57 protein-coding genes and 1 pseudogene (2 of these 58 only partly in view) are annotated in these 56,431 nt (G+C 69.8%); 31 read left to right on the forward strand and 27 right to left on the reverse strand.

Translation table 11 applies throughout. From position 1 onward, the window contains the following. From JK358_RS05165 to JK358_RS05180, 4 genes are all read right to left on the reverse strand, one after another. Positions 1 to 1,064 carry the beginning of a non-ribosomal peptide synthetase gene (locus JK358_RS05165; RefSeq protein ID WP_201944222.1) on the reverse strand. The gene continues 12,682 nt to the left of window position 1, outside the view, so the window shows 1,064 of its 13,746 coding nt (coding positions 1–1,064); the start codon lies at positions 1,062 to 1,064; the stop codon falls past the left edge of the window. Positions 1,065 to 1,433: 369 nt separating this feature from the next. Continuing rightward, the gene (gene lnt / locus JK358_RS05170) at positions 1,434 to 3,041 is read right to left on the reverse strand and encodes an apolipoprotein N-acyltransferase (RefSeq protein WP_307817377.1); all 1,608 of its coding nucleotides are present in this window, start codon (positions 3,039 to 3,041) and stop codon (positions 1,434 to 1,436) included. A 373-nt stretch (positions 3,042 to 3,414) separates the two neighbouring features. After that, positions 3,415 to 5,010: an amidohydrolase gene (locus JK358_RS05175; RefSeq protein ID WP_201944232.1), complete on the reverse strand. Its 1,596-nt coding sequence runs from the start codon at positions 5,008 to 5,010 to the stop codon at positions 3,415 to 3,417. Positions 5,011 to 5,305: 295 nt separating this feature from the next. Next, a complete protein-coding gene (locus tag JK358_RS05180; protein ID WP_201944234.1) occupies positions 5,306 to 5,803 on the reverse strand; it encodes an FxsA family protein in 498 nt (165 codons plus the stop codon). Positions 5,804 to 5,911: 108 nt separating this feature from the next. Here JK358_RS05180 and JK358_RS05185 point away from each other — a divergent pair, with 108 nt between their 5' ends. Continuing rightward, positions 5,912 to 6,706, forward strand: a complete 795-nt coding sequence (locus JK358_RS05185) for an alpha/beta fold hydrolase (protein ID WP_201944236.1) — start codon at positions 5,912 to 5,914, stop codon at positions 6,704 to 6,706. A 7-nt stretch (positions 6,707 to 6,713) separates the two neighbouring features. Here JK358_RS05185 and JK358_RS05190 read toward each other — a convergent pair whose 3' ends face one another. Next, a complete protein-coding gene (locus tag JK358_RS05190) occupies positions 6,714 to 7,376 on the reverse strand; it encodes a response regulator (protein WP_201944239.1) in 663 nt (220 codons plus the stop codon). A 4-nt stretch (positions 7,377 to 7,380) separates the two neighbouring features. Continuing rightward, positions 7,381 to 8,553 carry a sensor histidine kinase gene (locus tag JK358_RS05195; protein ID WP_201944241.1) on the reverse strand — a complete coding sequence of 391 codons (1,173 nt, stop codon included), beginning with the start codon at positions 8,551 to 8,553 and terminating at the stop codon, positions 7,381 to 7,383. Positions 8,554 to 8,615: 62 nt separating this feature from the next. Here JK358_RS05195 and JK358_RS05200 point away from each other — a divergent pair, with 62 nt between their 5' ends. Continuing rightward, positions 8,616 to 9,383: a TSUP family transporter gene (locus tag JK358_RS05200; RefSeq protein ID WP_201944248.1), complete on the forward strand. Its 768-nt coding sequence runs from the start codon at positions 8,616 to 8,618 to the stop codon at positions 9,381 to 9,383. Positions 9,384 to 9,395: 12 nt separating this feature from the next. On the opposite strand, the gene JK358_RS38995 is transcribed toward JK358_RS05200, so the two are convergent. Beyond that, the gene (locus JK358_RS38995) at positions 9,396 to 9,677 is read right to left on the reverse strand and encodes a hypothetical protein (RefSeq protein ID WP_232850805.1); all 282 of its coding nucleotides are present in this window, start codon (positions 9,675 to 9,677) and stop codon (positions 9,396 to 9,398) included. 361 nt (positions 9,678 to 10,038) lie between these two features. On the opposite strand from JK358_RS38995, the gene JK358_RS39000 reads away from it, so the two are divergent. From JK358_RS39000 to JK358_RS05215, 3 genes are all read left to right on the forward strand, one after another. Next, the gene (locus JK358_RS39000; RefSeq protein ID WP_307817310.1) at positions 10,039 to 10,257 is read left to right on the forward strand and encodes a helix-turn-helix domain-containing protein; all 219 of its coding nucleotides are present in this window, start codon (positions 10,039 to 10,041) and stop codon (positions 10,255 to 10,257) included. A gap of 111 nt (positions 10,258 to 10,368) precedes the next feature. Further along, positions 10,369 to 11,367, forward strand: a complete 999-nt coding sequence (locus JK358_RS05210) for an alpha/beta hydrolase (RefSeq protein ID WP_201944250.1) — start codon at positions 10,369 to 10,371, stop codon at positions 11,365 to 11,367. Between the two features lie 88 nt (positions 11,368 to 11,455). Then, on the forward strand, positions 11,456 to 12,166 hold the full coding sequence (locus JK358_RS05215; protein WP_307817311.1) for a helix-turn-helix domain-containing protein: 711 nt from the start codon (positions 11,456 to 11,458) through the stop codon (positions 12,164 to 12,166). A 6-nt stretch (positions 12,167 to 12,172) separates the two neighbouring features. Here JK358_RS05215 and JK358_RS05220 read toward each other — a convergent pair whose 3' ends face one another. Next, entirely contained in the window at positions 12,173 to 12,748 is a 576-nt protein-coding gene (locus JK358_RS05220) for a dihydrofolate reductase family protein (RefSeq protein WP_201944252.1), read from the reverse strand. 83 nt (positions 12,749 to 12,831) lie between these two features. Then, on the reverse strand, positions 12,832 to 13,842 hold the full coding sequence (locus tag JK358_RS39005; protein ID WP_307817313.1) for a TetR/AcrR family transcriptional regulator: 1,011 nt from the start codon (positions 13,840 to 13,842) through the stop codon (positions 12,832 to 12,834). Between the two features lie 187 nt (positions 13,843 to 14,029). Here JK358_RS39005 and JK358_RS05230 point away from each other — a divergent pair, with 187 nt between their 5' ends. From JK358_RS05230 to JK358_RS05250, 5 genes are all read left to right on the forward strand, one after another. Then, on the forward strand, positions 14,030 to 15,556 hold the full coding sequence (locus tag JK358_RS05230) for a TldD/PmbA family protein (RefSeq protein WP_307817314.1): 1,527 nt from the start codon (positions 14,030 to 14,032) through the stop codon (positions 15,554 to 15,556). A 19-nt stretch (positions 15,557 to 15,575) separates the two neighbouring features. Further along, a complete protein-coding gene (locus JK358_RS05235) occupies positions 15,576 to 16,973 on the forward strand; it encodes a TldD/PmbA family protein (protein WP_201945180.1) in 1,398 nt (465 codons plus the stop codon). A gap of 19 nt (positions 16,974 to 16,992) precedes the next feature. Then, positions 16,993 to 17,682: a hypothetical protein gene (locus JK358_RS05240; protein WP_201944255.1), complete on the forward strand. Its 690-nt coding sequence runs from the start codon at positions 16,993 to 16,995 to the stop codon at positions 17,680 to 17,682. A 189-nt stretch (positions 17,683 to 17,871) separates the two neighbouring features. Further along, positions 17,872 to 18,603: a DJ-1/PfpI family protein gene (locus JK358_RS05245; protein ID WP_201944257.1), complete on the forward strand. Its 732-nt coding sequence runs from the start codon at positions 17,872 to 17,874 to the stop codon at positions 18,601 to 18,603. A gap of 259 nt (positions 18,604 to 18,862) precedes the next feature. Continuing rightward, positions 18,863 to 19,951, forward strand: coding sequence for a calcium:cation antiporter (locus JK358_RS05250; RefSeq protein ID WP_201944259.1), 1,089 nt, complete (start codon positions 18,863 to 18,865; stop codon positions 19,949 to 19,951). Positions 19,952 to 20,022: 71 nt separating this feature from the next. On the opposite strand, the gene JK358_RS05255 is transcribed toward JK358_RS05250, so the two are convergent. Then, on the reverse strand, positions 20,023 to 20,487 hold the full coding sequence (locus tag JK358_RS05255; RefSeq protein WP_201944261.1) for a helix-turn-helix domain-containing protein: 465 nt from the start codon (positions 20,485 to 20,487) through the stop codon (positions 20,023 to 20,025). 317 nt (positions 20,488 to 20,804) lie between these two features. On the opposite strand from JK358_RS05255, the gene JK358_RS05260 reads away from it, so the two are divergent. Continuing rightward, positions 20,805 to 22,298 carry a carboxylesterase/lipase family protein gene (locus tag JK358_RS05260; RefSeq protein WP_201944264.1) on the forward strand — a complete coding sequence of 498 codons (1,494 nt, stop codon included), beginning with the start codon at positions 20,805 to 20,807 and terminating at the stop codon, positions 22,296 to 22,298. Positions 22,299 to 22,319: 21 nt separating this feature from the next. Here the strand turns inward: JK358_RS05260 and JK358_RS05265 are convergent, their stop codons facing one another. Then, positions 22,320 to 23,285 carry an AraC family transcriptional regulator gene (locus tag JK358_RS05265; RefSeq protein WP_201944265.1) on the reverse strand — a complete coding sequence of 322 codons (966 nt, stop codon included), beginning with the start codon at positions 23,283 to 23,285 and terminating at the stop codon, positions 22,320 to 22,322. 169 nt (positions 23,286 to 23,454) lie between these two features. Here JK358_RS05265 and JK358_RS05270 point away from each other — a divergent pair, with 169 nt between their 5' ends. Together JK358_RS05270 and JK358_RS05275 are read left to right on the forward strand one after the other, a co-directional pair. Continuing rightward, complete coding sequence (locus tag JK358_RS05270) at positions 23,455 to 24,051, forward strand: dihydrofolate reductase family protein (RefSeq protein ID WP_201944267.1); 597 nt, start codon at positions 23,455 to 23,457, stop codon at positions 24,049 to 24,051. Positions 24,052 to 24,235: 184 nt separating this feature from the next. Next, on the forward strand, positions 24,236 to 25,138 hold the full coding sequence (locus JK358_RS05275; RefSeq protein ID WP_232850896.1) for a S1C family serine protease: 903 nt from the start codon (positions 24,236 to 24,238) through the stop codon (positions 25,136 to 25,138). Positions 25,139 to 25,153: 15 nt separating this feature from the next. Here the strand turns inward: JK358_RS05275 and JK358_RS05280 are convergent, their stop codons facing one another. After that, positions 25,154 to 25,426 (reverse strand): helix-turn-helix transcriptional regulator, encoded by a 273-nt coding sequence (locus JK358_RS05280; RefSeq protein WP_201944282.1) that lies wholly within the window; start codon positions 25,424 to 25,426, stop codon positions 25,154 to 25,156. Positions 25,427 to 25,502: 76 nt separating this feature from the next. On the opposite strand from JK358_RS05280, the gene map reads away from it, so the two are divergent. Beyond that, positions 25,503 to 26,270 carry a type I methionyl aminopeptidase gene (map, locus tag JK358_RS05285; protein WP_201944289.1) on the forward strand — a complete coding sequence of 256 codons (768 nt, stop codon included), beginning with the start codon at positions 25,503 to 25,505 and terminating at the stop codon, positions 26,268 to 26,270. A 46-nt stretch (positions 26,271 to 26,316) separates the two neighbouring features. After that, on the forward strand, positions 26,317 to 26,979 hold the full coding sequence (locus tag JK358_RS05290) for a TetR/AcrR family transcriptional regulator (RefSeq protein ID WP_201944292.1): 663 nt from the start codon (positions 26,317 to 26,319) through the stop codon (positions 26,977 to 26,979). A 96-nt stretch (positions 26,980 to 27,075) separates the two neighbouring features. Here the strand turns inward: JK358_RS05290 and JK358_RS05295 are convergent, their stop codons facing one another. Further along, positions 27,076 to 27,795: a DUF8817 family protein gene (locus tag JK358_RS05295; protein WP_201944294.1), complete on the reverse strand. Its 720-nt coding sequence runs from the start codon at positions 27,793 to 27,795 to the stop codon at positions 27,076 to 27,078. A 108-nt stretch (positions 27,796 to 27,903) separates the two neighbouring features. On the opposite strand from JK358_RS05295, the gene JK358_RS05300 reads away from it, so the two are divergent. Further along, complete coding sequence (locus JK358_RS05300) at positions 27,904 to 28,284, forward strand: PPOX class F420-dependent oxidoreductase (protein ID WP_201944296.1); 381 nt, start codon at positions 27,904 to 27,906, stop codon at positions 28,282 to 28,284. A 72-nt stretch (positions 28,285 to 28,356) separates the two neighbouring features. Here the strand turns inward: JK358_RS05300 and JK358_RS05305 are convergent, their stop codons facing one another. Both JK358_RS05305 and cobN read right to left on the reverse strand, forming a co-directional pair. Further along, the gene (locus JK358_RS05305; protein ID WP_201944298.1) at positions 28,357 to 28,890 is read right to left on the reverse strand and encodes a DUF8020 domain-containing protein; all 534 of its coding nucleotides are present in this window, start codon (positions 28,888 to 28,890) and stop codon (positions 28,357 to 28,359) included. A gap of 267 nt (positions 28,891 to 29,157) precedes the next feature. Beyond that, the gene (gene cobN / locus JK358_RS05310; RefSeq protein WP_201944305.1) at positions 29,158 to 32,775 is read right to left on the reverse strand and encodes a cobaltochelatase subunit CobN; all 3,618 of its coding nucleotides are present in this window, start codon (positions 32,773 to 32,775) and stop codon (positions 29,158 to 29,160) included. 299 nt (positions 32,776 to 33,074) lie between these two features. Here cobN and JK358_RS05315 point away from each other — a divergent pair, with 299 nt between their 5' ends. Continuing rightward, positions 33,075 to 33,305 carry a hypothetical protein gene (locus tag JK358_RS05315; protein ID WP_201944307.1) on the forward strand — a complete coding sequence of 77 codons (231 nt, stop codon included), beginning with the start codon at positions 33,075 to 33,077 and terminating at the stop codon, positions 33,303 to 33,305. Positions 33,306 to 33,500: 195 nt separating this feature from the next. Then, positions 33,501 to 34,706, forward strand: coding sequence for a precorrin-3B synthase (cobG, locus tag JK358_RS05320; RefSeq protein WP_201945181.1), 1,206 nt, complete (start codon positions 33,501 to 33,503; stop codon positions 34,704 to 34,706). Between the two features lie 61 nt (positions 34,707 to 34,767). On the opposite strand, the gene ddaH is transcribed toward cobG, so the two are convergent. Next, complete coding sequence (gene ddaH / locus JK358_RS05325; RefSeq protein ID WP_232850810.1) at positions 34,768 to 35,643, reverse strand: dimethylargininase; 876 nt, start codon at positions 35,641 to 35,643, stop codon at positions 34,768 to 34,770. Between the two features lie 145 nt (positions 35,644 to 35,788). Here ddaH and JK358_RS05330 point away from each other — a divergent pair, with 145 nt between their 5' ends. The 6 genes from JK358_RS05330 to JK358_RS05355 all read left to right on the forward strand — a co-directional run bounded on the left by JK358_RS05330 (position 35,789) and on the right by JK358_RS05355 (position 40,187). Continuing rightward, complete coding sequence (locus JK358_RS05330; protein ID WP_201944308.1) at positions 35,789 to 36,226, forward strand: Lrp/AsnC family transcriptional regulator; 438 nt, start codon at positions 35,789 to 35,791, stop codon at positions 36,224 to 36,226. 72 nt (positions 36,227 to 36,298) lie between these two features. Then, positions 36,299 to 36,934, forward strand: coding sequence for a precorrin-8X methylmutase (locus tag JK358_RS05335; protein ID WP_201944310.1), 636 nt, complete (start codon positions 36,299 to 36,301; stop codon positions 36,932 to 36,934). Further along, positions 36,931 to 38,586: a precorrin-3B C(17)-methyltransferase gene (gene cobJ, locus JK358_RS05340; protein ID WP_201944312.1), complete on the forward strand. Its 1,656-nt coding sequence runs from the start codon at positions 36,931 to 36,933 to the stop codon at positions 38,584 to 38,586. Before JK358_RS05335 ends, cobJ begins: the two co-directional genes overlap by 4 nt. Before the next feature lie 84 nt (positions 38,587 to 38,670). Then, positions 38,671 to 39,222, forward strand: coding sequence for a PadR family transcriptional regulator (locus tag JK358_RS05345; RefSeq protein ID WP_372440614.1), 552 nt, complete (start codon positions 38,671 to 38,673; stop codon positions 39,220 to 39,222). Between the two features lie 26 nt (positions 39,223 to 39,248). Continuing rightward, positions 39,249 to 39,809, forward strand: coding sequence for a TetR/AcrR family transcriptional regulator (locus tag JK358_RS05350; protein ID WP_201944314.1), 561 nt, complete (start codon positions 39,249 to 39,251; stop codon positions 39,807 to 39,809). Positions 39,810 to 39,836: 27 nt separating this feature from the next. Further along, on the forward strand, positions 39,837 to 40,187 hold the full coding sequence (locus JK358_RS05355; protein WP_201944316.1) for a DoxX family protein: 351 nt from the start codon (positions 39,837 to 39,839) through the stop codon (positions 40,185 to 40,187). A 14-nt stretch (positions 40,188 to 40,201) separates the two neighbouring features. Here the strand turns inward: JK358_RS05355 and JK358_RS05360 are convergent, their stop codons facing one another. Beyond that, complete coding sequence (locus tag JK358_RS05360) at positions 40,202 to 40,936, reverse strand: cobalt-precorrin-6A reductase (RefSeq protein ID WP_201945184.1); 735 nt, start codon at positions 40,934 to 40,936, stop codon at positions 40,202 to 40,204. Continuing rightward, entirely contained in the window at positions 40,933 to 41,529 is a 597-nt protein-coding gene (locus JK358_RS05365) for a DUF8020 domain-containing protein (protein WP_201944318.1), read from the reverse strand. The genes JK358_RS05360 and JK358_RS05365 overlap by 4 nt, the downstream gene beginning before the upstream one ends. A gap of 75 nt (positions 41,530 to 41,604) precedes the next feature. Here JK358_RS05365 and JK358_RS05370 point away from each other — a divergent pair, with 75 nt between their 5' ends. Then, on the forward strand, positions 41,605 to 41,829 hold the full coding sequence (locus JK358_RS05370; RefSeq protein ID WP_201944320.1) for a hypothetical protein: 225 nt from the start codon (positions 41,605 to 41,607) through the stop codon (positions 41,827 to 41,829). A gap of 19 nt (positions 41,830 to 41,848) precedes the next feature. Here the strand turns inward: JK358_RS05370 and JK358_RS05375 are convergent, their stop codons facing one another. Together JK358_RS05375 and asnB are read right to left on the reverse strand one after the other, a co-directional pair. Continuing rightward, positions 41,849 to 43,048, reverse strand: a complete 1,200-nt coding sequence (locus JK358_RS05375) for a cytochrome P450 (RefSeq protein WP_307817315.1) — start codon at positions 43,046 to 43,048, stop codon at positions 41,849 to 41,851. Then, complete coding sequence (gene asnB, locus JK358_RS05380; RefSeq protein ID WP_201944327.1) at positions 43,045 to 44,985, reverse strand: asparagine synthase (glutamine-hydrolyzing); 1,941 nt, start codon at positions 44,983 to 44,985, stop codon at positions 43,045 to 43,047. The genes JK358_RS05375 and asnB overlap by 4 nt, the downstream gene beginning before the upstream one ends. A 221-nt stretch (positions 44,986 to 45,206) precedes the next feature. Between asnB and JK358_RS05385 the strand changes: the two genes are divergently transcribed. Next, on the forward strand, positions 45,207 to 46,442 hold the full coding sequence (locus JK358_RS05385; protein ID WP_201944328.1) for a serine hydrolase domain-containing protein: 1,236 nt from the start codon (positions 45,207 to 45,209) through the stop codon (positions 46,440 to 46,442). An 8-nt stretch (positions 46,443 to 46,450) separates the two neighbouring features. Here the strand turns inward: JK358_RS05385 and JK358_RS05390 are convergent, their stop codons facing one another. Beyond that, positions 46,451 to 47,296 carry a terpene synthase family protein gene (locus tag JK358_RS05390; protein ID WP_201944330.1) on the reverse strand — a complete coding sequence of 282 codons (846 nt, stop codon included), beginning with the start codon at positions 47,294 to 47,296 and terminating at the stop codon, positions 46,451 to 46,453. A gap of 428 nt (positions 47,297 to 47,724) precedes the next feature. On the opposite strand from JK358_RS05390, the gene JK358_RS05395 reads away from it, so the two are divergent. Further along, on the forward strand, positions 47,725 to 48,699 hold the full coding sequence (locus JK358_RS05395) for a terpene synthase family protein (protein WP_201944331.1): 975 nt from the start codon (positions 47,725 to 47,727) through the stop codon (positions 48,697 to 48,699). Between the two features lie 69 nt (positions 48,700 to 48,768). Next, complete coding sequence (locus JK358_RS39855) at positions 48,769 to 49,755, forward strand: helix-turn-helix domain-containing protein (protein ID WP_201944341.1); 987 nt, start codon at positions 48,769 to 48,771, stop codon at positions 49,753 to 49,755. Here JK358_RS39855 and JK358_RS05405 read toward each other — a convergent pair. The 4 genes and pseudogenes from JK358_RS05405 to JK358_RS05420 all read right to left on the reverse strand — a co-directional run. Continuing rightward, positions 49,703 to 50,119, reverse strand: a complete 417-nt coding sequence (locus tag JK358_RS05405) for a hypothetical protein (RefSeq protein WP_201944343.1) — start codon at positions 50,117 to 50,119, stop codon at positions 49,703 to 49,705. The two genes, JK358_RS39855 and JK358_RS05405, sit on opposite strands and share 53 nt — an antisense overlap. Positions 50,120 to 50,142: 23 nt before the next feature. Then, on the reverse strand, positions 50,143 to 50,997 hold the full coding sequence (locus JK358_RS05410) for a helix-turn-helix domain-containing protein (protein ID WP_201944345.1): 855 nt from the start codon (positions 50,995 to 50,997) through the stop codon (positions 50,143 to 50,145). 66 nt (positions 50,998 to 51,063) lie between these two features. Further along, on the reverse strand, positions 51,064 to 51,816 hold the full coding sequence (locus JK358_RS40270) for an IclR family transcriptional regulator (protein ID WP_201944347.1): 753 nt from the start codon (positions 51,814 to 51,816) through the stop codon (positions 51,064 to 51,066). Positions 51,817 to 51,834: 18 nt separating this feature from the next. Then, positions 51,835 to 52,053, reverse strand: a pseudogene (locus JK358_RS05420) (WhiB family transcriptional regulator); the annotation flags it as partial. Between the two features lie 249 nt (positions 52,054 to 52,302). Between JK358_RS05420 and JK358_RS05425 the strand changes: the two are divergent. Further along, positions 52,303 to 52,848, forward strand: a complete 546-nt coding sequence (locus tag JK358_RS05425) for a hypothetical protein (RefSeq protein WP_201944351.1) — start codon at positions 52,303 to 52,305, stop codon at positions 52,846 to 52,848. 9 nt (positions 52,849 to 52,857) lie between these two features. On the opposite strand, the gene cbiE is transcribed toward JK358_RS05425, so the two are convergent. Both cbiE and dprE2 read right to left on the reverse strand, forming a co-directional pair. After that, positions 52,858 to 54,093, reverse strand: coding sequence for a precorrin-6y C5,15-methyltransferase (decarboxylating) subunit CbiE (gene cbiE / locus JK358_RS05430; protein ID WP_201944353.1), 1,236 nt, complete (start codon positions 54,091 to 54,093; stop codon positions 52,858 to 52,860). Further along, positions 54,090 to 54,851 (reverse strand): decaprenylphospho-beta-D-erythro-pentofuranosid-2-ulose 2-reductase, encoded by a 762-nt coding sequence (gene dprE2, locus JK358_RS05435; protein WP_201944360.1) that lies wholly within the window; start codon positions 54,849 to 54,851, stop codon positions 54,090 to 54,092. The genes cbiE and dprE2 overlap by 4 nt, the downstream gene beginning before the upstream one ends. A gap of 63 nt (positions 54,852 to 54,914) precedes the next feature. On the opposite strand from dprE2, the gene JK358_RS05440 reads away from it, so the two are divergent. Beyond that, positions 54,915 to 55,331 (forward strand): PPOX class F420-dependent oxidoreductase, encoded by a 417-nt coding sequence (locus JK358_RS05440; protein WP_201944362.1) that lies wholly within the window; start codon positions 54,915 to 54,917, stop codon positions 55,329 to 55,331. 111 nt (positions 55,332 to 55,442) lie between these two features. Then, positions 55,443 to 56,431, forward strand: the 5' portion of a protein-coding gene (locus tag JK358_RS05445; RefSeq protein WP_201944364.1) for a serine hydrolase domain-containing protein. The gene runs 160 nt beyond the window's last position; the window shows 989 of its 1,149 coding nt (coding positions 1–989); its start codon is at positions 55,443 to 55,445; its stop codon lies beyond the right edge, outside the window.

Genomic DNA, 56,431 nt, shown 5'->3' on the forward strand with positions numbered 1-56,431 from the left:
CGCGAATAGCCGGAGTCGCTGCGGATGTCGGCGCTGCGGTAGCGCTGATGGCGCAGCGCGCCGGTGATCTGCAACTCGACGGCGCGCACGGTGTCGGCCACCGACATCGCACCGTCGAACTGGACGCGGATGGGCACCACATTGGACACCACGCCGCCCGAACGCCGCAGCGCCACGGTGGTGCGCGCGGAGACGGGCAGGGACAGCACCACGTCCTGGGTGCCGGTGACCGAGCGGACGTAGCAGGCCAGGGCGGCCACGAACAGCGCGGAACTATTGCTGCCGAAGGTGGTCGCGGCGTCCTGGATGGCGGCTTCCACCTCGGGGGCGAGCACGGCGGTGGCGCAGCGGCGGCCGGCCTCGGTCTCCGAACCGGCCAGGCCCTGACTGGACAGGGTGATGGGTTCGCCCACGCCGGTGAGCTGCTCGCGCCAGTATTCGCCGTCGGCGCGGAAGCGGCTGGTCTCACGGTATTTCGTCTCGTCGGCATAGATGGCGGCCAACGGGGTGGCCCGGGTGACCACCGGCTCGGTCCGGTTCTCCAGGGCCGTATATATCTCGGCGGCGCGGGTGGTGCCGTTCATGGCGCCGTAGCCGTCGATGACGATGTGGTGGCCGCGGGTGTACCAGATCCAGTCCGAATCACCCGTCCGCAGCACCACATTGATGGTGAGCGGATCGTTCTCGATGTCGATGGGCGAGCTGGCGTGGTCGTTCATCCAGGCCAGGGCCGCGGCGCGCGGATCCGGTTCCGCGCGCAGGTCGATGCGGGCCCAGCCGGGCCGCCAGGTGGGGTCGACCACCTGGTGCGGGACGCCGTCGATTTCGAGCAGCCGGACGTGGCCGACCTCGGACTCCGAGCCGAATCGTTCGATGGCGTAGAGCAATCGGCCGACATCGAGATCGCCGTGGATCTCCACGTACTGCGCGATCGTGAGCGGAATGTCAGGCCTGATGCGTTGGGCGTACCAGAGTGCCGACTGCGCGGGAGAGAGCGCGAAAGGTTGAGCCGAGAATTCCCCCGAAGAACATTGGTCGACACGATCGGTGGCCAATGAACTCATCAATCACTCCGTTCTGCCGCTGTTGTGCGCAACTCCCCGAACCCCGAACTCCGACACCACCTCGGCGATCGCGCGCACGCGCGAGCCGTAGGACGTGATCCACGCCCTATGATTCGGAGCATCCCGCCGAGCGGATCGGTGGTGATCTCGAGTTGCTCGCCACGAACAGCGTTGGCGGAGCATATTTTTAAGTCAGTTACCTCAAGGCAAACCTCGCGAATTTCGCTCAACTTGCACGACACCGCAGATAACTCAGACAGAACGGGCGGAAAATCACACCCTAGCTACGAACCGGCGAATCTGAAGTCGCTCATACGGGACGGCCCTCGTCACACGTTCCCGCTGTCTTCGAGCCGGAAGGGGTACCGGCTATCTTCCGGTCGGCTCTGCAAGGGTGTTGGTTCGCCGCCGAATAGCCGCCACTGCGGCAGCCGCGGCCAGGATACACAAAATCCACTCCGGCGTGGGGCCCAATCGCGTTGCCGGTGTCGTGTCATCACGTAGCGGGAGTTTCGCGACCAAAGCCGCAGGTACGAACTGTTCCGTCTGTTCTTGGATGGTGCCGTCCGCGGTGATGATCGCGCTCACGCCGGTGGTCACCGAAACCACCACGGCGCGACCGTGCTCCACCGCGCGCACCCGCGACATGGCCAGTTGCTGGAAGGTCATCTCGCTGTCGCCGAAGGTGGCGTTGTTGGACGGGACGGTGAGGAGCTGCGCGCCGGCGTCCATCGCCTGCTGGAAGGCGCGGTCGAAGGCGACCTCGTAGCAGGTGGCCACGCCGATGGCCACGGGCGCGCCGCCCGAGGCGGGTTCGGCGTGCACCACGCCGTCACCCGTACCGGGGACGAAATATCCCGCGCGGTCGGCGTATTCGGAGAAGAGCCGGAAGAAACTCCGCATCGGCAGGTACTCGCCGAAGGGCTGGATGATCTTCTTGTCGTGGCGCTCGGCGGGGCCGCCGTCGGCGGTCCACACGATGACCGAATTCGTGGTGGTGCGATCGTCGTTCACCAGGACCGCGCCAACCAGGATGGGAGCCTTGATATCTCGCGCGGCCCGCGTGATGAGGGCGGCGGCGTCGGCATTGCGCAGCGGGTCGATATCGGAGGAATTCTCCGGCCAGATCACCACATCCGGCTGCGGGGCCGTCCCGGCCGCGACCGCGGCGGCGAGCTCTTCGGTGCGCTTGACGTGATTGTCGAGAACCGCGCGGCGCTGGGCATTGAAGTCGAGTCCCAGGCGCGGCACGCTGCCCTGGATCGCGGCGACCGTGATCGGCCGGTTGCCGTCCTCCGGGCCGGGCAGCGCGGTCCGGAGGATCACTCCGGTGAGGGGAATGATAGCCACAATCGAAGCCGCACCAATAATCCGTGTCCACGATGTGAGACGCGGAACCCCCCATCTGGGACGATGCGGAACGTTTGCGGAAGCGCCGGGCACATCGGATTCACCGCGCCCGCGCCACACCCGCAGCACCCCGGCGACCGCCAGGGTCCCGGTGAGCGCCACCAGGAAACCGATCAGCGGCGCACCGCCCAGCATGGCGAACGGCAGATACCACCCGTCCGCCTGCCCGAAAGCGATCCGCCCCCAGGGAAATCCGCCGAACGGGAAACTCGACCGCGCCCACTCGGTCAGCGTCCACGCGGCAGCGACCCACAGCGGCCACCACCGCAACCCGCTCACCAGCCGCGCGAGCAGCCCGAACAATCCCACGTACACCGCGCACACGGTCGACAACGCCAGCCACGGCACCGGCCCCACATAGATCCCGGTCCACGGCAGCAACGGCAGGAAGAACCCCAGCCCCGCCAGCATCCCGTAGCCGAATCCCCCACGCAGTCGCCCGTTTCCACGCACGACCACCGTCAGCAGCCCCACCGCCACCGGCGCGAGAAACCACAGCGTCCGCGGCGGGAAACTCGCGAACAACAGCAGTCCGGCGACGATCGCGCCGATCGAGCGGATGAGCACCGGATGCCGGTCGGCGAGCGCGGCGACTCGTCCCGCGAATCCGCCTGGCGCGGAAGCAGGCTCAGTGGTCTCCGATGTGAGGCCGACCTCGGCGGCGGACGGGATGGCGGCCACGCGCACCGGCGGTGCCGCCGCCGGGGAATCCACTCCCGCGGTATCAGCGCTCCTGTTCACCGCCGAGGCGGTGGCGACATCCACGTGAGCGGGGGTCGACGGACCCACCTCCGCCCGGCGCTCCGTCGAATCGGCTGGGGCGCTGGGGCCTTCGCCGGACGGGGCCGAATTCGATCCGGCGGGCTCGGAGGCGGCCCCGCCCGAAGCGTCGCGCGCGGACGCGGGTGTGTCTGCCGGCGAAGCGTTTTCGGGGCGCTGCTCAGGAGGCATGGATGGTGACCCCGCGGTGCACGGTGCGCAGGCAGCGCGGGAGGGTGGCGCCGGCGGTCAGCGGCGGGAGGCCGGGGACTCGGGAGCGGGGGTCGGTGGACCAGCGCTGGACGGAGTCGGTCGCCGCGGCGACCACGAGGTCTTCGGCGTCCCACATGGCATAGGAGGCAGGGGCTCCGGGAACGAGGGTGCCCGCGAGGCCGTCGCGGACGCCGCCCGCGCGCCAGGCGCCGCGGGTGGCGGCGGCGAAGGCGGCGCGGGGAGAGATCTGATGGCCGGGGGTCCGGTGGTTGGCGGCGGCGCGGACGGCTTCCCACTGGTTGAGCGGCGTCACCGGGGAGTCGGAGCCGATGGCGAGGGAGATTCCGGCGGCGGCCATGGCGGAGAAGGGGTTCAGCGCGGCGGCGCGGTCCGCGCCGAGGCGGGTGACGTACATGCCCTCGGGGCCGCCCCAGGCGGCGTCGAAACCCGGTTGGACGCTGGCGATTACGCCCCACTGGGCGAGTTTGGCGATCTGGTCGGCGTCGAGCAGTTCGGCGTGTTCGAGGCGGTGGCCGCGGGAGGCGACGGCGGGGCCGCCGAGTTCGGCGACCACGCGCTCGATGCCGGTGACGACCGCGTCCATGGCGGCGTCGCCGATAACGTGGAAACCGGTCTGGATTCCGGCCTCGGTGCAGGCGAGGACGTGCGCGTAGATGGCGTCGGCGTCCAGGTGGGCGGTGCCGGTGGTGTCGCGGTCGGCGTAGGGTGCGCGCAGCCACGCGGTGTGCGAGCCGATCGAACCGTCCACGAACAGGTCGCCGCCGAGGGCGTGCACGCCGAGATCCTTCACCAGGGTGCGGGCCTCGTCGGCGGTGCGGACCGCCTGCCCCCAGTAGGCGCGCACCTCGACGCCGTGCGAAAAGGCCAGCAGCTCACGCACATCCGTCTCGCCGGAGATATCCGGGCCCGCGCATTCGTGTACGGCGGCGATGCCGTTGGCGGCGGCGTGGTCGAGCGCGGCGCGGCGGGCGGCATCGCGCTGGGCGCGGTCGAGCGCACCGTAGGCGGCCGCGCGCACCAGGTGGTGGGCGTCGTCGCGCAGCGGTTCACCGCGCGAAAACCCGGTCGCCGCCGTAATTCCCGGGACGGCGTCCAACAGAGCCGTGGACGCGAGGGCCGAATGCACATCCACGCGAGCCAGATACACGCGGCGGCCGGGTGCGGCGGCGTCGATCTCCGCGAGGCTGGGCGGGCGGCCCTCCGGCCAGGCGGTGTCGTCCCACCCGTCGCCGAGAATGGTGCCGTCTGGGCGCGCGGCAGCGTACGCGCGCAACAGCTCCAGGCATTCGGCGAGTGAACGCGCCCGCGCCAGATCGAGTCCCGTGAGCTTCAATCCCAGCGCCGTCACGTGCACATGCGGGTCCACGAACGCGGGCGCGACGAACGCGCCGTCCAGTTCGATGATCTCCGCGTCCGGGTGCATGGCCCGGCCCGGCCGGTCCGCGCCGACCCACACCACGGTGCCGTCGGTCACCGCCATGGCCGTCGCGTCCGGATTACTCGGACTGTAGATACGGCCGCCGACAAGCAACTGGGTACTCACGGCGTTCCAGTCTGCCGCACGCGCGCGTCCTGGTCGCAACCGCCGTCGCGCCGACTCGATCACAGCACGACGAGGCCGCGTCGCCGCGCGCCTCAGCCGTGCCATCGCGTATCGCCACCACCGACGCGGCCTTGTCACCATTCGCCGCAGCCGCGCCGACCATGCGGCGCGGTCCCCGTTACGGCGGTCGCGTCGACCTGGTGGCGGGCCGGGCGGCGGGGCATCAGCGCGCCCCGGAACGCCGCGAGCGGGCCGACAGTTCGTCGGCCCGCTCGTGGCTGGATCGGAGGTGTGTCTACTGCGGATCGATGGCGCGGTAGGTGGTGCGGCCCTGGCCGTCGTCGTAGTACTCGCTGACCACGGTGGCGTCGATGACCTCGCCGTCGGGGTCGATGACCACGTTGCGGTAGCCGTACGGGCCGACCGCGGTGGCCACCCGGTTGATCCGGCGGGCCGCGAAAGCGGCCACGACCGGGCGCAGCACGAACCGGGTCACCGGGGTGAGCGCGAGCAGGCCGAGGAACGAGGTGAGCAGGCCGGGTACGAACATGAGCACCGCGCCCAGGGTGACCAGCGCGCCGTCGGCGACCGCGGTACTCGGGTCGATCTCGCCGCGCGAAGCCTTGCGGAAGCTCTCGAAGACGCGGCGGCCCTGCGAGCGGACCAGGATCAGACCGGCGGCCGATCCGGCGAGCAGCAGCAGAATGGTCGGGAACACGCCGATGAAATGACCCACGAGCACGAGCGTGGCGATCTCGGCGGCGAAGTAGGCGAGGAACAGCAGTGCGGGCATCGGGACGATCCTTTCCATCGATCCACCCGTACAACGTGCGAAGCGGCGAATTTTCTCCCGGGCCCCGATGTGGCGCACAGCACCCGGTGCGAAATCTACAGTTGAGGGGTGGAAGACGGGGGTTCGGCCCGGTTCGTGGCCGACGGCGTACACGCCGAGGTCGCGGGGTCGGGGCCGCCGGTGGTGTTCACCCATGACGCGCTCTCGCACAGCGGCTCGTGGGATGCGCAGTTCGAGGCGCTGGCCGCGGGCTATCGGGTGGCGCGGTGGGATCGGCGCGGGTACGGGCGCACGCCCCGGCCCACCGGACCGTATTCGAGTTCGGCGGATCTGGCGGCGGTGGTCCGGGCCGTCTCACCGGAACCGGCGACCTTGGTCGGGTGTTCGTTCGGCGGGCTGATCACGCTGTGGTGCGCGCTCGAGCATCCCGAACTCGTCGGCCGGCTAGTGCTGATCGGGTCACTGGTCAGCGGGCTGTCGCTGAGCGAGCACTTCCTCACCCGGGGCGGGCGCGACATCCCGACCCACGACGACCCGGTCCCCGAGCAGATCGCCTACTGGACCGAGACCGATCCGTGGTTCGTTGCGCCCTCGAATCCCGCTGCGCGGCAACGACTTCGCGAGATGCTCGACAACAGCCCCGGCAATCTGACGCCGCCCATGGAGCTCGAGCGCATGTCGCAGGAATCCGCGCTGGCCCGCCTCGGCGAGATCACCGTGCCGACCCTGCTGATCGTCGGCGACCTCGACCACCCCGATGTGCACGCGCATGCCGGGGCGATCGAGGGCGGCATCGCGGGCGCGCAGCGCGTCGTGCTGGGCGGCTGCGGGCATCTGCCGCAACTGGAGACGCCCGCCGCCTGCACCACGGTGCTGCGCGAATTCCTCGACGAGACCGCGTAACCGGCGTTCAGGCGTTGCCCGGCCGGACCAGCCCGGTCTCGTAGGCGAGCACCACGGCCTGTACCCGGTCGCGCAGATCGAGTTTGGTGAGCACCCGTCCGACATGGGTTTTCACCGTCGCCTCGGACAGGAACAGGGCCGAGGCGATCTCGGCGTTGGAGCGTCCGGCGGCGATGTGCTCGAGCACCTCCCGCTCGCGGGCGGTGAGGACATCGAGCACCGACGGATCGCGTCCGGCGGCCGGATCATCGGCGATGAGCCTGTCCAGCAGCCGCTTGGTGACCTTGGGTGAGACCACCGCGTCACCGCCCGCCACACTGCGGATGGCCGAGATCAGATCCTCCGGCGGGGTGTCCTTGAGCAGGAAGCCGCTCGCCCCGGCCCGCAGCGCGCCCAGCGCGTGCTCGTCCAGATCGAAGGTGGTCATGACGAGAACCCGGCTGCCGCAACCGGATTCGATGATCCGGGCGGTGGCGGTGACGCCGTCGGTGACGGGCATCCGCACATCCATGAGCACCACGTCGGGGCGCAGTTCCTGGGCCCGCGCGATGGCGGCGGCGCCGTTGTCGGCCTCGCCCACCACCTCCAGATCGGGGTGCGCGCCGAGCACCATCTTCAATCCGGCACGCATGAGTTCCTGGTCATCGACTACGAGAACGGTGATCGGCACCCACTCAATCTAGTGGGGACCGGTCGTCGTCGGTCCGATCGAGGGGGATGGTGGCGCGCACCGCCCAGCCACCCTGGCTGTTGCGGCCGGTGCTGAGGGTGCCGCCGAGCACCGCCATGCGCTCGCGCATGCCGACCAGGCCGAGGCCGCTGCCGGGGATGGTGGCCGGCACTCCCCCGGTGTCGACGGCCTCGATCGTCACCTCGGTGTCGCGGCGGATGACGCGGACGTCGGCGTGCGCGTCCGATCCGGCGTGGCGCAGCGTATTGGTGAGCGACTCCTGGACGATCCGGTGGATGCCGAGGCTGATTTCCGGACTGAGGGAATCGATTTCGCCCGCGAGCTCGAGCGAGATATCCAGTCCGGCGCTGCGCATCATGTCGACCAGGTTGGCGATTCCGGCGGTGCCGTGCTGCGGCAGCTGCTCGGGCGCGTGTTCGGTGCGCAGCAGTTCGACCGTGCGGCGCAGTTCGCGCAGGGCTTCGCGGCCGGTGCCCGCGATGGTGCCGAGCGCCTTCTCGGCGGTGTCCGGATCGTGGCGCAGGGCGTAGCGGGCGCCGTCGGCCTGCACGATGATGACGCTCACCGCGTGCGCGACCACATCGTGGAGTTCGCGGGCGATGCGGGTGCGTTCGGTGGCCACGGCGTCGTGAGCGCGGCGTTCCCGGTCGTAGTCGGCGACGGCCAGGCGCGCGGCGACCTCGGCGTCGTAGGCGTGCCGGGCGCCGATGAACTCGGCCAGGGTCCAGCACAGGGCGTAGAAGACGGCGGTGAAGGGGGCATCACCGCCCTCGGGCTCGCCGACCAGTTCCCAGGAGATCACGGTGTCGGCGACGAGGGCGCACAGGTACCAGAGTCCTTCGCGGCGGCCCACATACGCGACGAGCGTGTAGAGCATGATGCCGAGACCGAGCAGCGCCGGATGCACGGAGGGGTCGTTACCCGCCCAGTGGATGAGGCTGGCGGAGATGGAGACGACGAGGAGCACGGTGGCCGCCACCCGCGTATGGGTGCGGCGGAAGACGATCGGCGCGGTGAGCGCCAGGCTCAGGACGAGATAGGCCGCCTTCTGGGTGCTTTCGCCGATGGCGAGGACATCGATGACGAGCAATCCCAGGGCCAGCATCGAATCGGAGATCAGTGGCTTGTCACGCAGCCACAGGCTGAACCGGCGCACCCCACCACCCTACGGTGCGATACCGGTTTGCCCGGGATTGTCTGCTCTGCTTGGCTCAGCGGATGGGTTTCGGAGACTGGGCGGTCCTACTGACTGCGGCCACGGCCGCCGGCTGGGTGGACGCGGTGGTGGGCGGCGGCGGGCTGATCGTGCTGCCGACGCTGTTCGTGGTACTGCCCGGCGTCGCCCCGGCAACCGCCCTGGGCACCAACAAGATCGCGGCCTTCTCCGGCACCAGCGCCGCGGTGATCACCTTCGCGCGCAAGGTGCCGATGAAATGGAAGGCGCTGCTGCCCGCCGCCGGACTGGCGGCGGTGACCTCGGCGGCCGGATCCGCGGCGGTCTCCCTCATCGACCGGGAGCTGTTCATTCCCATCGTGATGGTGGTGCTGGTGGGCGTGGCCGTCTTCATCACCCTGCGGCCGTCCATCGGCGTCACCATGGCCACCCATCCGCCGACCCGCCGCAAGACGATCCTGGTGATCGGCCTGGCCGCCGGGCTCATCGGGTTGTACGACGGCATCCTCGGCCCCGGCACGGGCACCTTCCTGATCATCACCTTCGCGACCCTGCTCGGCACCGAGTTCGTGCGCGCGGCCGCCATGGCGAAGGTCATCAACTGCGGCTCCAACCTCGGCTCGCTGATCTTCCTGGGCGCCACCGGCCACGTGCTGTGGACACTCGGCCTGGCCATGGCGGTCGCGAATGTCGCGGGCTCCATCGTGGGTTCGCGCATGGCGCTCGCCAAGGGCGCGGGTTTCGTGCGCGTCGTGCTGCTGGTCGTGGTGGTGGCCATGGTGATTCGCCTGGGCTGGCAGCAGTTCGCCTGAGCCGCAACGCCTTCACCACCCGCTCGTACCATGGGCCGTATGCCTGTCGAGCCGGTCGATATCGCCGGGGCCATGGTGGACGTCGCCGTCCCGGGCCGCCCGGCGCGGGTGGCGGGCATCAGCATGGCCGGATTTCGCGGTGCGGCAGCGCATCCCGTCGATCTGCAGCTGATCCCCTACCCGGCGCTGACGATCTTCCTCGATTTCACCGGCGACGTCACGCCGGCCGATGCGACGGCCGGGACGCGGATCCACGGCGGCGGCGTCCTCGGCCTGGCTCTCTCGCGGATGCACGGTCGCGGACGCGATGTCGACCTGCTGCAGATCCGGCTGTCACCGGTGGTCGCGCACGCGGTGCTGGGCGGCACGCCGGGTCCGGGTGACACGGTGGTCGCGCTGGAGGAGTTCTGGGGCCGCGATACCGAAGCGACCGTGTCCCGCCTGCGGACCGCGCCCTCGTGGGACGAACGATTCGAGATCGCGCACAGCACACTCGTGCGCCGGTTGACCGCGGGCCGAGCCGTCGATCCGGAAGTCGCCTACGCCTGGCGGCGAATCGTGCACAGCCGTGGGCGAATTCGCGTCGAGCGCCTGGCCGCCGATATCGGCTGGAGCCCCAAGCGGCTGTGGGCACAGCTGTCGCTCCCAGCTCGGCGTGACCCCCAAACGCGCCGCACAGCTGGTCCGTTTCGACGAGGCCGCGCACCGTCTCGCGGCGGGCCACAACGCCGCCGCCGTCTCGGCCGACTGTGGTTTCACCGATCAATCCCATCTGTGCCGCGAATCCCTCGGTTTCGCCGAGCTGACACCGGCCGCACTGGCGGTGGCGCCGTGGCTCACGGTCGACCCGATCGCGTGGGCGACGCCCGCCTAGGGAAGATTTTTCCAATACTTCCGGCCGTCGTGCGGCGAGGCTGCTGTCGTAGCGCAAGCACGCACATCCATGCGCCGGCTCCGGCGACGCGGTGTGGTCGAGGAGGTAGAGATGAGTGACACCACAGGCACCGAGCGCGCGCCCCTGGGGGTGCGGCTGCTCGCGGCCGTGCAGCAGGAGCCGGACTGGCCGACGCTGACCGAGGAGCGTTTGATCGCCTACCGGGAGGCGGCGAATCGCCGAGCCGGCTCCCGATTCCTCCGGCCGATCACCGGTTTTCCGGCGAGCGGCGTCGAAATCCGCTGGCAGGAACTGGTTCTGGCCGATCGGGTCGTCCGGATCCGGGTGTACCGCCCACGCACCGCCACCTCCCCCTTGCCACTCATCGTGCACGTGCACGGCGGCGCGGTGGTCGGCACGGCGGCGCAATGCGATTGGGCCAACAGCCATTTCGCCGCGCACCTGCCCGCGGTGGTCGTCTCGGTGGAACACCGACTGATCGATCCGCGCACTCCCCTGACCGCGGCCGTGGACGACGACTGGGATGTCCTCACTCAGGTGCGCGGTCACGCGGCCGACTGGGGAATCGACCCCGATCGCATCGCGGTGGCCGGGGAGAGCGGCGGCGCGCTGATCTCCGCCCTCACCGCGATTCGCGCCCGGGACGCGGGCCTGCCGTTGCGAGCGCAGGTTCTGGTCAATCCCGTGACCGACGTGTCCGAGTCGGCCTTCGACCACCCGTCGATGACCCGCTATCCCCACACGCCCACCCTGCACGTCGACAAACTCCGCTGGATATTCCCGCTGGCAGCGGCCGGATCCGAGGCCCGCGCGGTCTCACCCCGGTACGCCGACGCCACCGGTCTCGCCCCGGCCCTGGTGGTCGTTCCCGTCCTGGACCCGCTCGCCGACCACGGCCGCCGCTACGTCGAACGGCTCCGCGAGTTCGGCACGCCCGCACGACTTTCCGAACATCCCGGCGCCCCGCACGCCTTCCTCGCCCTGCCCGGCCTGGTTCCCCAGGCCAGGGCCGCCCGCGCCGCCATCCTCGGATTCCTGCGCGAGCGGCTGGCCGCACACCCGGCGGTCGAGCCCGCCGAGCAGGGCTGACAACCGGCCCGGCGCGATCCGCGCCGGTCTCCGCTCGCGCACAGTCCGGCACACCCGGTCTCACGACCCTCGAATTAGGATTTCGGGGGTGGACCTACTGTTCGAGACGCGCGCGTCGGATTCGGCGTGGATCGACACCGTGTGGACGTGCCGCAGCGAGCGGGTCACCGAGATGACCAGCGTCGCGAGTGAAACGTGGGGGCTGGTGTTCTGGGAGCAGCGCGGGGTCGCACACGCGGCGGTGACGGGGCCCGAAAGCCGGTGCGGGACAGCGCCGGTGCCGGAGGGGGCGGATTTCGTCGGGATCCAGTTCGCGGTCGGCACCTCGCTGCGCATGATCGCCGCGCCGGCACTGGTGGACAGTGGTCTGCAGCTACCGGATGTGAGCGGTCGCGGGTTCTGGCTCGACGGGAGTCGATGGGAGACACCGGGACTCGACGATGCCGAGGCGCTGGTCGAACGACTCGTCCGGGGCGGGGTGCTGGTCCGGGATCCGCTGGTGGCGCAGACGCTGCGCGGGCAGAGTCCGGCCGCCACCGAGCGCACGATCGAGCGGCGGTTCCGGGCGGCGACGGGGCTCACCCAGGGCGCGGTGCGGCAGATCGGGCGGGCCAGAACAGCGGCGATCCTGCTGGCCACCGGTGAGCAGCCGGGTGTCGTGGTCGACAAGCTCGGGTACTACGACGAACCGCATCTCGCCCGCGCGCTGCGCCGGTTCGTCGGCCGGACGGCCGGGCAGCTGCGCGACGGCGACGGTGGTGCGATCGCGCTGGATCCGGCGCAGCGCACCACGGTGTGACACGGCTCAGTGCTGCACCGTGTAGATCAGTTTGGCCACGCCGTTGGCGTAGCTGGCCGACTCAGTGAGGCGCAGCTGCTGCTTGTCGCGGTCGGCGCGGCTGAACAGGCTCTTGCCCGCACCCAGCAGGACCGGGAACACCAGCAGGTTGTAGCGGTCGATCAGATCGGCCTCGCCGAGGCGGCGGGCCAGTTCGGCGCTGCCGTGGATGAAGATGCCGCCGCCCTCGGTCTGCTTGAGCGCGGCGACGTCCTCGGTCGAGCGCAGGATCGTGGTCTCGCCCCAGCCGTCGACGAGATCGGCCTCGGTGAGGGCGCTCGACACCACGTATTTCGGCAGCTCCTTGTAGGCGGCGTGGTCCTCGGAGTCACGCCAGTACGGCGCGAACGCCTCGTAGCTGCGGCGGCCGAACAGCAGCGCGGTGGTGTCGGCGAGTTCTTCGGCCTTGAGCGAGTAGGCCTCGGGCACGAATTCGGTGTCCATCACCCAGCCGCCGCTGCGATGCCCCTCGGCCTTGCCGCCCGGCGAGTCGACCACGCCGTCGAGCGACATGAAGCCCGTGTAGACCAGTTCCCGTGTCATTTCCTACCTCCTGAGTCAGCGACGATGTTCAGCCTATGGGCTGATTCCGCCGCCGTCTTGGACAGAAACGACACGCTCTCGACTCAGACCAGGATGTCCTCGGGCAGACCTAGGTCACGGTCGCCGCCGAGGGCCGAATCATCGTCGGGATCAGCGGATTCGGGGGCCGGTCGGGGCGGCTGGTCACCGATCAGGGATTCGATGTTCAGGCGCGACGGATCGCCCTCGGTGCAGTGGGTGCGCTCGACCGGACGGCGCTCCGGGAACAGCGCGCGATGATCGGCGCTGGCACGGCGCACCACCTCGGGACCGAGGCGGTGCACGGTCGCCATGGGCCGCATCGGCTCGGAGTCCGGGCGGCGCACGGGTTCGGCGAGCGGACGCGGACCGGCGTCGAGCGCCGACTGCGCGGCCTGCCCCAGCGCCGGACGTGGCGCGGGTTCGGCTGCGGGCGGGGCGGATTCGAGGCCGATCGGCTCGGTGAGCCAGGGCGCCAGCACCTTCGAGGTGATCTCCTGGATCTTGCGGTGCAGTTGCTCGGCGTCTTCGATGCCGGGCTGCTGGAACAGCACCGACAGCGCGCCGGAGACCGCGCCGACCACCGCGCCGACCAGTGCGGCCGCGCCGACCTCGTCGAGTTCGTCGGGGAAGGCGTCGCGCAGGTGCCGGGCGATCTCCTGCTGGGCGACCTGCTGGGCGTAGGCCGCGCGGCCGCTCACCGCGGAGACGGTGCGGGACACCTGGGCGCGCACCACGGCGATGCGGGCGGGCAGGGTATCGCCGAGATGGTCGCCCGGATTGTCACCGGCGGCGCGCAGGGCGCGCAGCAGCACTTCCACCGGTCGCTCGCCGGGGCGGCGGGTGGCGATCGCCTGCACGGCCGACTGGACCCGTTCGTCCGGTTCGGGGAAGAGCAGTTCTTCCTTGCTGGCAAAGTAGTTGAAGAACGTCCGGGTGCCGACTTCGGCGGCCGCGGCGATATCGGCGACGGTCGTCGCCTCATAGCCTCTGGTCTCGAACAGTTCGACGGCGGCCTGGTACAGGGCGCGGCGGGTGCGTTCTCGTTTACGGTCGCGGAGTGCGGATGGCGGCACGCGGGCAGACCCTACGGCATCCGGACAGCAAAACGCGGCATGTCCAGGGCTTGTCGCGCGCGTTTCCTGGTGTGCGTCTTCGCAGTTCGTGCATTCTTGCAGCGTGTGCATGTTCGCAGACTGTGAAGTTCACCTTGAGAGTGTGTGCTGTTGAAGGACTTCGGCGCCTGCCTCTAGGTTGGATCGGGTGAGCATCGCAACCAAGGTCGTGGACGAGGAGTTCCGCGCGCTTCCCCTGACCGCGCTCGCCGACGCGGCGCTGTCGGCGGCGCGCGCAGCCGGTGCCGAGTACGCGGATCTGCGCGTGCATCGACTTGTGCAGCAGTCCATCCGATTGCGCGACGGGCGGGTGGAATCGGTCGGCGACAGCACCGATCTCGGCTTCGCGGTGCGCGTGATCGTCGACGGCACCTGGGGTTTCGCCTCGCACGCCGCTCTCACCGCGGAATCCGCGGTGGAGGTGGCGCGGCGCGCGGTCACCGTGGCGAGCACCCTGCGGGCCTTGAACCGGGAGCGGGTGGAGCTGGCCGCCGAGCCACGCTACGACGGGATCGAGTGGGTGTCGGCCTATGAAATCGATCCGTTCGCGGTGCCGACGCCGGAGAAAGTCGCGCTGCTGCAGGACTATTCGGATCGGTTGCAGGCCGCCGACGGCGTCGACCATGTGACGGCGAATCTGCTGCAGGTCAAGGAGCAGACCTTCTACGCCGACACCTTCGGTTCGCGGATCACCCAGCAGCGGGTGCGGTTGCATCCGCAGTGGGAGGCCATCACCGTCGATCCGTCGGCGGGCGTATTCGAGACCATGCGCACGCTGGCCGCCCCGGCCGGGCGCGGCTGGGAGTACGTGACCGGCGCGGACGGAACCTGGGACTGGGCGGGCGAACTCGCGCAGATGCCGGGCTGGCTGGCCGAGAAGGTGAAGGCGCCCAGTGTCACCGCCGGACCCACCGATCTGGTCATCGACCCGACCAATCTGTGGCTCACGATCCACGAATCCATCGGGCACGCCACCGAGTACGACCGGGCCATCGGCTATGAATCGGCCTATGCGGGAACGTCCTTCGCGACTCCCGACAAGCTCGGGACGCTGCGGTACGGCACCCCGATCATGCAGGTCACCGGCGATCGCACCCAGGTCAACGGCCTGGCCAGCGTCGGCTACGACGACGAGGGCGTGGCCGGGCAGCAGTGGGATCTGGTGCGCGACGGGGTGCTGGTCGGCTACCAGCTGGACCGGGTGTTCGCGCCGCGCCTGGGCCTGCAGCGGTCGAACGGCTGCTCCTACGCCGATTCCGCGCATCATGTGCCGATCCAGCGAATGGCCAATGTCTTGCTGCAACCGGATCGCGAACGCGACACCAGCACGGCGGAACTGATCTCCCGGGTGCGGGACGGGCTCTACATCGTCGGCGACAAGTCGTGGTCGATCGATATGCAGCGCTACAACTTCCAGTTCACCGGGCAGCGGTTCTTCCGCATCCGCGACGGCGAACTCGCCGGGCAGGTGCGCGATGTCGCCTACCAGGCCACCACCACCGACTTCTGGGGTGCGATGGAGGCCGTGGGCGGGCCGTCCACCTGGGTGCTGGGTGGGGCGTTCAACTGCGGTAAGGCTCAGCCCGGTCAGGTGGCGGCGGTCAGTCACGGCTGTCCGTCGATCCTGGTGCGCGGCATCAATGTGCTCAATACCCGTGCCGAAGCCGGGCAGTGAGGAAGGACTTCCAGTGAGTGTGCTCCCCGCCCCCGAGGTCGTCGAACGCGTGCTGCGCTCCTCGCGCGCCGACGAGGCCATGGTGATAGTCACCGACGCGCACGAGGCGTCGCTGCGCTGGGCCGGAAATTCCATGACCACCAACGGTTCCTCGGTCGCGCGCGACTGGGTGGTCATCTCCGTCTTCCGGGACGGCCCAACCGCCGCGCGAGTCGGCAGCGTCAGCTCCACCAGCGTCGATCCCGCCGATATCGGGTACGTGGTGCGGGCCAGCGAGGAGGCCGCCCGCACCGCGCAGCCTGCCGAAGACGCCATGCCGCTGCTGGATTCGTCGTCGGTGGATCCGGGCACCCTGGACTGGGTGCTGGACTGGGACGGCACGCCCGCCACCACCGACATCACCGTGTTCACCGATCTGGCCCGCGATCTGGCCACCGGGTTCGACGGCGCGGACCGGCTCTACGGGTTCGCGCACCATCAGATGCATTCCACCTGGCTGGGCACCTCCACGGGGCTGCGCCGGCGCTGGGTGCAGCCGACCGGGTCGGTGGAGATCAACGGCAAGCGCGGCGAGGGCGCCGATCTCGCCAGCGCGTGGGTGGGCGCCGGCACCATGGATTTCGCGGACGTGGATGTGCCGGGGCTGCTGGCGGAGCTGTCACGCCGCCTGGACTGGAGCAAGCGGCGCGTCGAGCTTCCGGCCGGGCGCTACGAAACGCTGCTGCCGCCCTCGGCCGTCGCCGATCTCATGATCTACCTGGCGTGGAGTATGGAGGGCCGCGGCGCGCACGAGGGGCACACCGCCTTCTCCCGCGCGGGCGGCACCCGAATCGGCGAGCGGCTCACCGGCGTTCCGCTCACCCTGTACTCCGATCCCAGCGCGGCGGGGCTCGAGTACCGGCCGTTCGTGGCGACCCCGTCCTCCTCGGAATCGCTGTCGGTCTTCGACAACGGGCTCAGCGCCCAGCGCACCGACTGGGTGCGCGACGGTGTGATCGAATCCCTGGTCTACCCGCGCGCCACCGCCGCCGAATTCGACGCCCCCGTCACCGTGCCCGGCGAAAACCTGCTCATGACAGGCGGTTCCGACGCCGGGCTGGCGGAGATGATCGCCCGCACCGAACGCGGCCTGCTGCTCACCTGTCTCTGGTACATCCGCGAGGTGGATCCGGCGACCCTGCTGCTGACGGGCCTCACCCGCGACGGCGTCTACCTCGTGGAGAACGGTGAGGTCACCGCCGCGGTCAACAACTTCCGCTTCAACGAGAGCCCGCTCGACCTGCTGCGCCGCGTCTCCGAAGCGGGCCGCACCGAGATCACCCTCCCCCGCGAATGGAAGGACTGGTTCACCCGAACCGCCATGCCTCCCTTGCGCATCCCCGATTTCCACATGTCTTCGGTGAGCCAGGCCACCTGAGCGGGGCTACCCTGAAGAGGTGCACGGGCGCACACGGCTCGCCGTTCTGACGGCCCGCTCCGGGCACCGGACGGAGCGGGTGGAGATTCCCTGTGCCGCACACGATCCGACCGCCTGCCTGCCGCAGAGCAAGGGACCGCTGCTGGGCGGTCTTGCCGTCATGGGCACGGCCCTCGCGATGCACAATGCGCTACTCGGGCTGGTCGGCGCGCTCGGATGCACGCTCACCTTCTACGGTCCCTGCTGGTCACTGACCCCGCAGTGGCGTGCCCGGCGCCAAGCGCTGCGCTGGCAGCATTTCGTCGCCGGGCACGACGTACTCAACCTCGAATCACCCGAATTGCTCCGCCTGGCCGACGCCTATGACGAACTCGTCTACACCGCAGGGCTTTCCGGCGTCGAAACGCCCGGGGAGGCCGGCAGCGTCGGCCATCTCATGGTGCTGGAGTGCGCCACCCTGCTCGACGGGCGCACACCTGCCGGACCGGCCGAACTCGACTACATCGCCGCCCGGGAGAGTGAAATCCACCATCTGACACGGTTTCTGGCGGATCAGCACCGCGCGCACACTGCGCTGGAGCAGCGCCGCGCACTCGACCGGCGCCGTGTTCTGAACGAGATCGCCCGCGCCCGCACCGAACTCGAGAATCAGACGGGGGTGAGCGCCGTCTTCGCCAGCCGGGACCTGCGGCGGCGATACCGGCCGTGAGCCGTCGCGGCGGCCCGCTATCCGGCAACCCGTTCCGGATATCCGAGGGCCTCACGGCTTGTCAGCTCGGCATTACGGATGATGACCTATATCACCGGCATGCGGCGGGGTTGTGGTCGTAGGGTCGAAGTGGCTGCGGCGCACAGGGATCGGCCGCGGTAGTACCGAGTCGGCGGTGGGGAGATTCTGATGCAGGTCGCGATTGTGACGTACCCGGGGATGACGGCGCTCGACGCGCTCGGGCCGTTCGAGGTGTTGCGGGCGTTGCCGGGGGCGGAGTTTCGGTTCGTGTGGCATGCGCCGGGGCCCGTCACGACCGACAGTGGGGTGCTGGTTCTGGGGGCGACACATACGTTCGAGGAGACGCCCGCGCCGGATATCGTGCTGGTCGGGGGGTCGATTACGAGCACGATGGCCACAGCCGGGGATCAGGGGCTGCTGGCCTGGTTGCGGGCGGTGCACGAGCAGACGACATGGACGGCTTCGGTGTGCAGTGGGTCGTTGATTCTGGGGGCGGCGGGGTTGCTGGAGGGGAAGGAGGCGACCGGGCATTGGGCGGCGCAGACGGCGCTGGCGGGGTTCGGGGCGAAACCGCAGCGGGACAGGCGGATTGTGCGGGCGGGGAAGATCGTGACCGCGGCGGGGGTGTCGGCGGGGATCGATCTGGGGCTGTGGCTGGTGGGTGAGATCGCGGGGCGGCAGCGGGCCGAGGCGGTGCAGCTGTGCATCGAATACGATCCGCAGCCGCCGTTCGACAGCGGGCATCCGAGCAAGGCGTCGGCTCGGGTCAAAGCCGAGGCGGCGTTGCTGGGCAAGGATTTGATCAGTGCGCGGGAACTCGGCGGGGAATTGGCGGCGGGGTCGAAGGCGCTGTGGAACAGCGCGATCCGGCGGGCGCGGCAGAGGGTCCGGCAATCCTGAGATTCAGGACAAAGCTCACAAGACAGAGGCGGTAACCCGGAGTACGCGGGGGGCAGCGCGTTCGCAAATCATGACCATCGTTGCTGAATCGGCTTCGATACATGGTGAGTTGCCGACGTTACAACCATGCCTTTAGGGTCGGTAACAACCGACGCACCCGAGCAAGGGACACGCCCATGTCGCACTCGCAGCACGAGCACCTGGTTCACCGAGAACTCCCCGCAGCAACCTCCCGCATCGCGACGGTCCCGCATACCGGATGATCGCGCTCGGACGAATCCGCTGGACCACCGCCGTACCCCTGCTGGCCGTCGCCGTGCTGGCGCCCGCCTGGGGTCGAGCGCTCCCGGGGATCGTCGAAATATCGCTGTTCGCAATACTTCTCGGCGCGGTCCGGGCCGCCGTGCACCACGCGGAAGTGGCGGCGCATCGGGTCGGTGAACCGTTCGGCTCGCTGGTCCTGGCGGTCGCGGTGACCGTCATCGAGGTGGGCCTCATCCTCAGCCTCATGCTGTCGGCGAGTGACGACGGCGCCTCACCGCTGGCCCGCGATACCGTCTTCGCGGCCGTCATGATCACCTGCAATGGCATTTTCGGGCTCTCACTCCTGGTGGGAGCGCTGCGCCGCCGCGTGGCGGTCTTCAATTCGGAGGGCACCGGCGCGGCGCTGGCCACGGTCGCCACCCTCGCCACGCTCACGCTGGTGCTGCCCACCTTCACCACCAGCGAACCGGGCCCCATGTTCTCCACGGCCCAGCTGGGTTTCGCCGCGGTGGCCTCCCTGGTGGTGTACGGCTGCTTCGTCGCCGTGCAGACCGTCCGGCACCGCGAGGACTTCCTGCCCGTCGAAACCGATCACGCGCACTCGGACGACCATGCCGAGCCGCCGTCGCGCCGGAGCACGTGGATCAGCCTGGGACTGTTGCTCATCGCGCTGCTCGGCGTGGTCGGGCTGGCCAAGACCGTGTCCCCGGCCATCGAATCCGGTATCGCCGCAGCGGGTCTGCCGCGTTCGGCGGTCGGCGTGGTGATCGCCCTGCTGGTGCTGCTGCCGGAAACCCTTGCGGCCGTGCGGGCCGCGCGCAACCATCGCGTGCAGGTCGGGCTGAATCTGGCACTGGGTTCGGCCATCGCGAGTATCGGCCTCACCATTCCGGCGATCGCCGTGGCCTCGGTGCTGCTGGACATTCCGCTGCTGCTCGGTTTGGGAGCCACCCAGATGGTGCTGCTGGCGCTGACCATGTTCGTCGGCGCGCTCACCGTCGTGCCGGGCCGGGCCACCCTCATGCAGGGCGCGGTGCATCTGGTGCTGTTCTCCGCCTTCCTCTTCCTGGCCGTCAGCCCCTAGACCGGCCACCGCCGAGGTGGCCGGTCCAGGAGGCTGGATCGGCTGATCGCCGCGAGCCGATCAGCCGGTCCTCACGCGGTGGCGGCGGTGGTCGCGTGATCGTGCTCGCCGGCGTTGAGCCGGGCCGCCACCTCGGCGAGCAGTTCCTGCGAGTCGGCCGACAGTTCGTGCGCGGCCCGCAGCAGCCGGCGCAGCGCCGGCTGGTCGATACCGTCGATCATCTGTGAATCATGTTGCGCGGCAGTCGTTCCCGGGGTGCGCCCGGGGGCGTAGAAGTATTCGACGTCGACGCCGAAATAGCGGGCCAGCACCGTGACCAGGGCATTGGACGGCGTGGTCCGGACGCCGGTGCGTAATTGCGACAGGTACGCCGGGGAGACGTTGTAGCCATAGGCGGCAAGGCCTTCCACCACCTCCAGGTGACTGACCGGGGCCTTGGCATGGGACAGCAACCAGTCCAGCCGCGCCGCGAACCGCGAGCGCCGCCGCCCACGGCGCACGGTGCTGTGGCCGGTTTCATCGATAATGGTGTTCACACAGGTCATCTCGTTGTTTCTCCGAGCCTTTCGGTAGTACACGGGATCGGGCACACAACCGGAGCAAGAGATAGAACGGGACGTGCATCGAGCACAGGGCACGCTAGCCACAGTTCTTCTGTGAGTCGCGCAGCGACATTCGCGCAACCGGCACCCGACCCGAGATCGGCACACGAAGTCACCGGCGTGGCACACAGTGTCGCCCGGCGCCCGCGAAAAGCCACGCGGAGCGCGCATTTTCACTTTCCGGGCCGCCGCGCCGCCGGATCTCGATACCGTCGCAGGCAGAGTCGTCGAGCAGCGAGGAGACAGCGGCCGTGAAACCGATCGTGGAAACAGCCCGGGGCACAGTCGGCGGACGCCGCGTCGAGGGGATCTGCTCGTTCCTGGGAATCCCGTACGCGGCCACGCCCGTCGGCGCGGCCCGGTTCGCCGCGCCCGCACCGGCCCCGGCGTGGGAGGGCGTGCGCCCCGCACTCGAATACAGCGCGACCTGCACCCAGAGCCCGTACCCGGCACCGATCGCGGACCTGCTGGGCACCCATATCCGGCCCGGCGACGACTACCTGACCGTGAATGTGTGGACGCCGGACCCGCGGGCCGAGGGGCTGCCGGTGCTGGTGTGGATCCATGGCGGGGCGTTCGGGCGCGGCGGCAACTGCATCCCGGTCTACGACGGCACCGCCTTCGCCCGCGACGGCGTCGTGGTGGTGGGCGTCAACTACCGCCTCGGCATCCCCGGCTTCGCGGTGCTCGAGGGCGCGCCCGCCAACCGCGGCCTGCTCGATCAGCTCGCCGCACTGGCCTGGGTGCAGACCAACATTCACGCCTTCGGCGGCGATCCGGGCAACGTCACGGTGTTCGGCGAATCCGCCGGCGCCATGAGCATCGCCGCCCTGCTCGCCTCCCCCGCCGCGGCCGGACTGTTCGCCCGCGCGATCGTGCAGAGCGGCAATGCCACCACCGCCGCCACCGCGGCCGATGCCGACAGGGTCAGCGCGGAACTCGCGGCCCAGCTCGGAATCGCGCCGACCGCAGCGGCTTTCGCCGACATCGACCCGGAGACGCTGCTGGCCGCGCAGACTCGGCTGGCCCTCGACCTGATGCGGGATCCGGACCCGCACCGCTGGGGCGCGTCGATCATCCGGCACGGCCTGGCCCTGATGAACCTGTTTCCCACCCTCGACGCCGGCGTGGTCCCGGTATCCCCGCTCGACGGTATCGCGGCCGGCCGGGGGCATGACATCCCGCTGCTCATCGGCACCACCAGCGACGAATTCCGCTTCTTCACGGTGGGGGCCGGACTCGACGGCGCGATCACCGACGCCACCCTGCCGATCCTGCTGCGGCGCGCGGGCCTCGACGTCGCCCTGGTCGAGGCGTATCGCACCGGACGCCCCGACGCGAGCCCCGCCGATCTGTATGCCGCCATCGTCACCGATCTGGCCTTCCGCGACGGCTCGCTGCGTATCGCCGAACAGCGGGCCACCGCCGCCGCACCCACCTTCGTCTACGAATTCGCCTGGCGCACACCGGTTCGCGGGCTCGACGCCTGCCACGCCCTGGAACTCCCGTTCGTCTTCGACACCCTCGACGTCGCGCACTCCCTCACCGGCGACCACCCGCCGCAGAAGCTCGCCGACCGCATGCATTCCGCCTGGGTCGCCTTCGCGCGCACCGGAGATCCCGGCTGGGCCCGCTTCACCCCGGACACGCAGCGGGTCATGGTCTTCGACGACCCCGACTCCGCCGCCGTCCCCCTCCCACGCGCCGCCGAACTCGCGGCGCTGCGCGCGGCCCTGGGGCGGTGACCTGATGCGACAGCCCGGATCTCAACCGCCGGCGAGGATCCGGTGTTCGCGGCGCGCGGAGCCCGGCGGTGCGCCGTTGACGCGCTTGAACGCGCGGCTGAAGGCAGCCTCGGACTGGTAGCCCAGGCGGCGGGCGAGTTCACCCATCCCCACGTCCTCCTGCTCGAGGATGCTCCGCGCGAGTTGCATGCGCCAGTGGGTGAGGTACTGCATCGCGGGCTCGCCGACCAGTTCGGTGAAGCGAGAAGCGAAGGCGGAGCGCGACATCGACACCTCCGACGCCAGCCGGGTGAGAGTCCAGGGATACGCGGGATCGCCATGCATGAGGGCGATGGCGGGACCGATCCGCGGGTCGCGCAGCGCGCCGAGCCAGCCGGTGCGAGCGGCGGGATCGGCGTCGAGCCAGGAGCGGATGGCCTGGATGACGAGAATATCGGCGAGGCGGGTGATGACGGTGTCGCCGCCGGGACGCAGCTGCCCGGCCTCGGCGGCGATCAGGCGCAGGGTGGCGTCGATCCAGAGTCCCTCGGGGGTCGAGGTGTGCGTGATGCGGATCAGCGGCGGCAGCAGGTCGATGAGACGGCGGGCGGCGGGATCGTCGAACCGCACCGCGCCGCACAGGACGGTGGTGGGCGCCCCGCCACCGCCGTGCCGCAGAATCTCGTACCGCTCGCTCACCAGCTCGCGGGGCAGACTCGTCAGCGGTACGGCGCGCACGCCCGGCCCGCTGGTGAGGCAGTGCCCGGCGCCGTGCGGGATCAGAACCAGCTCCCCCGCGCAAAGCCGGTGTCCCGAGCCGTCGTTCAGCTCCAGCCGGCACGGCCCCTCGGCGACGAAATGGAACATCACGCACCCGGGCCAGGCGGGCAGCGCCACCCCCCACGGGTCGGTGAATTCCGAGCGGCCGTAGAAGACTCCGCTCATACGCAGCAGGTGCAGGGCGCGGCCGAGGGGATCGGCCGAATGCCATACGGATTCGACCAGCATGGTTCCAGTATCGGCGCGCGCCATACCGATCGGCCACCGGCACCGCCGTCGCCCGGTCCGCGCCGGCTGACCGATTCGGCCTGATTCGCGGCGTTTTCGCCGATGAATCCGGCGGTCGGGCGGAGTCTTGTCTATAGATCCACGGACTCGGGCATCGAAAGGGACGATCATGAGCAAGGTAATCACCGGGGCGACCATGTCATTGGACGGCTACATCGCGGGCCCCGGCGAGAGCGGGTTCGAGCACCTGTTCGCGTGGTACGAGTCCGGGGATGTCACTTTCGAGAGCACACATCCGGAGATTCCGTTCACGCTGTCGGAGACCAATGCGGCGTTTCTGCACGAGCTCACGGACAGCACGGGGGCGTGCGTGGTGGGGCGGCATCTGTTCGACATCACCGATGGCTGGGGCGGGATCCATCCGATGAATGTGCCGATCGTGGTGGTCACGCATCGGGTTCCCGAGCAGTGGATCGCCGAACATCCCGGTGCGCCTTTCACTTTCGTCACCGAGGGCGTGAAGGCGGCCGTCGATACCGCCAAGCAGCTCGCGGGCGAGCAGAACGTGGCGGTCAACGGCGGCACCATGGCGCGCCAGGCCCTGCAGGCCGGGCTCATCGACGAGCTGTGGGTCTCCATCGCCCCTGTCCTGCTCGGCGACGGCACGCCGCTCATCGGGCATTTCGACGGCGCGCCGGTGGTGCTCGAGGATCCGGTGGTCACCGCCGGGGAGCGCGCGACCCACCTGCGCTACCGGCTGCGCTGAGCGCCTCGGCTTGCGCCTCGAGCGAACACCGTGCCGGGGCGCTCGCGGGCAGGCATGCTGGGAGCAAGGAATGACGTAATCATGTAAGCGGGTGATCGTCATGAGCGACCAATCAGGCGACGGCACACCCGGAGCCGCGCCCCTGCCCCCGGGTTTCGGGGACGGCCGCGCGGAATCCGAAGCGATGGACGCGTATTCGCGCACCGTCGTCAAGGTGGCGGCCTCGGTGACACCGCATGTGGCCAGCGTGCAGACCCGGCGCGGCGGCGGTTCGGCGGTGGTGTTCACCGATGACGGCTTCCTGCTCACCAATGCGCATGTGGTGGGGTCGGCGGGCAATGGGATCGTGGTGTTCGCCGACGGGGTGGAATCCCGATTCGATGTGGTGGGCGTGGATCCGCTCTCCGACCTGGCGGTCTTGCGTGCGCGCGGTGGCGCGCCGAAGGCGGTGACGCTCGGGGACGCCGATCATCTGGTCGTCGGGCAGCTCGTGGTGGCGGTGGGCAGCCCGCTCGGCCTGGCGGGCTCGGTGACCGCGGGGGTGGTGAGCGCGCTCGGGCGGGCCGTGCCGGTGGGGAATCGGCGCACCGCGCGGGTCATCGAGGATGTGATCCAGACCGATGCCGCGCTCAACCCCGGCAACTCCGGTGGGGCGCTGGCGGATTCGGCCGGGCGGGTGGTGGGGGTGAACACCGCGGTGGCCGGAATCGGGCTGGGCCTGGCGATTCCGATCAACATCACCACGCGGCGGATCATCACCACCCTGCTGCACGAGGGCCGGGTGCGCCGCGCCTACCTGGGTGTGGTCGGGGTGCCCGCACCGCTCCCCGCCGCGGTGGCCGCCCGCACCGGACAGGACGCCGGGCTGCGCATCGTGGAGATCGTGCGCGGCGGCCCCGCCGAACGGGCGGGACTGCGGCGCGGGGATCTGGTGCTGAGCGTGGCGCGCCGGGAAGTGAAGGACGCGCAGGGAATTCAGCGGCAGTTGTTCGCGGACGCGATCGGGCGGGCGCTACCGGTGACGGTGCTGCGCAACGGGGCCATGGTCGATGTGATCGCGGTGCCGATCGAGCTCACCGTGGACTGACGACCGGTGCGTGGTTCAGGAGGCGGAGCGGTGCGCCTGCGCGGTGGCGGGCTGCCAGGCTTCGGCCAGTTCCTCGAGGGGCAGGCCCAGGGTGCGGCTCAGCGCGACCACCGTGCCGAAGGCGGGTGTCGGCATCCGGCCGGATTCGATTTTGCGCAGGGTTTCCGGCGAGATGCCCGCGGCCACGGCGACCTCGGTGAGATCGCGGCCGGCGCGGGCGGCGCGCAGGGTGGAACCCAGGCGGCGTCCGGCTTCTACCTGCGCCGGGGTCAAGGGAAGTCGGACCATGGCGACCACCCTACGGTTGGTATTTAAATACCGCAAGCGCTAGGGTCGGTATTAAAATACCTAACCGGAGGAAGACATGGTGGAACTCAAGACCCCGGCCGAGATCGCGCGAATGCGCGTCACCGGGCAGTTCGTCGCCGAGGTGCTCGGTGAACTGCGCGGCAAGGCACAGATCGGGGTGAACCTGCTGGAACTGGAAGCCCTTGTGCGCGAACGCATCCGGCAGCGCGGCGCGGTGTCCTGCTATGTGGACTACGCGCCCTCGTTCGGACGCGGGCCGTTCGGCAACACCATCTGCCTGTCGGTCAACGACGCCGTGCTGCACGGCCTCCCGTTCGACTACACGCTGCGCGACGGCGACGTCCTGACCATGGACCTGGCCGTCTCCATCGACGGCTGGGTGGCCGACTCGGCCACCACCGTCATCGTCGGCACCCCCGATCCGGAGGACGCGCGCCTGGTCCGCGCCACCGAGGAGGCGCTGACGGCCGGAATCGCGGCGGCGCAGGCGGGCGGCCGGATCGGCGACATCTCCGCCGCCATCGCCGCGGTCGCACACGGCCACGGCTATCGGGTGAACACCGAATTCGGCGGCCACGGTCTCGGCCGCACCATGCACGAGGATCCGCACATCCCCAACGACGGGCGCGCGGGCCGGGGCTTCCGATTGCAGCCCGGCCTCACCATCGCCATCGAGCCCTGGTTCGCCCGCACCACCGATCGCATCGTCACCGACCAGGACGGCTGGACGCTGCGTTCCGCCGACGGTTCCCGCACAGCACATTCCGAGCACACCATCGCCGTCACCGAGAACGGACCCGAAATCCTCACGCTCCCCGCATGATCGGTCCGGCGCGCGGTCGAAACAGCCTCCGCGAGATACTGTTTCGATGGGTACCGACGAAGACCACGCGCAGGCCGCCGGAAACGACGACCTCGCCCTCGCCATGGTGGAGCTGGAGCAGGCCACCTACGGGCGACTCCCCGACGGGCAGCGCCGCATCTTCCGCGCCGCCATGGACGCCTTCGGCGAGAAGGGGTTCCACGCCACCACCACCCGCGATATCGCCGCCCGCGCCGGACTCTCCCCCGCCGCGCTCTACGTCCACTTCGGATCCAAAGAGGAAGTGCTGCACCGGATCTCCGTCGCCGCCGTGCGGCTCACCCAGCAGATCACCGACTCCGCCGCCGCCACCGAGGGCGGACCGGCGCAGCGGCTGTCGGCCACCGTCCGCGAGCTCAGCGCCTGGCACGCCCGCCACAGTGCCGCCGTCCGGCTGGTGCTGCACCACCTCACCGATCTCACCCCCGCACACCGGGCCGAGATCGACGAGCTGCTGCGGTCCATTCACCGCCGCGTGCGCGGCCTGGTCGCCGAAGGCGTACAGCACGGCGAGTTCCAGGTATCCGATCCGAGTGCGACGGCGCTGAACCTGCTGTCGCTGTGCGTGGACACCGCCCGCTGGTATCGACCCGGCTACCGCCGCACGCCCGCACAGATCGGCGACGACCATGCCGGCAGCGCCCTGCGCTTGGTCGCCGCACGACCGTGACCGGAAGGCACGAGCCTCCTGAAAGGCCGACCAGGGGCGTGGAACGGCGTGCCGCTCGGCTACGGCTCGTCGGCGCGCCACGCCCCTGTCGGACGATCAGGCCTCGTCGGTCAGCCAGGCCTCGAGGTCGCTGACCATCCGGAGTTCGGCGGCGAGGATATCGCGATCCTCACTCGACAGATCCAATTGCGCCAGGCGCGAGCGCAGTGCGGGCACGCTCGCGGAATCCCCTCGGGCGATGGCGATTTCGATCAGCATGGCCAGGGCCCGGGCCCGCTCCAGCGCTGCCCCGAGTTTCGCGAAGCGGCGCAGGCCGGTCTCCAGGACGCGGGCGGCGGTCTCGTCGTCGTTCTTGAAGTCGCGCAGGTTGCGGGCATTGTCCAGCACCTTGGCCAAACCCTCGAGCTGTTTGGATCCGCCGTATTCGAATTCCGGTTCGTCCTGTTGGATGTAGATGATGGCATTGCCCACCGGATCGACGACCGTGAAGCGGGTCTGGCCCGGCCGGAAGCGGGTGATGCGCGGGTTGCCGCGCACCGGGATCCGGCCGTACTTCGCGCGCAGGGCCGCGGTGAACTCCTTGTGCCATGCCTCCACCCCGTCGACCATGACCAGGCAGCCGATGTAGGCCTGTTGCGCGTCCTCGAAGCCGTCGGGCGTCGGGCCGAAATGCACATCGAAACCGTCCCGGGTCACGACGCCGTAGGTGTAGGGGCGGGTCTGCTCATAGGTGACCTCGTAACCGAGTGTGCGGTAGAAGTCCAATGTCGCGGGGAGGTCCCCGCCCCACAGCACCGGTACCGACATTGCCGCCATGACTGCCCTCCTGTGATCGGTCCAAAAGTGGATCGAACCCAAGTTATCCAAGTTCACGGCCTACACGCATATGCGAATTTTGTCCGGGCTGCGATTAGGCTGCGGGGCATGGACAACCCGTTCGGCCCCGCCGGGACCTCGAACTATGTGCTGCTGACCACCTTCCGCAAGGACGGCACCCCCGTGGGCACCGCCCTGTGGGCCGCCCTCGACGGCGGCCGCCTGTACGTCTGGACGGTCACCGACAGCTGGAAGGTCAAGCGCATCCGGCGCAATCCGCAGGTGACGGTGCAGCCCTGCGATGTGCGCGGCAAGCCGCACGGCGATGTGGTGAAGGGCACCGCCACCATTCTCGATGCCGCGGGCAGCGATCGCGTGCGCGGGCTCATCAAGAAGCGCTACGGGTTGCAGGGCCTGTTCATCGTCGGCGGCAGCGTGCTGCGCCGCGGAAAGAGCGGCACGATCGGCATCGAGATCACCGCCGTGTAGTCGCGCGGTCACCGCCGGATCGGTGCACGATCCGGCGGTGACACTCTCGGGGACTTCGTGGGAGCTACCGCATCACCTCTGTCCCGCGATGATCGCGCCGAGCAATCCGCCTACGCCGCAGCCGATGATCGCGCCGACGACGAAGAAGAAAAAGCCGATGACGGCACCGACCACACAGCCGATGAGCGCACCGGCCACGATCGAGCCGGCGTCCGCGACATGTTGTAGCGCAACCGTTTCGGCGGTCGGAACTGCAACTTCCGCAGCATTGGCCGGAATCACCGTGAGCACGGTGCCGGTGGCGTCGAGCATCGGGATCACCGAGTAGGCGCGGTCGGCGGCCTGGTAGACGAGGGGGATGGCCCCGATGGTCTCACCGCTGGGTGCGATGACGGCGACGGCGTCGTTGGCGAGTTCGAACCGGCCGGAGGTGAGCGTGGTGGTCACGCTGCTGCGGTCGGCGGCCAGCGTGGTGGAATATTCGACTCCGCTGTCCGCTCCGACGATGCCCGGGCCGGCGAGCGGCTCACCGTGCGCGGTGACGGTGGCGACGCAGAGCGCCGCCGCGGAAAGTAATGCGGTGACAGCGATTTTGGCGATTCTCATAATGGTTACCCGCAATCGAAGAGACCGATTCACCGCGCGAGCGAAAGACCGACAACGCGCCCCCACGACGCGGCGAATCAGGGAATTCACTTCCAATTATTAGGCCCAATAGCATGATTGGGATTTGCCCGACGCCTCCCCGAGTCTGACGTCGTAACCATTCTTATGATCCTCTTAATCGGACGCGCAGTGAAGAACCGGTGCCCCGGTTGTCCTCCCTTGTCCTGCGCGTCCGACCCGACACGCCGCACTAAATGCGGAATTCGGTTATTCCAGTTCGCCTTCGGTTTCCAGGTAGACCTGACGCAGACGGTCCAGCGTATCGGCTTCGGGCTGCTCCCAGAGTTTCCGCTCCGCCGCCTCCAGCAATCGCTCCGCAATTCCGTGCAGCGCCCACGGATTCGACTGCTCCATGAACTTGCGATTGGTCTCGTCGAAAACGTAGCTCTCGGCCAGTTTCTCGTACATCCAGTCGGCGACCACATTCGTGGTGGCGTCGTAGCCGAACAGATAGTCGACGGTGGCGGCCATTTCGAACGCGCCCTTGTAGCCGTGCCGGCGCATCGCCTCGAGCCAGCGCGGATTCACCACGCGCGCACGGAATACGCGCGCGGTCTCCTCGGAGAGCGTGCGGGTGCGCACGGCATCCGGGCGGGTGCTGTCGCCGATATAGGCTTCCGGATTCTTACCGGTGAGAGCGCGCACCGCGGCGACCATGCCGCCGTGGTACTGGAAATAGTCGTCCGAGTCGGCGATATCGTGCTCGCGGGTGTCGGTGTTCTTGGCCGCCACCGCGATTCGGCGATACGCGGTGCGCATGTCGTCGGCTGCGGGCGCGCCGTCCAGATCGCGACCGTAGGCGAAGCCACCCCAGGTGGTGTACACCTGTGCCAGATCGTCGTCGGTGCGCCAGCTCTTGGAATCGATGAGCTGCAGCAGCCCGGCACCGTAGGTACCCGGCTTGGAGCCGAAAATACGTGTGGTGGAACGCCGTTCGTCACCGTGCTCGGCCAGGTCGGCCTGTGCGTGGGCGCGGACGTAGTTGGCTTCGGCGGGCTCGTCCAGCGCGGCCACCAGGCGCACCGCGTCGTCGAGCAGGGCCAGCACGTGCGGGAAGGCGTCGCGGAAGAAGCCGGAGATGCGCACGGTCACGTCCACGCGCGGACGGCCCAGCTCCGCGAGCGAGATGGCCTCCAGCGTGGTGACGCGGCGGCTCGCCTCGTCCCACACCGGCCGGACACCCAGCAGCGCAAGCACTTCGGCGATATCGTCACCGGAGGTCCGCATGGCCGAGGTGCCCCACACCGACAGACCCACCGAGCGCGGGTACTCGCCGTGATCGGCCAGGTACCGCTCCAGCAGCGAATCCGCCATGGCCTGACCGGTTTCCCAGGCCAGCCGCGACGGCACCGCCTTGGGATCCACCGAGTAGAAGTTGCGGCCGGTCGGCAGCACATTGATCAGACCGCGCAGCGGCGAACCGCTCGGCCCGGCCGGAATGAATCCGCCGTTGAGCGCGTGCAGGATTCGCGCGATCTCCACCCCGGTCCGGCGCAGTCGCGGCACCACCTCGGTGGCGGCGAAGCCCAGCACCTTGCGCACGTCGTCCAGGCCCGGAGCGGTTTCGGTGAACCACCCGCGCAGCAGCGATTCGGTGATCGCGTCGATCGAGTCGACGTCCCAGTCGACCTCCTGCATGGCGGCGACGAGCTCGCGGGCGCGAGCCTCGAAGGTGTCGACGCGGTCGCGGGATTCGTCGCCGGATTCGCTGAGGCCCAAGGCTTCTCGCAGGCCGGGGACGTTCACCTCGCCGCCCCAGAGCTGGCGAGCGCGCAGCATGGCCAGCACCAGGTCGACCTCGGCCTCGCCCGCGGGGGCCTGGCCGAGCACGTGCAGACCGTCGCGGATCTGGACGTCCTTGATCTCACAGAGCCAGCCGTCGACGTGCAGCAGCATATCGTCGAAGGACTCCTCGTCCGGGCGCTCGGTGAGGCCCAGATCATGGTCCATCTTGGCGGCGCGCATCAGCGTCCAGATCTGCTGCCGGATGGCGGGCAGTTTGGCCGGATCCAGCGCGGAGATATTGGAGTGCTCGTCGAGCAGCTGCTCCAAACGCGTGATGTCGCCGTAGGTTTCGGCGCGCGCCATGGGCGGGATCAGGTGATCCACCAGGGTGGCGTGGGCGCGGCGCTTGGCCTGGGTGCCCTCGCCCGGATCGTTCACCAGGAACGGGTAGATGAGCGGCAGGTCGCCGAGCGCGGCGTCGGTGCCGCAGGAGGCGGACATGCCGAGGGTCTTGCCGGGCAGCCACTCCAGGTTGCCGTGCTTGCCCAGGTGCACCATGGCGTCGGCGGCGAATCCGTCGGGCGCGGCCAGCCAGCGGTAGGCGGCCAGATAGTGGTGCGAGGGCGGCAGATCCGGGTCGTGGTAGATGGCGACCGGGTTCTCGCCGAATCCGCGCGGCGGCTGCACGATCAGCACCACATTGCCGAATCGCAGTGCGGCGATGACGATCTCGCCCTTGGGGTCGGCGGAGCGGTCGACGTACATCTCCCCCGGCGGCGGGCCCCACGCCTCGACCACGGCCTCGCGGAAATCCTCGGGCAGGGTGTCGAACCAGGCGGTGTAGGCGTCCGCGCCGATGCGAATCGGGTTGCCCTCCAGCTGTTCCGAGGTCAGCCAGTCGGGGTCCTGGCCGCCGGCGGCGATGAGGGCGTGGATCAGCGCGTCGCCGTCACCCTCCTCCAGGCCGGGGATCTCCCCGCGCTCGCCGAGATCGTATCCGGCCGAACGCATTTCCTCGAGCAGCCGGAGGGTGGAGGCCGGGGTGTCCAGACCGACGGCATTGCCGATGCGGGCGTGCTTGGTCGGGTACGCCGACAGCACGAGGGCGATCTTCTTGTTCCCGGCGGGGATGTGGCGCAGCTTCGCGTAGCGCACCGCGATTCCGGCCACGCGCGCCGCGCGCTCCGGGTCGGGCACATAGGTCGACAGGCCGTCGGCGTCGAATTCCTTGAAGGAGAACGGAACCGTGATGATGCGGCCGTCGAACTCCGGCACCGCCACCTGGGTGGCCACATCGAGCGGGGAGAGGCCGTCGTCATTGGCCTCCCACTGGGCACGGCCGCTGGTGAGGCACAGGCCCTGCAGGATGGGCACATCCAGTTCGGCGAGCGCGCCCACATCCCAGGCTTCGTCGTCGCCGCCGGCCGAGGCGGTGGCGGGCTTGGTGCCGCCGGCCGCGAGCACGGTGACGATCAGCGCGTCGGCCTGGCGCAGGCGGGCGAGCAGTTCGGGTTCGGCGGTGCGCAGCGAGGCGCAGTACAGCGGAACCGCGTTCGCGCCCTTGTCCTCCACGGCGGCGCACAGGGCGTCGATGTAGCCGGTGTTCCCGGCCAGATGCTGGGCGCGGTAGTACACCACGGCGACCGTCGGCGCATTCTCGGCAACCGGGCGCGCGGTGCGTTCGAGCTCACCCCAGCTCGGCATCTCCACCGGCGGTTCGAAGCCGTGGCCGGTGAGCAGCACCGTATCGGACAGGAAGTTGTGCAGCTGCAGGAGGTTTCCGGGGCCGCCGGCCGCGAGGTAGTTGTGCGCGTCCGCCGCGACGCCGCCGGGCACGGTGGAGGTTTCCATGAGTTCGGCGTCAGGGGCGATCTCACCGCCGAGGGCCACCACCGGAATACCGCTGGCGCGCACCGTCTCCAGGCCCTCCTCCCAGGCCCGCTTACCGCCGAGGATGCGCACGATCACCAGGTCGGCGCCCTCCAGCAGGCCCGGCAGATCCGCGGGCAGCAGGCGCGCCGGATTGGCGAGCCGGTAGTCGGCCCCGCTGGCACGCGCGCTCAGCAGATCGGTGTCGGAGGTGGACAGCAGCAGAATCACAGGGTTCAGCCTTCCTAGGGGTCTCGCGCCCAGCACGGTTCGGCGCTCCCCGGCGAAGGTCTGACTCTCACAGTGGCGCGACCGCACCGGAATTGCACCGGTTTCTTCCGTCCGACGAGCCCCCGGATGCTATCGCGCCCGGATCACAGTGCGGCAAAGGCTGCCTCGCGGACCTGTGCGACCGACCGGTCCGGGCGTACGCTGCCGGTATGCCGAACACCCCCGGATGGGTCAGGCGGAACAGGTTCGCCGCCTGGTCAGGATATTTTTCAGTACTGGTTGCCTTCGCGACGCTAGCTATGGCATTGACCGCCGCGGGCAGCGGCCACGGTCAGCTCGCCATGGTCGCGGGCATCATCTGCGCCGCCACCGTGCTCTTCTCTCTCACGGTGCTGGCAACCACCATCCACCGCGACAACCTCGAACACCACAACATCCCCAGCCTCCTCAACGACAGCTGGGAGGTGACCCCGGCCTTCGCCCGCCGCCGCGGCGCCCCCACCGCCATCGAACCGCATCGCGCGGGGTGAGGGCGGCACCACGCACGGAACCAGGTGGCCCCGGCTCGAATCCGAGCCGGGGCCACCGCTGTACCGGGAGAATCAGGCGCGGGTCAGCGCCGCAAACCACCCGCGGTCGCCCGAGCTCTCCGTGACTCGACGCGAGAGCTGGTCGCAGACCTGGTCCGGGCCGGGACCTCGCGCGCCGCGCCGTAGGCTGAATCCATCATGACCTCGCGAACCGATCCCGATTCCTGCCCTGGTGTGCTGCGTACGCACGAAGCCGCCGACGGGCCGCTGGCCCGGATCCGCGTGCCGGGCGGGCGGCTCGCGCCCGACCAGGTGCAGGCGCTGGCGGCCGCGGCGCAAGATCTGGCCGACGGGAATATCGAGCTCACCTCACGCGGGAATGTGCAGCTGCGGCAGGTGCGCGACGCGGCGGCACTGGGCGAACGGCTGACGGCCGCAGGGCTGCTGCCGAGTGCGTCGCATGAGCGGGTGCGCAATATCGTGGCCTCGCCGCTGTCGGGGCGGGTCGGCGGATGGACCGATGTGCAGGCGCTGGTGCCCGCCCTCGACGCGGGGCTGCGCGCGGCGGCACGGCTCGCGGACCTGCCGGGGCGGGTGCTGTTCACCCTCGACGACGGGCGCGGGGATATCAGCGGGCTGCACGGCGATATCGGGGTGCACGCGGTCGACGAGAACACCTACGCCGTGGTGCTGGCCGGGCGCGACAGCGGAGTGCGCGTGGGCGCGGCCGAGGCGGTCGATCTCATGCTGGCCGCCGCGCACGGATTCCTGGAGCTGCGCGGCGAGCAGTGGCGCTTGCACGAGGTGCCGGACGGGCCCGCCCGGCTCACCGATCACCTGCTGGCCACCCGCACCGGCCTCGACACCACCGCCGAGCCGCTGGAAATCGCCGCGCACCATGACATTCCGATCGGATGGCTGACGCAGGCCGACGATCGGGTGGCCCTGGGCGCGGGCGTCCCGCTCGGCTCACTGCCCGCCCGGACCGCCGAGTTCCTGGCGGCCGTCGAACGTCCGCTGATCGTGACGCCTTGGCGCAGTGTGGTTCTCACCGATATGGACGAGTGGGTCGCCGAGCAGGTGGTGCGCGTACTGGCCCCGATGGGCCTGATCTTCGACGCGAACTCCCCCTGGCTGCAGGTCAGCGCCTGCGCCGGAATGCCGGGCTGCGCCAAGTCACTCACCGACGTGCGCGCCGACGTCGCCGAGGCCGTCCACACCGGCCGCGTAATCATCGAGGGCACACCGCAATCCGCGCTGGAGGGCCTGGACGCCGGGCAGGTCGTGGCCGCCGGCCGCCAGCACTGGTCCGGTTGCGACCGCCGCTGTGGTCGCCCCCGGGGCGCGGTCACCGACATCATCGCCACCGCCGACGGCTACCGCATCGTCCCGTCGAGCTGACAGCACCGGACCACGCCCAGTCGAGTTCCTCACCCGCCCACCGCCGTGCGGCCCCCGGACATCAGGCCACCGCGGTGGTGGATTCCCTTGCGTCGCGGTGGAATTCCATGGTGCAGCACTTGACGCTGCCGCCCGATTTCAGAAGTTCCGACAGGTTGACGCCGATGGGCTCGTACCCGCGTTCGCGGAGCTGGCCGGGGAGCGTGGTGGCGGCGTCGGTGAGGAAGACGTGGTAGCCGTCGCAGACCCCGTTGAGTCCCAGGACTTCCGCGTCGGCCTCGGTGACGAGGATGGCGTCGGGGTACATGGCGGCCAGCACCCGGGCGCTGTCGCCGCTGAAGGCCGCGGGGTAGTAGGCGATGGTGTCGCCGAGGACCATGAGGGCGGTGTCGAGATGGTAGAAGCGCGGGTCGATGAGCTCGAGGGAGACCACCGGCAGTTCGAAGAACTCCTCGGCCTCGCGGTGGGCGTCGCGGGAGGTGCGGAAGCCGGTGCCGGCCAGGATGCGGTCGCCCGCGACCGCGAAATCGCCTTCGCCCTCGTTGATTTCGCGCGCGGGCTGGACCCGGTCGAAGCCTTGGTCGTCGAGCCATTCATGGTAGGCGGGGCCTTCGGCGGCGCGTTCGGGGTTGGCGAAGCGGGCCGAGAGGGCCCGATTGCCGATCACCACACCGCCGTTGGCGGCGAAGACCATATCGGGCAGGCCGGGCAGCCCTTCGATGACCTCCACCTGGTGGCCGTGGCGTTCGAAGGTGGCGCGCAGGGCGTCCCACTGCGCGAGGGCCAGGTTCCGGTCCACCGGATCGGAGACGTCCATCCAGGGATTGATGGCGTAACTGACCTCGAAATGCTCGGGCCGGCACATGAGAAACCGGCGCGGGGTGGGGCGGCGGGCGCCTGCCGGATCCGGGGCGCGCAACGGGGCTACGGTGGTCAACGAGGCTCCTGGGAGATCGGCGCGGAGTGGAGCAGAACATGCTTGTCACGAAGGTAAATGGCGTAGTGTTGCGCTGAAAACACCGATTCGTTGCGTGATCTTGAGTATCAGCGGCGATTTGTTGCGTCGGAGCGGAGAGGCGATCGTGGACGACATCGATCGGCGCATTCTGGCCCACCTGCTCAAACACGCGCGGGCCTCGTTCCAGGACATCGGCGCGGTGGTCGGACTCTCGGCCCCGGCGGTGAAGCGCCGGGTCGACAAGATGGTGGCGGGCGGGCAGATCACCGGCTTCACCACCCAGGTCAGCCCGGCCGCGCTGGGCTGGCGCACCGAGGCCTACGTCGAGGTCTTCTACCGCGACAACATCTCCCCCGCCGAACTGCGCCGCAGCCTCGAACCCATCGCACAGGTGGTCGGCGTGTGGACCATCGCCGGCGAGGCCGACGCGCTCGTGCACGTCATGGCCACCGATATGGCGGAGATCGAATCGACGGTGGAGAAGATCCGGGAGAACGCGCGCGTCGGGCGAACCCGCAGCAGCATCGTCATGTCCCGGCTGCTCGAGCGCCCGCGCACCTGATCACACGCGCGCAGTGACCCGCGGCACTACCCGCCCCCGGGCCGCGCGGAACCGAAACATAAGGTGGAGCGCATGTCCGACGTGCGTGCCAGCTACCTCACCGACGGGGCCGAGATCTATCGGCGCTCGTTCGCGACCATTCGCGCCGAAGCGGACCTGTCGCGCTTCCCGGCGGATGTGTCGCAGACGGTGGTGCGCATGATCCACGCCTGCGGGCAGGTGGATCTGGCCGGCGACGTCGACTTCAGCGACGGCGTGGTGGCACAGGCGCGCGCGGCGCTGCGCGCCGGTGCGCCGATCCTGTGCGATGCCAATATGGTCGCCTCGGGTGTCACGCGCAAGCGCCTGCCCGCCGACAACGAGGTGCTGTGCCTGCTCGGTGATCCGCGGGTGCCGGAACTGGCGGCGGCCATGCGCAACACCAGATCCGTTGCGGCCCTGGACCTGCTGCGCGACCGCCTGGGCGGTGCGGTGGTGGCGATCGGCAATGCGCCGACCGCCCTGTTCCACCTGCTCGACCTGCTCGACGCGGGCGCACCCCGCCCGGCCGCCGTCATCGGCATTCCGGTCGGCTTCATCGGTGCGGCCGAATCCAAGCAGGCCCTCGCCGAATACGGCGGCGTCGAATACCTGACCGTGCACGGCCGGCGCGGCGGCAGCGCCATCACCGCCGCCGCCCTCAATGCGATTGCGAGCGAAGTCGAATGAGCGAGGCGACGGCCACACCGGCGGGCACGCGCGGCAAACTCTGGGGCGTCGGACTGGGTCCGGGCGATCCGGAACTGGTGACGGTGAAGGCGGCGCGGGTGATCGGCGCGGCGGATGTCATCGCCTTCCACAGCGCGCGGCACGGACGCAGCATCTCGCGCGGGATCGCGGCCCCCTACATGCGCGCGGGCCAGATCGAAGAGCATCTGGTCTACCCGGTGACCACCGAGACCACCGATCACCCGGGCGGATATCAGGGCGCGATCGACGAATTCTATGCGAGCGCAGCGGCTCTGCTCGCCGAGCATCTGGCCGCCGGGCGCTCGGTCGCCTTGCTGGCCGCGGGCGATCCGCTGTTCTACAGCTCGTTCATGCATATGCACCGCCGCCTGGCGGACCGCTTCGACACCGAGATCATCCCCGGCGTCACCTCGGTCAGCGCGGCGTCGGCGGCCCTGGGCACCCCGCTGGTGGAGGGCGATCAGGTGCTCACGGTTCTGCCCGGCACCCTGCCCGCCGAGGAGCTCGCCCGCCGCCTGCGCGGCACCGAGGCGGCCGCCATCATGAAGCTCGGCCGCACCTATCCCACTGTGCGCCAGGCCCTTTCCGAGGCGGGACGACTCGACGACGCCTACTACGTCGAGCGTGCCAGTACCGGGCGGCAGCGGGTGCTGCGCGCCGCCGACGTGAGCGACGCCGAGGTTCCGTACTTCGCGATCACCCTCGTTCCCGGACCCGAACCGGCGACCGCGATCCCGCTCACCGCGCCGGACGCGCAGGGGAATCGGGCCGCGCGGGAGCCCACAGCGGTGACAGCGACGGCGGGCGGCCACGCCGCGGCCTCGGGCAATGCCCAGACCAGCCCCGCCGCTTCCGACGCGAAATCAGATGCGGTGCAGTCGACTTCGGTCGGCGAGGTGGTTGTCATCGGGCTCGGGCCCGGCGCGCTCGAGTGGACCACGCCCGAGGTCAGCCGGGCACTGACCGAAGCCACCGATATCGTCGGCTACTCCACCTACGTGAACCGGGTGCCGGAGCGGCCCGGCCAGCGGCGGCACGCGAGTGACAACAAGGTCGAATCCGAGCGGGCGGCAATGGCTTTGGATCTGGCCAAGCGGGGCGCGCGGGTGGTCGTGGTGTCCTCCGGGGATCCGGGGGTGTTCGCCATGGCGGCCGCGGTGATCGAGGAGTCGGCGGATCCGCAGTGGCGAGAGGTGCCGGTGCGGGTGCTGCCGGGGGTGACCGCCGCGAGTGCGGTGGCCAGCCGGATCGGCGCGCCGCTGGGGCATGATTTCGCCATGATCTCGCTGTCGGATCGGCTCAAGCCGTGGGAGGTGGTGGCCAAGCGGATCGCGGCCGTCGCCGCCGCGGATATGGCCTTCGCCGTGTACAACCCGGCGTCGTCGCAGCGGCAGTGGCAGGTGGCGGCCATGCGGGATCTGGTGCTCGAGCATCGCAAACCGGATACGCCGGTGGTGCTGGGCCGGGATGTGGGCGGGCCCGCCGAGTCGGTGCGGGTGGTGGCGCTGAGCGAGCTGGATCCAGCGGAGGTGGATATGCGCACGCTGCTCATCGTGGGCGCGTCCACCACGACGGTATTCGACGCGGCCGGTGGACCGCGGGTGTTCACCTCGCGCCGCTACGCCGACTAATATTCCAATGTGGAACATATTGGTGTGGCCGAAACCCGCCTGACACGCAGGTCACGGCCATACCGGACTTTCGGTTCGAAGGGAGTGCTGGTGACTGAAGACAAGCCGCGACGCCCGCTCAATTCGACGGCCGCGTCGCTACTCGGATTCCTGCATCAGGGACCCATGTCCGGGTGGGATCTGGTCGCGCAGGCCCAGGATCGCATCGGCGACTTCTGGACCATCACGCAGAGCCAGGTCTACCGCGAACTCGCCACCATGCATCAGCACGGCCTGGTCGAGAAGGGCGAGACCGGCGCCCGCGACCGCACCCCGTACCGGATCACCGAGGACGGGCGAGAAGCCTTCGCGGAGTGGATCGCCCGCGACCCCGGCGCCGAAACCATCCGCGTCCCACTGCTTCTCACGCTGTCCTTCGGTGAATTCGTGGAGCGCGCCCGCCTGGACCGCATCATCGCCGCCAACCGCGTCATCCACGAGCAGCGCCTGGCCGGATACCTCTCCGGCCACGACGAACAGCGCATGTCACCGTTCGAGCGCGCCACCCTGGACTTCGGCATCCGCTACGAGCGCGCGGTCCTGGACTGGTTCGACCGGCTGCCCGAACTGCTCACCCAGACCAGCCGTTTGAGCTGAAACTATACGTCTGTATACTTTCAGGGGTGAGCCCGCAGCACAGCAATCGCTCCTCCCTCATCGAGGGCACGCTGCGCTGCCTCGCCCGCCTGCCGCTCGAGCGGGTCACCGCCCGAGCCATCGCGGACGAGTCGGGGGCCAATCTGGCCTCCATCGGGTATCACTTCGGCTCCAAGGATCGGCTCATCGCCGAATCCGTGGTCACCGGACTGGATCAGTGGCTTGCCGAGCTCATCGAGACCCTGGACGATCTGCCCGCCGGGGACCGCGTGGCCGCGGCGGCGGCGCAGTTCGCGCGGACGCGCCGCGCGCACACCGGGCTGGTGCGCACGCTGGTCGCCGCGCTGGCGCTGGCTCCACACGACGAGCAGATCCGCGCCACCCTCACGACGGGCTACACCCGGGCACGCGAAGCCATTGCCGCGCAGCTCGATTCGACGACCGAGGCGGCCGGGCTACTGCTGGCCATGTTCCAGGGACTGCTGTTCCAGGAAATGGTGAGCGACTCGCTCGCCGTCGAGGGGGATCAGCTGCGGGACGCGCTGTCCGGCGTGGCCGCCGCGCTCGGTCCCGCCGACCGAAAGTAACCGCACTACACCGTTTTTCGAGGCATCATGTTCCTGGCCACGATTCTCGCCACGGCACTGCTGACCGTGCTGCTCATCCTGACCATCGTCGTCAAGATCACCCGCAGACAGCCTTACGCGCAGGCGTACGCCGATCTCGGCGTGCCGGAGCACTGGCTGCCCCGCCTGGCGGCGATCCTGATCGCCGCCGGCGCCGGGCTCGTGCTCGGGCTGTGGTGGGCGCCGATCGGCATCGCCGCTGCGGCCGCCCTGCTCGTCTACCTGCTCGCGGCCGCGGGTTCACATGTGCGCGTGCGCAATTGGCGCGGGCTGCCGATGCCCGTGCTGTACCTGGCCGTCACCGTCGCGGTGCTGCTGCTGCGGATCGCCACCGCCTGACCGGGCGGCGGCGCTCAGATCAGCGAGCGCAGCCACTCCCCGGCTGCGGCAACGGATTCCGCCACCACCGCGCCCTCGGGCAGGGGCGGCCGGTCGATCATGACCACCGGCAGGCCGAGCGCGCGGGCGGCGGTCAGTTTGGCTTCGGTCAGCGCTCCCCCGCTGTCCTTGGTGACCAGCGCGTCGATGCAGCGGCCGGTCAGCAGCTCGGCCTCCTCGGCGACGGTGAAGGGGCCGCGCGCCAGCAGCAGTTCGTGCCGGGCGGGCAGCGCGGCCTCGGGTGGGTCGATGGCGCGGACCAGGAACCAGGCCTCGGATTCGGCGAAGGCCGCCACCCCCTGGCGGCCGATGGTGAGGAAGATTCGATCACCGAGTCCGGCAACGGTTTTCGCGGCGGCGGTCAGATCCGGGACACGGATCCAGTGGTCGCCCGGTTGTTCACGCCATCCGGGCCGGCGCACGTGCAGGACCGGCAGGCCCGCCTGGGCGGCGGCCGCCGCGGCATTGGCGCTGATTCCCCCGGCGAAGGGGTGGGTGGCGTCGATGACGGCGTCGATCCCGTTGTCCGTCAGCCACTCTCGCAGACCCTCCGCTCCCCCGAATCCCCCGATCCGCACCTCCCCGACCGGCAGCACGGGTTCGCGGACGCGACCGGCGAGCGAGGAGACGATCTCGAATCCTCGCTCGCCGGAGGCGATCTCGGCGATGTCCCGGGCCTCCCGGGTGCCGCCGAGAATCAGCGTCTTCAGGGCTGCCCGCCGAAGTAGGCGAAGGCCGAATCGATCAGCGGCTGGCCACCGGCCACCAGCAGGCCGATGCCCGCGCCGATGAGCGCACCCGGAATCAGCGTGACGACGCCGATCAGTCCGAGCCCGCCGCCGATGACCGCGCCCACGGCCGCACCGAGCGAGGCCCGCTGCAACTCGGCCATGAACCACTGCTGCGAGGAAATGGCCTGCGCCGCCGCCACCGGGGTCACCGGCGCGGTGAGCACCAGTTCGCGACCGTCCGCGCCGATCGAGGCGTTCAGCGCGACCTGCTGCGCGTTCGCTTGACCGGTCAGCGGCACCTGCGCGACAACCACACCGGCCGCGTTGGTGAGGGTGACCCCGCTGCCGTCGGCGTTCAGGCTGAATACGCCACCGCTGACCTGGGTGACGATGGCGTTGCCGGCCTCGGCCAGCGCGAGGGTGTAGTCGACGCCCTGGTCCCGGCCCTGCACCTGCGGCGCGACCTGTCCCGACGGAACCTGTTCGACCGGTGCGGCATGGCCCGCGCCGGCGGCGAGACCGGTGGCGGCGGCGGCGAGAAATGCGGTGGCGGCGTACTTCGTGTACTTCATGATCTCCCAATACAGCTAGGCAAACACATCCGGCAATCGCCGGGATGAGTCCCGACCCTACCCGCTGAACGATGCATGTTTCACTATGAGCTGGCGGCGCATTCGAGCCTTTCACACCGCCCAGGCGTCCGGCGCGCCGGGGAACGCGGCGATCAGCGGGTCGAGGGCCGGCCGCGGCCGCACATCGGCGTCGTCATCGAGCCTGCGGTGCAGGATGATCAGAGCCTCGACTGGTCGCGGGCCGCCGAGTTGCCGCTGGAAAGCCGCCCGCTCGGTCAGGCGGTACTCGAAGTCCGTTGAGCGTCAGCGCTCTTCGTACTCAGACTGTCCGGATGTCGAGGCGCTGGTACAGCGGGACGAAGGCGTTGACGCGGTAGCGGCGCGCGGTGACCGACCAGGGGCGGCCCGACGCCAGCAGGGCGTCCAGGAATCGGGTCAGCTCCACATGGGTCAGGGCCGACCCCGGGCACAGGTGTTTGCCGCCGCCGAACCACAGTTGGCGGGTTTCGGGGATGTAGCCGCGGTCCAGGTCGAAGTGGCCGGGTGCGTTGGCGATGCTCCAGGTCATGATCTTGACGCGGTCACCCGCCCGGAGCCGGCGGCCGGCCAGTTCGATATCGGCGGTGACGCCGCGGCCTACGATGGGCATGGAGCTGGTGACGCGCAGGCCCTCGCGGATCGCGTCGGGGATCAGGGTGGGGTCGGACAGCAGGCGGCGGTGCGAGTCGGTGTCGTGCAGCAGGGCCACGAGTCTGCCCATGGTGCTGGCCAGCGTGATCGTGCCCGCGACGATCAGCAGGACGGCGATGCCACGGGTTTCGTCGAGGGTGAAGCCGAGGTCGCGGCAGCGGCCGATGGCGGTGCCGGAGGCGGCGGTGTCGTAGACCGAGGGGACGTCGGCGCTGATGCGGGCGGCGAGCGCGCGGCCGCGGCGGATATTGCGCGGCGGGACGACCGTCGTCGCCCAGTTGCCCTTGCCCAGATCCGCGAGTTGTTCGACGGCGCGGAACATGTCGAGGTGCGGGGCGTCGCCGGGGCGGGCGGGCAGGCCGACCAGGTCGGCCATGATGCGGGTGGTGAAGACGCGGGCGAATTCGGCGATGTCGACGGTGCGGCCCGCGGTCAGGTCGGCGCGCAGGGCCGTGAGCATCGGACCCACCGCGCGCTCCACCATCGCCTCCGAGCGGGGACGGGTGAACAGGTCGTTCACCTCGCCGCGGAAGGCCGTGTGCTTCGCGCCCTCGAAGTGTTCGAAGACGAAGTCGCCGAGCATCTGGGCCCACCAGTGCCCGGACGCGCCGTCGTGCACGATGCTGAAATGCTCACTGTCACCGTGGATTCGGCGGGCCAGGGCCGGGTCGGAGACCACCCAGCCGAGGCCGGGGATCGCGCGCAGCGGATGCGCGAGACCGGCGGCGGTCAGCAGGACGGCCAGACCGGGTTGCGCGCAGGCGTGCAGCGCCAGCTCATGCCATTCGGCGGCGCGGCGGGTGACGGCGGGCGTGCGGGTGACGGTCACGCTACGGCTCCTGCGGTGGTGAGTGCTTGCGCGGCAGCGGATCTCACCCGATCGGGGTGGAACTGCTCGAGGACCAGGTGCGTACACAGGATCGACATGCTCGCCCATTCGGCGGCGGTGCCCTCCCAGGTGCCCGACCGCTCCACCGCGGTGCGCCAGATGCGTTCGGTGGCAACGGGATCGAACAGGCCGTGCTTGCGGGCGGCCGCCTGCGAGAGATGGTCCCCGGCCAGATCCGCCCCCGGTCCGCTCAGATACCAGGCGGCGATGGGCGTCATGAAGGGCTTCTTGCGGCGGCGCACGATCTGCTTCGGGAGTATGTCGGCCACGGCCCGCTTGAGGACGTACTTCTCGGTTCCCCGGTGCACCAGCATATTCGGGTGGATCTCGGCGCAGAGGTCGATGACGTCGCGGTCCAGGTAGGGCACCCGCACCTCGATTCCGTGCGCCATGCCCAGCCGATCGGAGATGGGCAGCACCCAGTGCGGGATCCGGGTGGAGAACTCGAAGTGCAGTTGCCGGTGCAGGGTGGTGTGGCGCGGCGGCAGCGGCAGCGCCGACGGCGCCGGAAGCGGTTGGGTGAGCGCGGGTTCGACCGCCGCGTCCAGTGCGCTCCACAGGTAGATCCAGGGCGGCACCTGTCCGAATCGCGCGGTGTACTCCTCGAAGCGCGCGGCCACGGCGGTGATGTGGCGGTCGATGCCGCCGGGCGCGCCGATCCACCTGGTGGCCTGCTGCCACAGCATCGGTTGCAGCGCACCGAGTTTCAGCGAGTCGAGCCGGGAGCTGAGTTTCATCAGCCGGTAGAAGTCGTATCCGGCCAGCAGTTCGTCGGAGCCGTCGCCGCTCATCGCCACCGTCAGCCCCTGCTCGCGGGCGCGGCGGGTCAGGTCCAGGAAGGGGGTGGCGACGCCGCCGTACCAGAACGGAGATTCGAAGTGCCACATACTCGTCGGCAGCAGTTCGCAGGCGCGCGCGCCGGTCATCTCGGCTTCGAAATTCCCCACGCCCAGTGAGCGCGCGACCAGCCGCGACATCGAGGTCTCGTCGTGGATCTCCCCCACCAGCGCCACGCTGGCGGTGGACAGCGGTGCGCCGCAGCGCCGGGCCGCCACCGCCGCGATGGCCGAGGAGTCCAGGCCGCCGCTCAGGGCGACACCGCCGCGCACCTCGTCCGGAATCCGTTTGGCCACCGCGGCGGTGAAGCGTTCGCCGAAGGCCTCGACGGCGGCGCGACCGGTCAGCAGCGGGCGGTCGGGGTCGGGGCGCTCGAAGATGGTGAAGTAGCGGCGCGACCGCATGCCGGAGGCGTCGAGGGTGGCGACCGTGCCGGGTTCCAGATCCCGGATGTCACGCCAGAAGGTGTGCGGTGCGATGGTGTGGCCGTAGAACAGGCAGTCCGCCGAACCCTGGGGGTCGACGGCGATGTCGCACAGGCCCGAGGCCATGATGCCCTTGATCTCCGAGGCGAACACCACCCGGCTGCCGCGGCGATGGTAGAACAGCGGCTTCACCCCGACCCGGTCGCGGGTGAGCACGAGCGCCTGTTTCCGCCTGTCCCACAGCGCGATCGCGAAATCGCCGTCGAGGTGCTCGACGAAGCCGTCGCCGTACTCCTCGTACAGGTGCGGTATCACCTCGGCGTCGCTGCCGCTGCGCATCCGGTGGCCCCGGGCGGTGAGGGCGCGGCGCAGTTCCCGATGGTTGTAGATCTCGCCGTTGCACACCACGCGGACGGTGTCGTCCTCGTCGGCGGTCGGTTGTGCCCCGTGCGCGACGTCGACGATGGCCAGGCGTTGAAAACCGAAGGCCACGTTGCGATCCGACCAGAGCGCGGCCCCGTCGGGCCCCCGGTGCCGCATGATCGCACTCATCGCGCGGACCGGTTCGGGGTCCACCGCCGCGGCGAAGTCGGCTATCCCGCTGATGCCACACATGATCGGCAGCATAAGGCTGTGCGGCGGTCTCACGAGTGCCGGGAAAACGATTTTGTCTCGGGAGACAATACGGCGCGCAAGTTCTTGTCGCACAAGGGTCCGATCCGATTCCCGCGAAATATTGTCCGCACCCGACATTTCCCGGGAAGTCGGCAGGTCACAAGGTCGACGGCGAGTGCGGGCGATTGCGGTGCGGAATGGCGCGACCCTATATTGACGCGATGAGCATTGTCGCTTCGGTTCCGGTCGGCGAAATTCCGTGCGGTCCAGCAGAAATCGATCTTCCCGTCGGTGTCAGCGGATTCGCGACGGCACAATTCGCACCGGTCGTCCGAGTATTCGAGCGGATATTCGCAGGGCGAACCGGGCACGGCGGGGCTCTCACGGTCTACCGGCACGGCGAGCGTGTGGTCGATCTGTGGGGCGGTTCCGCCGACGCCGCGGCGACGCCGTGGGCCGAGCACACCGGCACCATTGTGTTCTCGGCGACAAAGGGTATGGCGGCCACCGTGATCCACCGGCTCGCCGATCGCGGCCTGCTCGACTACGACGTGCCGGTGGCCGAGTACTGGCCCGAATTCGGCAGGGCGGGAAAGGGTTCCATCACGATCGCCGAGGTGCTCACGCACCGGGCGGGGCTGTCCTCGGTGGGCGCGGTCGCGGGCTCGCTGGAGGAGATGCTCGATCATCGGCTCATGGAGCAGCGCTTGGCCGCGGCCACGCCGGATCGCAGCCTGGGCAGGCCGATGTATCACGGCCTGACCCAGGGCTGGCTGCTGTCCGGTCTGGCCCGCGCGGTCACCGGGCAGGGCATGGCCGAACTGTTCCGCGAGGAGATCGCGAAACCCCTGGGGACCGACGGGATCTCGCTCGGCCGTCCGCCCGCGGGCAGCCGGGTCACGGTCGCGGAGACCGTCGGTGACGCCCATGCTCTCGCCCGCTATCCGGCCGTGCGCACCCTGGCCGGAATCGTCACGCGCCCCTCACGTCTCGCGATCGCGGTGCTGCGCAGCGTCTACCTCCCCGGTATCGAGACCACCTTCTCCGGCGCCGATCGCGCGTTCCTGGACTCGGAGATCCCCGCGGGCAACGGCGTCGCCACGGCCCGGGGGCTGGCGACAATGTACGCGCCGCTGGCCGGTGACGGGGTCGCCGCCGGGCAGCGCTATCTGTCGCGGTCGACCGTGCGGATGATTCGCCGGATCGAAACCTGGCGGCCCGACGCCGCCACCCTGATGCTGTGGCATCTGGGCTACCACAGCATGCCGCAGCCCGGGGCGCTGCGCGGTTTCGGCCACCTCGGGCACGGCGGATCGGGTGGGTGGGCCGACCCCGGCAGTGGACTCGCCGTCGGCTTCGTCCACAACCGGATCTCGACCCCCCTGCTGGCCGCCGATATGACGCTGCTGATGCGCCGGCTGCTCCCGGCCGTCGTCAGCGCGAATCGGAGGGTGTAGCGAGCCGGTCAGGCCGCCGTCGCGGGCAGGGTGTAGCGGGCGCAGAGCTTGGTCCACGCGTAGTTGCCGTGTACCCACTCGCGCAGGCTGTAGGCCACCCGGCGTTCGGCGGCGTCGAGTTCGGGCAGGTCGACCAGTTCGGCGATCTGGGCGGCCTGCTGGTCGAGCAGCCGGGTGTACAGGTCGACGATATCGTCCAGGGCGGTGGACAGCGTGCGGCCCGCGCTCAGCACCGGGACGAAGTTCAGCGAATCCTCCTCCTTGCCCGCGGAATACAGGTCGTTGACGATCGCGCACAGCACCGCGCTGGTCTGCCGGACTTCGCGGAACAGTCGCAGGTTCGCGGGCGAGATCTCACCGCAGGCCAGATCGAGCAGGTCGAACGGGGGGAACAGGCCGATGCTGAGGGTGCGCAGATAGTGGTAGGCCTCCGGGGACGGAGTGCGCGCGGTCTGCCGGTAGGTCATCTCGAACAGGCAGCCGTGGAAGAACATTCGCATGCTGGTTGCGAAGCGGTCCATCCAGGATTCGCCGGCCAGCCGGCGGCACTGGTCGCGGAAGTCGCTGAGTGCCAGCAGATATCGATTGTCGGCGGGCGCCGGGGCGCCGCGCAGAATACGCTCGCAGGTGTCGAAGACCTCCATGGCCTCGGTGGGATCGGTGCCCTCGCCGTACACGTCGTCGAAGACGAACATCCAGCCGATGAGTTTCGCGGCCAGATCCACCACCTCGAGCGGCGCGGCGGGCAGCGCGTAGGCCGCGCACGACCAGCAGCAGGTCTTCTCGAAGTGGCCGCCGGTATCGAGACCGAACCGATGCGCCCACCGAAGTGCCTGCGTTCGAACAAGATCCATGTGTGGGCTGGGAACGACGGTCGCGTGCGGAAGGCATTCGACCGCTGCCATGACCAATTGCATTTGCTTTTGCGATTTCATCCGGCTTACCTCGCTTGCCTGACCGATGCGGGCGAGGTTGCCGGGAGCGAGCGGCGACGACGCGAATCCCTTCGGGTCAACGCAGTCCGCCGTCCTGCAACGCCCACAGAGAGATCTATTGTCTCTCAGGATCATTCACTCGCGAAAGATACCGTCGGCTATCGAAGTTGTAACAACTTTCAACCATCGGCGCAAGCGAATGGCGGAGATGGGTTGCGCCGCTATCGGATTGCGAACGCGCCGCTGCGGACGACAGATGGCGAATCCACCTCCGAGGGTGCGGATCCCGGTTACTCTGAACGAGTCTTCTCCGGCGAACCGGCCGCCCGGCCATCGAGCGGTGCCCCATGAACGAACAAGAACTGCGGCAACTGGAGATCCCCCTTCCGTTCACGCCGCAACGTCACCCGATGAGCGATCGGGCGCAGCGCCATGCCGGCGTCTGGGCGAAACGCCACGGCCTGCTCGAAACCGACGCGGAGGCAACGAGGTTCGACAAACTCGGCTACGGCCGCTTCGCGGCGTACTGGTGTCCCACCGCCAGTTTCCCGGATCTCGTGCTGATGGCCGAATGGATCACGCTCTTCTTCTTTTTCGACGATCTGCAGGACCGCGCCGTGCTCACCGGCAGCGGCCGCGACTACGACGAGCTGCGCCACGACGCCACCCGGATCATTCGCGGCCAGCCGATCGGCGGCACACGGCCGGTGCTGACCGCGCTGGCCGATCTTCACAAACGCACCTCCGCACGCAATTCGGAGATATGGGCGAGGCGCTTCACCCTGAACCTCGAGATCTGGCTGCTCGGTCACGCCCGCGAGAACGGCTTCCGGCACGCCGGACGCACCCCGAGCCCGCCGGAGTACCCGCGCCTGCGCCGCGACGCGTGCACCGTGCTGCAGACCGTCGACCTGGCCGAGATCATCGAGCACACCGAGATTCCCGACCCGCTCTACTACGGCCCCGGCTATCAGGAGATCATCGCCACCACCGCCGACATCATGTGCTGGATCAACGACCTGCACTCGCTGGCCCGGGAGACCGGCTCCGAGGATCCCATCAATATGGTCACCGTGCTGCGCCGCCACCGCGGACTCACGCTGAGCGACGCCGTCGACGAAGTCCGGCGCGCCATCGACGCCCGCGTCCACGACCATCAGAACGCGGCCCGCGACCTCACCGCCGAAATGGACGAACTGCGACTCGGCGCGAATATCCGCCACGGCATCCTGCGCTGCGTACGCGACTGCGGCTCGGCCATCGCCGGAATGGAATCCTGGGACCGCACCGACACCGTGCGATTCAGCACCGCCACATACTGATCGCCGACCGCACCGCGTGGTTGGCGCGAAAACCAATTGCTGAACGGTTGGTGGTGGGAAGATACGCGGGTGGAGAAAGCCCTTGTCGGCTCAGTCGAGGTCAGCTCCTCGTCGACCGTTTCACCACGTCAGGCGTTCGAGCAGTGGGAAGCGCTGATGGCGGACGCGGTCGCGCCGTCACAGATCGCCCCGCTACACGACGGTCGCTGGAGCGGAAAGATGGTCACCGCGCAATTCGACAACTTCGCGGTGTCGCGAATGCGCGCCAGTGCACAACGGGCCTTGCGGACAAAACGACTGGTCGATCAATCCACCGAGGAGTTCCTGCTCGTCAATATCGTTACCAGCGGCACCAATTGGACCGAGCAGAACGGCGTCACCGCCGAATCCAGCGCGGGCACCATCACCTTCTTCGACAGCGGGCTGCCGCTCGAGAGCAACACCACCGACGACGCCGAATCCACCATGGTGCGCGCGCCCATCCAGCTCATCCTCGACCACACCGGGCTGCGGCGCGAGGAACTCCCCACCGCCTTGGCCCTGCCCACCACCGGCGCGCTCGGCGTCATCGCCGGATTCTTCCGGCAACTGGTCAGCCTGCCCACCGGCGAATTGGACCGCGCCATCACCGTTCTCGGCAACGACGCGGCCGTCATGCTGGGCTCGGCGGTACAGCTCGCGGCCGCCGACACCGCCACGACCGCCGGCGCGGCCGACGCGCTGTGCACCCGACAGCTGGTGCTCGGCTACATGCGCCAGCACTGCACCCGGCCGGACCTCACGGTCGACGAGATCGCCCGCGCCTGCCTCATCTCGCGCCGCACCCTGTACCGGGTCTGCGAGGGCTTCGGGGAACCCGGGGCGATACTGCGCCGTATGCGGGTCGAGCATGCGCGGAAACTGCTGCGCGCCAATCCCACCCGCGCACTCGCCGCCATCGCGGCCGACTCCGGATTCGCCACCGACCGGCACTTCTATCGGGCGTTCCGGGAGGAGACCGGGTTCACGCCGGGTCAGCTCCGGGAACAGCTCGGCCGGCGGCCGGGAGCGCACTAGCCCGGAAATGGCGGCGGGAGGCGCGCGGCAGCCACAGCAGGGTGAGCACCGCGAGCGACAGCGCCCAGCCGGCCAGCAGGGCCAGGCGGACGCCGCTCTCCGGGAACAGGATCCAGACGACGAATCGCCCGGCGAACTGACAGCCGAGCAGCACCGTGATCGTGACGCGCGCCCACCCGCAGCCCGCCAGGATCGGCAGCAGCAGCGCGGCGTAGACGGGTGCGCCGAGAAGATGGTAGACGGTGCCGACATTCCAGCCGGTCGGCGGAATCACCAGCACGATCAGGTGATTGATCGCGTGGATCGCGATACCGGCCGCGGCGAGACGCACGGTTACGGGGGCCATCGAATCGTCCCTTCCCACAAGGATTTCCTTCGCCCAGGAGGCTAGGAGGGCACGACCACCGATGTATTGGATGAAAGGGACATGGCCTGGTGGAAGCGGGCCGGGGAGGTTCCGGCGTAGCGCTGGAAATCGCGGGTCAGGTGGGACTGGTCGTAGTAGCCGAGCTGATCGGCCAGCTCGCCCAGATCCGGCGCACCGCCCGCCTCGGCCGCGGTGAGCCGGGACAGTGCGGCCGAGAATCTGGCCAGGGACGCATACGATTTCGGCGACAGGCCGATATGGTCGCCGAAGCGGCGCGCGAAATGCCGACGGCTCCAGCCGATTTCCGTGGCCAGCTCGGTGATCGACGCCCTGCCCCGGCTGGCCCGCAGCCGGGCCACGGCGGCCGCCACCACGGGATCCGGATCAGCCTCGGCGCTGCGCGCCCGTAGAAAGTCGGCTATCAGCGCGAAACGCTCGTCCCAGCACGGCGTCTCGGCCAGCCGCTCCACGAACCGCTGTGCCTGCGGCCCGAACAGATCAGCCAGATCCACGGCGCCGTTGCGGAACTCCGACAGCGGGACACCCAGCAGCCGCCGCGCCGCCAGCGGACCCAATTGCAGCTGCGCACTGCACATCCGGCCGGAATGCGTGGCCACCCCGCCGCGATCGTGCATACCGATCACCAGCGCCGCCGGTCCCCTGCTCAGACCGTTGACCGTGCCCGCCATGGCGAACACGATCTTCACGGTGCCGCCGGGAATCTTCCTGCGCCGCACCGGTTCCGCCTCGACGACATCGAAACCGAACGCGCGCAACACCCCCAGGCCCGCGAACCCGGTGGGCGGCGCGTGCCGGACGTGCCCGGCGTTCACCTGAAAGACGCCCCGCACGTCAAGCATCCGGCCGGTATCCATCCGACCAGGGTATCCGGGCGGCAGGCCGAGCGGGGCCGCGCCGAAACATGCGGCCCGCATCCGCGCTCACCTCGGCCCGGATTCCAGTTCGAGCTGGATCTCGGCGCCGGCGGAGCGCAGGGCGGACACCGTGTCCGGGCCGACGCCGCCGTGCAGCGCGAGGATCGACAGTGCGGCGATCACCCGGCCGTCGCCGCCGCGAATCGGTACGCCGGCGGCGGTGGCCCGCTGGCGTTCGGAGCGCCAGACCGCGAAGCCTCGGCGGCGAATCTCGTCGAGCCGCAACCCCAGTCCGTCCGGATCAGGCGACGCGGCCTTCGCGTCCGGGTGGCGCAGCCGGGACAGATACGCCGCCCGCACCGGCTGCGACGCGTACGCCAAGAGGACGAGGCCCGACGCCGAGGCGTGCAGCGGGACCCGCATCGGGAGCCGGATATCGCGGGGCAGCACGCCGACCGCGAGTTGCCGGGCGACGAACAGCACGTCGCCGCCGTCGCTCACCCCCAGGTGCACGGGGTGACGAAAGGTGTTGTGCAGCTTCGCCATCACCGGCAGGGCCGCGTCCCGCAGCGGCTGTACCGGTGCGGCGCGCACGGCCACCTCCCACATGCGGACGCCGATCCGGACCCGCTTCGCGGCGTCCCGGCGCAGCCAGCCGTGTTCGGCCAGCTCCGCGACCAGCCGCGAGACCGTCGGCGGGGACATGCCGGTGCGGTGCGACAGTTCGGTCACCGTCAGTTCCGGCTCCTCGGCGGTGAAGGCGCTCACCAGCCGGACAGCGCGGGAGATGGTGCTCTCCCCATTCGAATTCTTTGCCACAGAGGCGGTTCCCGGCGTTCAGCCGTGTCCGAGGCCGGGCTGCCGCCCCTCGCCCCGGTGCCGTTCGCGCGGGGTCAATCCACCCCAGATGCCGAATCGGTGATCGTGTGCCAGCGCGTAGTCGAGGCATTGCCGGCGGACGTCGCACTGTGCGCAGATGCGTTTGGCCGCGCGGGTGGACTCGCCCCGATCGGGGAAGAACGCGTCGGGATCGGTTTCGGCACACAGTGCTTCGCGATGCCATACCGGATCGAGGAAACTCACGTCTGTTGCCATCGCTTCCCAGCCACCCCACTTTCAGCAAATATTTAGCTAACTCCGCTCGAGAATGGTCGAACCCGGCGGCGAACGGAAGTCTTTGTGACCGGCGCCACAGTTCTGATCTTGGTGGTACCCACCCGGGACCGGTTGCAATCATCGGAAGCCACACCGACTCTCGGCCCACGGTTGCGACCGGGAAACACGCGGATTCGGCACACTCGCCCGATGGGCATCCACGGAACCGCGGTGATCGCCGATACGGCCACACGCGCCGAGGCGGAGGTCATGCGCGCGAACCTGAGGAGGCTGGCCGTCGTCACCGTCGACCGCTGCGTGCTCACCGAGCCGCATCCGGTCAGCAATCTCTGGCGAGCCTCCGGGTTCCTCGAGCTGTCGGTGGTCGAGATGGTGGGCGCGGACCTGTTCCAGGGCGTACGCGACGCCAGGGTCGTGGTGGCCGACGATCTCGGCAGTGCCGGGGCGGTGTGGTCCGGGTGGCGGGTCGCGGAGTTCCGGCCCGAGATCATCTACCGCAAATACCTCCCGCCGCCGGGCGGGTCCGGGTCGCACGAGCTGGCCGCGCACGATCGCACCGATGTGGAATCCACCATCGAGCTGGCCCGCGCATGGAATGCGGATCCGGTGCAGATCCACCGCGTCGCAGCCTCTTTCGGCACGGATGGCCAGGCGGCGAGCGGCCCGGGCGACCGCTTCGCACCGTGGCTGGCCGCACTCGGACTCACCTGGCCCGTGCCCCTCCGGCAGATCTGACCGGCCGGGCTATTCCGGCTTCGCCACACTCCACTGCGTGACCGGCAACTGTGGCCGCCACGAGGTGAAATCGCCCAGCGGTTCGGCTCGATAGACCTGGTACCGGCGCAGCGAACCACCGTACGCGGCAGCCAGATTCGTCAGCAGCGCCTCCGACTCGGCCGTCACCGCATTGGCGACCAGGCGGCCGCCGGAACGCAGACGCGCCCAACAGGATTCGAACATGCCGGGCTGGGTGAGACCGCCGCCGATGAAGACCGCGTCCGGCGCGGGGAGACCGGCGAACGCCGCGGGGGCCGCGCCCCGCACGTCGATGTGCGGGACACCCAGCGCGGCCGCGTTCTCCGCGATCTGCTTGCGGCGGCTCTCCGCGCGCTCGAAAGTCACGGCGCGGCAGGCGGAATGGGTGCGCGACCATTCGATGGCGATGGTGCCGGAACCGCCGCCCACATCCCACAGCAGTTCACCGGGAGCGGGGGCGAGGGCGGCCACCGTGAGGATGCGGATCTCGTACTTGGTGAGCTGGCCGTCGCCGCTGTAGATCCCGTCGGGCAGGCCCGGCAGGCGCGTCAGACGCGCGGCGGAGCGATCGGCCACGCAATCCACGGCGACGAGGTTCAGAGCGTCGCCGGGCGGCAGCTCCCAGCCGGCCGCCGGGGCGCTGACCGCGCGTTCCGCCGCGCCGCCCAACTGCTCCAGCACGGTCATGCTGGATGCGCCGAACCCGTTGCGCGACAGCAGTTCCGCCAGCTGAGCGGGAGTGTGCTCATCGGAGCTCAGCACCAGCAGGCGGCGGCCGTGCGCCAGTTCGGGCAGCACGGTTTCCAGGCGGCGGCCGACCGCGCTCACCACGGGGGTCTCGGCCAGCGGCCAGCCGAGGCGCGCACAGGCCAGCGCGGCCGAGGAGGGCTGCGGCAGCACCCGCAGGGCGGGCGCGCCCACCAGGCGGGCCAGGGTCACGCCGATACCGAAGAACATGGGGTCGCCGCTGGCCAGCACGCACAGACGACGGCCCGACAAGCCTTGCAGCAGTGCGGGAAGCGCCGGAACCAGCGGCGACGGCCAGGCCCGCCGGTCGGCGCGGGTCGCGTCACCGGGCACCAGCGCCAGCTGACGGCCGGAGCCGAGCAGGACCTCCGCGCCGCCGATCGCGCGACGCGCGGGCCCGCCCAGGCCGTCCCAGCCGTCGGCGCCGATGCCGACCACCACGATCGGCGACTCCGCGGGCCAGGACACCGGCGTCATCGCGGCATCCGCCGCCAGATCGACTGCGGCACAACACGCATCGCCAGGAACATCAGTTTCAGGGCGCGCGGCACCACGACAATGCTCTTGCGGCGGTGCAGCCCGGCCACCACGCCATCGGCCACCTGCGCGGGCGTGCTCGACAGCGGTGCGGGCTCCATCCCCTCGGTCATCCGCCCGATCACAAACCCGGACCGCACCAGCAGCAGGTGAACTCCGCTGCCGTACAAGGCATCCTGCAGTCCGGTCGCGAAGCCGTCGAGACCGGCCTTCGCGGACCCGTACACGTAGTTGGCGCGCCGCACCCGCACCCCCGCAATGGAACTGAACACCACGATCTGCCCATCCCCCTGGGCGCGAAGGAGATTCGCCAGACTCGTGAGCACATTCACCTGCGCCACATAGTCGGTGTGCACCACGGCCACCGCATGGGCCGGATCCTGTTCCGCCCGAGCCTGATCCCCCAGCACCCCGAACGCCAGCACCGCCACCCCGATCCGCCCGTGCTCGGCGACGATCTTCTCCAGCAGCGGCTGATGACTCGCCAGCTCGTCGGCATCGAATTCGACGGGATACACCGCGCTCGCCCCGGCGGCCTCGAGCTCGGCCCGCTGCGGACCCAGCTCACCGCTGCGACGCGCGGCCAGAATCACCACACGCCCCGGAGCCAGCCGGCGCGCCACCTCCACCCCGATCTCGCTGCGCCCGCCCAGCAGCAGCACGACGCCCGCGTCGACATCCCGAGAACCCGATCCCATGCCCCTCATCCTGCCATCGCGCCGGATCATCGCCGCGTCGGCCGGGTTGCTAGCGTCATCGTCATGCCCAGTACCGAACTCTCGCCCGCGGCCACCGAATTCGTGACCGAACGCCACCTGGCGACCCTCACGACCCTGCGCGCAAACGGCACCCCGCACGTCGTGGCGGTCGGGTTCACCTGGGATCCCGAAGCCGGGATCGCCCGGGTCATCTGCGACGGCGCCTCGGTCAAGGTCCGCAATGTGCGGCGCTCCGGCTACGCGGCCGTCAGCCAGGTGGACGGGGTCCGCTGGCTCACCCTCGAAGGTCCAGCCGAGGTGCTCGACGACCCGGTATCGGTGGCCGCGGCGGTCGAGCGGTACACCGGGCGCTACCGGACCCCGCGCGAGAATCCCACCCGCGTGGTCATCGCCATCAAGGTCGCGCGGGTACTGGCCAGCAGTTCGCTGAAGAAGGATCCCGCGCCGCAGCACAGCTGATCGCATCGCGCACTCGGCCCTCCCGCAGGCACAGCACCTGCGGGAGGCACCGATGAATCCGGGACGGGGACATCGTCTACCCCCTGACAGCACTATGCGAAGGGATCGGCCATGCCCGGATTGCACGAGTTCTTGGAAGCGTATGTCCGGAAGGGAGCGCTGCCGGGAGCGGTCGGTCTGCTCGCCCGAGGGGATCGGGTCGAGGTCGCGGCGGTGGGATCCGCGCATGCCGATGGGTCGGTTCCCATGCGACGGGATTCGATCTTCCGCCTCGCCTCGCTCACCAAGCCGGTCACCGCGGCGGCGCTGCTCATGCTGGTCGAGGATCGGCGGTTGGCGCTCGATCAACCCGTGGACGAGTGGCTGCCGGAACTGGCGAATCCGCGTGTACTGCGTGATCCGGGCGGGCCGCTCGACGACGTGGTCCCGGCAGCGCGGCCGATCACCGTATTCGATGTGCTGACCTCGCAGGCGGGGTTCGGGTTCGCGTCCGACTTCGCCTCCCCGGCCATGCGGGCGCTGCGCACCGTGCAGCACGACGGACGGGAACCGCAGCGCTTTCCGCCCGCTGACCGGTGGCTGGGCGAGCTCGCCCGCATCCCGCTGCTGGGGCAGCCCGGCCGATACTGGCTCTACGACACCTCGTCCACGGTGCAGGGCATTCTCGTGGCGCGGGCCTCCGGCCGACCCCTGGGGGAATTCTTCGCCGAACGCGTCTTCGAACCACTCGGCATGCGCGACTCCGGATTCACCGTGCCGCTCGCCGACCGCGACCGGTTCACCAGCTATTACCGGCAGACGCCCGAGGGGTTCGCACTGGCCGACGGACCCGACGGCCAGTGGAGTACCGAACCGGACCTGCCGCTCGGCAACGGCGGGCTCGTGGGCACCGCCGACGATCTGCTCGCCTTTCATCGCATGCTGCTCGCCGAGGGCGTCGACGCGGCGGGACAGCGTGTGCTCACCAGCGAATCCGTGCGGCTGATGCGCACCGACCACACCACTCCCGCCTCCCGGGCGCTCGGCGGCCTGTTCCTCGAGGGGCAGGGCTGGGGTTGCGGCGGCTCGGTCGACATCGCCGTGACCGAGCCCTGGCACGC

This window comes from Nocardia acididurans, from assembly GCF_016741815.1.
GTDB classification, from domain to species: Bacteria; Actinomycetota; Actinomycetes; order Mycobacteriales; family Mycobacteriaceae; genus Nocardia; species Nocardia acididurans.

Excerpts from the sequence above, each read along its gene's own strand:
- JK358_RS05270 (WP_201944267.1), top strand. The coding sequence starts at position 23,455 with ATGAGCAAGGTAATCACCGGGGCGACCATGTCATTGGACGGCTACATC.
- JK358_RS05385 (WP_201944328.1), top strand. The coding sequence starts at position 45,207 with ATGAGCATTGTCGCTTCGGTTCCGGTCGGCGAAATTCCGTGCGGTCCA.
- JK358_RS05390 (WP_201944330.1), bottom strand. The coding sequence starts at position 47,296 with ATGGATCTTGTTCGAACGCAGGCACTTCGGTGGGCGCATCGGTTCGGT.
- dprE2 (WP_201944360.1), bottom strand. The coding sequence starts at position 54,851 with ATGGGATCGGGTTCTCGGGATGTCGACGCGGGCGTCGTGCTGCTGCTG.
- JK358_RS05365 (WP_201944318.1), bottom strand. The coding sequence starts at position 41,529 with ATGAAGTACACGAAGTACGCCGCCACCGCATTTCTCGCCGCCGCCGCC.
- JK358_RS05370 (WP_201944320.1), top strand. The coding sequence starts at position 41,605 with ATGTTTCACTATGAGCTGGCGGCGCATTCGAGCCTTTCACACCGCCCA.
- cobJ (WP_201944312.1), top strand. The coding sequence starts at position 36,931 with ATGAGCGAGGCGACGGCCACACCGGCGGGCACGCGCGGCAAACTCTGG.
- JK358_RS05440 (WP_201944362.1), top strand. The coding sequence starts at position 54,915 with ATGCCCAGTACCGAACTCTCGCCCGCGGCCACCGAATTCGTGACCGAA.
- JK358_RS05250 (WP_201944259.1), top strand. The coding sequence starts at position 18,863 with ATGATCGCGCTCGGACGAATCCGCTGGACCACCGCCGTACCCCTGCTG.
- JK358_RS05335 (WP_201944310.1), top strand. The coding sequence starts at position 36,299 with ATGTCCGACGTGCGTGCCAGCTACCTCACCGACGGGGCCGAGATCTAT.
- JK358_RS05300 (WP_201944296.1), top strand. The coding sequence starts at position 27,904 with ATGGACAACCCGTTCGGCCCCGCCGGGACCTCGAACTATGTGCTGCTG.
- cbiE (WP_201944353.1), bottom strand. The coding sequence starts at position 54,093 with ATGACGCCGGTGTCCTGGCCCGCGGAGTCGCCGATCGTGGTGGTCGGC.
- JK358_RS05280 (WP_201944282.1), bottom strand. The coding sequence starts at position 25,426 with ATGGTCCGACTTCCCTTGACCCCGGCGCAGGTAGAAGCCGGACGCCGC.
- JK358_RS05305 (WP_201944298.1), bottom strand. The coding sequence starts at position 28,890 with ATGAGAATCGCCAAAATCGCTGTCACCGCATTACTTTCCGCGGCGGCG.
- JK358_RS05425 (WP_201944351.1), top strand. The coding sequence starts at position 52,303 with ATGGGCATCCACGGAACCGCGGTGATCGCCGATACGGCCACACGCGCC.
- JK358_RS05410 (WP_201944345.1), bottom strand. The coding sequence starts at position 50,997 with ATGGATACCGGCCGGATGCTTGACGTGCGGGGCGTCTTTCAGGTGAAC.
- JK358_RS05315 (WP_201944307.1), top strand. The coding sequence starts at position 33,075 with ATGGCATTGACCGCCGCGGGCAGCGGCCACGGTCAGCTCGCCATGGTC.
- JK358_RS05355 (WP_201944316.1), top strand. The coding sequence starts at position 39,837 with ATGTTCCTGGCCACGATTCTCGCCACGGCACTGCTGACCGTGCTGCTC.
- JK358_RS05200 (WP_201944248.1), top strand. The coding sequence starts at position 8,616 with ATGGGTTTCGGAGACTGGGCGGTCCTACTGACTGCGGCCACGGCCGCC.
- map (WP_201944289.1), top strand. The coding sequence starts at position 25,503 with ATGGTGGAACTCAAGACCCCGGCCGAGATCGCGCGAATGCGCGTCACC.
- JK358_RS05220 (WP_201944252.1), bottom strand. The coding sequence starts at position 12,748 with ATGACACGGGAACTGGTCTACACGGGCTTCATGTCGCTCGACGGCGTG.
- JK358_RS05290 (WP_201944292.1), top strand. The coding sequence starts at position 26,317 with ATGGGTACCGACGAAGACCACGCGCAGGCCGCCGGAAACGACGACCTC.
- asnB (WP_201944327.1), bottom strand. The coding sequence starts at position 44,985 with ATGTGTGGCATCAGCGGGATAGCCGACTTCGCCGCGGCGGTGGACCCC.
- JK358_RS05245 (WP_201944257.1), top strand. The coding sequence starts at position 17,872 with ATGCAGGTCGCGATTGTGACGTACCCGGGGATGACGGCGCTCGACGCG.
- JK358_RS05395 (WP_201944331.1), top strand. The coding sequence starts at position 47,725 with ATGAACGAACAAGAACTGCGGCAACTGGAGATCCCCCTTCCGTTCACG.
- JK358_RS05295 (WP_201944294.1), bottom strand. The coding sequence starts at position 27,795 with ATGGCGGCAATGTCGGTACCGGTGCTGTGGGGCGGGGACCTCCCCGCG.
- JK358_RS05275 (WP_232850896.1), top strand. The coding sequence starts at position 24,236 with ATGGACGCGTATTCGCGCACCGTCGTCAAGGTGGCGGCCTCGGTGACA.
- JK358_RS05210 (WP_201944250.1), top strand. The coding sequence starts at position 10,369 with ATGAGTGACACCACAGGCACCGAGCGCGCGCCCCTGGGGGTGCGGCTG.
- JK358_RS05180 (WP_201944234.1), bottom strand. The coding sequence starts at position 5,803 with ATGCCCGCACTGCTGTTCCTCGCCTACTTCGCCGCCGAGATCGCCACG.
- JK358_RS05265 (WP_201944265.1), bottom strand. The coding sequence starts at position 23,285 with ATGCTGGTCGAATCCGTATGGCATTCGGCCGATCCCCTCGGCCGCGCC.